This window comes from Vibrio sp. D404a, from assembly GCF_030248535.1.
Taxonomy (GTDB): Bacteria; Pseudomonadota; Gammaproteobacteria; order Enterobacterales; family Vibrionaceae; genus Vibrio.
Window position 1 is genome coordinate 1 of the sequence record NZ_JAHGAJ010000030.1, and the last position, 56849, is coordinate 56849.

General features: G+C 46.0%; 56 protein-coding genes, 5 tRNA genes and 2 pseudogenes (1 of these 63 running past the window's edge). 25 read left to right on the plus strand and 38 right to left on the minus strand.

Annotation, left to right across the window (positions count from 1 at the left end):
* Window positions 1–34 precede the first annotated feature (34 nt).
* The 9 genes from KI655_RS18005 to lolB form a co-directional block, all read right to left on the minus strand.
* Window positions 35–111 (minus strand) — tRNA-Met (locus KI655_RS18005).
* A 77-nt stretch (window positions 112–188) separates the two neighbouring features.
* Window positions 189–263: transfer RNA gene (locus KI655_RS18010), tRNA-Gln, on the minus strand.
* A 29-nt stretch (window positions 264–292) separates the two neighbouring features.
* Window positions 293–377, minus strand: a tRNA-Leu gene (locus KI655_RS18015).
* A gap of 48 nt (window positions 378–425) precedes the next feature.
* A tRNA-Met gene (locus KI655_RS18020) sits at window positions 426–502 on the minus strand.
* A 283-nt stretch (window positions 503–785) separates the two neighbouring features.
* Window positions 786–1877 carry a redox-regulated ATPase YchF gene (ychF, locus tag KI655_RS18025; RefSeq protein ID WP_032550064.1) on the minus strand — a complete coding sequence of 364 codons (1092 nt, stop codon included), beginning with the start codon at window positions 1875–1877 and terminating at the stop codon, window positions 786–788.
* Between the two features lie 10 nt (window positions 1878–1887).
* On the minus strand, window positions 1888–2478 hold the full coding sequence (gene pth, locus KI655_RS18030) for an aminoacyl-tRNA hydrolase (RefSeq protein WP_032550065.1): 591 nt from the start codon (window positions 2476–2478) through the stop codon (window positions 1888–1890).
* Window positions 2479–2679: 201 nt separating this feature from the next.
* Entirely contained in the window at window positions 2680–3624 is a 945-nt protein-coding gene (locus KI655_RS18035) for a ribose-phosphate pyrophosphokinase (protein WP_032550066.1), read from the minus strand.
* A gap of 28 nt (window positions 3625–3652) precedes the next feature.
* Window positions 3653–4528 (minus strand): 4-(cytidine 5'-diphospho)-2-C-methyl-D-erythritol kinase, encoded by an 876-nt coding sequence (gene ispE / locus KI655_RS18040; protein ID WP_285407655.1) that lies wholly within the window; start codon window positions 4526–4528, stop codon window positions 3653–3655.
* On the minus strand, window positions 4525–5166 hold the full coding sequence (gene lolB, locus KI655_RS18045) for a lipoprotein insertase outer membrane protein LolB (RefSeq protein WP_285407657.1): 642 nt from the start codon (window positions 5164–5166) through the stop codon (window positions 4525–4527). Before lolB ends, ispE begins: the two co-directional genes overlap by 4 nt.
* Before the next feature lie 161 nt (window positions 5167–5327).
* Here lolB and hemA point away from each other — a divergent pair, with 161 nt between their 5' ends.
* From hemA to ybaK, 8 genes are all read left to right on the plus strand, one after another.
* Window positions 5328–6587, plus strand: a complete 1260-nt coding sequence (gene hemA, locus KI655_RS18050; RefSeq protein WP_285407659.1) for a glutamyl-tRNA reductase — start codon at window positions 5328–5330, stop codon at window positions 6585–6587.
* Between the two features lie 29 nt (window positions 6588–6616).
* Window positions 6617–7705 carry a peptide chain release factor 1 gene (gene prfA, locus KI655_RS18055; RefSeq protein WP_285407660.1) on the plus strand — a complete coding sequence of 363 codons (1089 nt, stop codon included), beginning with the start codon at window positions 6617–6619 and terminating at the stop codon, window positions 7703–7705.
* A 5-nt stretch (window positions 7706–7710) separates the two neighbouring features.
* Window positions 7711–8565, plus strand: a complete 855-nt coding sequence (gene prmC, locus KI655_RS18060) for a peptide chain release factor N(5)-glutamine methyltransferase (protein ID WP_285407661.1) — start codon at window positions 7711–7713, stop codon at window positions 8563–8565.
* Window positions 8566–8611: 46 nt separating this feature from the next.
* Window positions 8612–8995, plus strand: coding sequence for a SirB2 family protein (locus tag KI655_RS18065; protein WP_032550072.1), 384 nt, complete (start codon window positions 8612–8614; stop codon window positions 8993–8995).
* Window positions 8996–9043: 48 nt separating this feature from the next.
* Window positions 9044–9853 (plus strand): SirB1 family protein, encoded by an 810-nt coding sequence (locus tag KI655_RS18070; protein WP_032550073.1) that lies wholly within the window; start codon window positions 9044–9046, stop codon window positions 9851–9853.
* Between the two features lie 25 nt (window positions 9854–9878).
* Window positions 9879–10730, plus strand: coding sequence for a 3-deoxy-8-phosphooctulonate synthase (gene kdsA / locus KI655_RS18075; protein ID WP_032550074.1), 852 nt, complete (start codon window positions 9879–9881; stop codon window positions 10728–10730).
* Between the two features lie 459 nt (window positions 10731–11189).
* The gene (gene ushA, locus KI655_RS18080; RefSeq protein ID WP_285407664.1) at window positions 11190–12851 is read left to right on the plus strand and encodes a bifunctional UDP-sugar hydrolase/5'-nucleotidase UshA; all 1662 of its coding nucleotides are present in this window, start codon (window positions 11190–11192) and stop codon (window positions 12849–12851) included.
* A 101-nt stretch (window positions 12852–12952) separates the two neighbouring features.
* Window positions 12953–13426 (plus strand): Cys-tRNA(Pro) deacylase, encoded by a 474-nt coding sequence (ybaK, locus tag KI655_RS18085; RefSeq protein WP_285407665.1) that lies wholly within the window; start codon window positions 12953–12955, stop codon window positions 13424–13426.
* 244 nt (window positions 13427–13670) lie between these two features.
* On the opposite strand, the pseudogene rluF reads toward ybaK, so the two are convergent.
* From rluF to KI655_RS18100, 3 genes and pseudogenes are all read right to left on the minus strand, one after another.
* Window positions 13671–14600, minus strand: a pseudogene (rluF, locus tag KI655_RS18090) (23S rRNA pseudouridine(2604) synthase RluF); the annotation flags it as partial.
* A 137-nt stretch (window positions 14601–14737) separates the two neighbouring features.
* On the minus strand, window positions 14738–15319 hold the full coding sequence (smrA, locus tag KI655_RS18095) for a DNA endonuclease SmrA (protein WP_032550078.1): 582 nt from the start codon (window positions 15317–15319) through the stop codon (window positions 14738–14740).
* A gap of 157 nt (window positions 15320–15476) precedes the next feature.
* Window positions 15477–15617, minus strand: a complete 141-nt coding sequence (locus KI655_RS18100; RefSeq protein WP_004739790.1) for a DUF3149 domain-containing protein — start codon at window positions 15615–15617, stop codon at window positions 15477–15479.
* 255 nt (window positions 15618–15872) lie between these two features.
* Here KI655_RS18100 and KI655_RS18105 point away from each other — a divergent pair.
* Window positions 15873–15949 (plus strand) — tRNA-Pro (locus KI655_RS18105).
* A 293-nt stretch (window positions 15950–16242) separates the two neighbouring features.
* Here the strand turns inward: KI655_RS18105 and KI655_RS18110 are convergent.
* Window positions 16243–16665, minus strand: a complete 423-nt coding sequence (locus tag KI655_RS18110; RefSeq protein WP_285407667.1) for a hypothetical protein — start codon at window positions 16663–16665, stop codon at window positions 16243–16245.
* Window positions 16666–16799: 134 nt separating this feature from the next.
* Window positions 16800–17669: a TraB/GumN family protein gene (locus tag KI655_RS18115; protein ID WP_285407668.1), complete on the minus strand. Its 870-nt coding sequence runs from the start codon at window positions 17667–17669 to the stop codon at window positions 16800–16802.
* Window positions 17670–18073: 404 nt separating this feature from the next.
* On the opposite strand from KI655_RS18115, the gene KI655_RS18120 reads away from it, so the two are divergent.
* Window positions 18074–20725 (plus strand): beta-N-acetylhexosaminidase, encoded by a 2652-nt coding sequence (locus tag KI655_RS18120; protein ID WP_285407670.1) that lies wholly within the window; start codon window positions 18074–18076, stop codon window positions 20723–20725.
* A 504-nt stretch (window positions 20726–21229) separates the two neighbouring features.
* Window positions 21230–21886, plus strand: coding sequence for an oligogalacturonate-specific porin KdgM family protein (locus KI655_RS18125; protein WP_285407671.1), 657 nt, complete (start codon window positions 21230–21232; stop codon window positions 21884–21886).
* A 224-nt stretch (window positions 21887–22110) separates the two neighbouring features.
* On the opposite strand, the gene KI655_RS18130 is transcribed toward KI655_RS18125, so the two are convergent.
* Both KI655_RS18130 and KI655_RS18135 read right to left on the minus strand, forming a co-directional pair.
* Entirely contained in the window at window positions 22111–22551 is a 441-nt protein-coding gene (locus KI655_RS18130) for a DUF411 domain-containing protein (protein ID WP_285407673.1), read from the minus strand.
* Window positions 22541–25338: pseudogene (locus KI655_RS18135) on the minus strand (copper-translocating P-type ATPase). Before KI655_RS18135 ends, KI655_RS18130 begins: the two are co-directional and overlap by 11 nt.
* 262 nt (window positions 25339–25600) lie before the next feature.
* On the opposite strand from KI655_RS18135, the gene gltX reads away from it, so the two are divergent.
* Complete coding sequence (gene gltX, locus KI655_RS18140) at window positions 25601–27028, plus strand: glutamate--tRNA ligase (RefSeq protein WP_285407675.1); 1428 nt, start codon at window positions 25601–25603, stop codon at window positions 27026–27028.
* Window positions 27029–27105: 77 nt separating this feature from the next.
* On the opposite strand, the gene KI655_RS18145 is transcribed toward gltX, so the two are convergent.
* The 17 genes from KI655_RS18145 to KI655_RS18225 form a co-directional block, all read right to left on the minus strand.
* A complete protein-coding gene (locus KI655_RS18145; protein WP_285407676.1) occupies window positions 27106–28335 on the minus strand; it encodes a beta-ketoacyl-ACP synthase in 1230 nt (409 codons plus the stop codon).
* Entirely contained in the window at window positions 28332–29057 is a 726-nt protein-coding gene (locus tag KI655_RS18150; RefSeq protein WP_285407677.1) for a 3-ketoacyl-ACP reductase FabG2, read from the minus strand. Before KI655_RS18150 ends, KI655_RS18145 begins: the two co-directional genes overlap by 4 nt.
* Entirely contained in the window at window positions 29054–29518 is a 465-nt protein-coding gene (locus tag KI655_RS18155) for a hotdog family protein (RefSeq protein WP_285407679.1), read from the minus strand. The genes KI655_RS18150 and KI655_RS18155 overlap by 4 nt, the downstream gene beginning before the upstream one ends.
* Window positions 29511–30695, minus strand: coding sequence for a beta-ketoacyl-[acyl-carrier-protein] synthase family protein (locus tag KI655_RS18160; RefSeq protein WP_285407680.1), 1185 nt, complete (start codon window positions 30693–30695; stop codon window positions 29511–29513). Before KI655_RS18160 ends, KI655_RS18155 begins: the two co-directional genes overlap by 8 nt.
* A 5-nt stretch (window positions 30696–30700) precedes the next feature.
* Entirely contained in the window at window positions 30701–31276 is a 576-nt protein-coding gene (locus tag KI655_RS18165) for a DUF3261 domain-containing protein (RefSeq protein ID WP_285407748.1), read from the minus strand.
* 101 nt (window positions 31277–31377) lie between these two features.
* Entirely contained in the window at window positions 31378–33738 is a 2361-nt protein-coding gene (locus tag KI655_RS18170; RefSeq protein ID WP_285407681.1) for an MMPL family transporter, read from the minus strand.
* The gene (locus tag KI655_RS18175; RefSeq protein WP_306416368.1) at window positions 33710–34387 is read right to left on the minus strand and encodes an outer membrane lipoprotein carrier protein LolA; all 678 of its coding nucleotides are present in this window, start codon (window positions 34385–34387) and stop codon (window positions 33710–33712) included. Before KI655_RS18175 ends, KI655_RS18170 begins: the two co-directional genes overlap by 29 nt.
* Window positions 34374–34868 carry a thioesterase family protein gene (locus tag KI655_RS18180; RefSeq protein WP_285407682.1) on the minus strand — a complete coding sequence of 165 codons (495 nt, stop codon included), beginning with the start codon at window positions 34866–34868 and terminating at the stop codon, window positions 34374–34376. The genes KI655_RS18175 and KI655_RS18180 overlap by 14 nt, the downstream gene beginning before the upstream one ends.
* Window positions 34869–34901: 33 nt before the next feature.
* Window positions 34902–36446, minus strand: a complete 1545-nt coding sequence (hutH, locus tag KI655_RS18185) for a histidine ammonia-lyase (protein WP_285407683.1) — start codon at window positions 36444–36446, stop codon at window positions 34902–34904.
* A complete protein-coding gene (locus KI655_RS18190; protein ID WP_285407685.1) occupies window positions 36424–38181 on the minus strand; it encodes a glycosyltransferase family 2 protein in 1758 nt (585 codons plus the stop codon). Before KI655_RS18190 ends, hutH begins: the two co-directional genes overlap by 23 nt.
* Window positions 38174–38536 carry a 3-hydroxyacyl-ACP dehydratase gene (locus tag KI655_RS18195; protein WP_285407687.1) on the minus strand — a complete coding sequence of 121 codons (363 nt, stop codon included), beginning with the start codon at window positions 38534–38536 and terminating at the stop codon, window positions 38174–38176. Before KI655_RS18195 ends, KI655_RS18190 begins: the two co-directional genes overlap by 8 nt.
* A 46-nt stretch (window positions 38537–38582) precedes the next feature.
* Window positions 38583–39956 carry an AMP-binding protein gene (locus KI655_RS18200; protein ID WP_285407688.1) on the minus strand — a complete coding sequence of 458 codons (1374 nt, stop codon included), beginning with the start codon at window positions 39954–39956 and terminating at the stop codon, window positions 38583–38585.
* Window positions 39957–39960: 4 nt separating this feature from the next.
* Window positions 39961–40518: a septation protein IspZ gene (locus KI655_RS18205; protein ID WP_285407690.1), complete on the minus strand. Its 558-nt coding sequence runs from the start codon at window positions 40516–40518 to the stop codon at window positions 39961–39963.
* Window positions 40518–40775, minus strand: coding sequence for an acyl carrier protein (locus KI655_RS18210; protein ID WP_032550100.1), 258 nt, complete (start codon window positions 40773–40775; stop codon window positions 40518–40520). The genes KI655_RS18205 and KI655_RS18210 overlap by 1 nt, the downstream gene beginning before the upstream one ends.
* Window positions 40776–40787: 12 nt before the next feature.
* Complete coding sequence (locus KI655_RS18215) at window positions 40788–41048, minus strand: phosphopantetheine-binding protein (RefSeq protein ID WP_032550101.1); 261 nt, start codon at window positions 41046–41048, stop codon at window positions 40788–40790.
* A gap of 104 nt (window positions 41049–41152) precedes the next feature.
* Window positions 41153–41920 carry a lysophospholipid acyltransferase family protein gene (locus tag KI655_RS18220; protein WP_285407691.1) on the minus strand — a complete coding sequence of 256 codons (768 nt, stop codon included), beginning with the start codon at window positions 41918–41920 and terminating at the stop codon, window positions 41153–41155.
* Window positions 41913–42650 (minus strand): beta-ketoacyl synthase chain length factor, encoded by a 738-nt coding sequence (locus KI655_RS18225; RefSeq protein WP_285407693.1) that lies wholly within the window; start codon window positions 42648–42650, stop codon window positions 41913–41915. Before KI655_RS18225 ends, KI655_RS18220 begins: the two co-directional genes overlap by 8 nt.
* Window positions 42651–42721: 71 nt before the next feature.
* Between KI655_RS18225 and KI655_RS18230 the strand changes: the two genes are divergently transcribed.
* The 3 genes from KI655_RS18230 to KI655_RS18240 are packed head-to-tail and all read left to right on the plus strand — an operon-like array spanning window position 42722 to window position 45469.
* Window positions 42722–43111, plus strand: a complete 390-nt coding sequence (locus tag KI655_RS18230) for a hypothetical protein (protein ID WP_285407694.1) — start codon at window positions 42722–42724, stop codon at window positions 43109–43111.
* A gap of 27 nt (window positions 43112–43138) precedes the next feature.
* Complete coding sequence (locus tag KI655_RS18235; protein ID WP_285407695.1) at window positions 43139–44206, plus strand: methyltransferase; 1068 nt, start codon at window positions 43139–43141, stop codon at window positions 44204–44206.
* 24 nt (window positions 44207–44230) lie between these two features.
* Window positions 44231–45469, plus strand: coding sequence for an NAD(P)/FAD-dependent oxidoreductase (locus KI655_RS18240; protein ID WP_285407697.1), 1239 nt, complete (start codon window positions 44231–44233; stop codon window positions 45467–45469).
* Between the two features lie 122 nt (window positions 45470–45591).
* Here KI655_RS18240 and KI655_RS18245 read toward each other — a convergent pair whose 3' ends face one another.
* Together KI655_RS18245 and KI655_RS18250 are read right to left on the minus strand one after the other, a co-directional pair.
* Window positions 45592–46098, minus strand: a complete 507-nt coding sequence (locus tag KI655_RS18245; RefSeq protein WP_285407699.1) for a Fe3+-citrate ABC transporter substrate-binding protein — start codon at window positions 46096–46098, stop codon at window positions 45592–45594.
* A gap of 126 nt (window positions 46099–46224) precedes the next feature.
* Entirely contained in the window at window positions 46225–47358 is a 1134-nt protein-coding gene (locus KI655_RS18250) for a flagellar assembly protein FlgT (protein WP_285407701.1), read from the minus strand.
* A gap of 192 nt (window positions 47359–47550) precedes the next feature.
* On the opposite strand from KI655_RS18250, the gene KI655_RS18255 reads away from it, so the two are divergent.
* Both KI655_RS18255 and flgP read left to right on the plus strand, forming a co-directional pair.
* Complete coding sequence (locus KI655_RS18255; protein ID WP_285407702.1) at window positions 47551–48186, plus strand: FlgO family outer membrane protein; 636 nt, start codon at window positions 47551–47553, stop codon at window positions 48184–48186.
* A 9-nt stretch (window positions 48187–48195) separates the two neighbouring features.
* Window positions 48196–48627, plus strand: coding sequence for a flagellar assembly lipoprotein FlgP (gene flgP, locus KI655_RS18260; RefSeq protein ID WP_285407703.1), 432 nt, complete (start codon window positions 48196–48198; stop codon window positions 48625–48627).
* A gap of 177 nt (window positions 48628–48804) precedes the next feature.
* On the opposite strand, the gene KI655_RS18265 is transcribed toward flgP, so the two are convergent.
* The 3 genes from KI655_RS18265 to flgA all read right to left on the minus strand — a co-directional run bounded on the left by KI655_RS18265 (window position 48805) and on the right by flgA (window position 50544).
* Complete coding sequence (locus tag KI655_RS18265; protein ID WP_285407705.1) at window positions 48805–49230, minus strand: flagella synthesis protein FlgN; 426 nt, start codon at window positions 49228–49230, stop codon at window positions 48805–48807.
* 45 nt (window positions 49231–49275) lie between these two features.
* Complete coding sequence (flgM, locus tag KI655_RS18270; protein WP_261903756.1) at window positions 49276–49593, minus strand: flagellar biosynthesis anti-sigma factor FlgM; 318 nt, start codon at window positions 49591–49593, stop codon at window positions 49276–49278.
* 204 nt (window positions 49594–49797) lie between these two features.
* The gene (gene flgA, locus KI655_RS18275; RefSeq protein ID WP_285407707.1) at window positions 49798–50544 is read right to left on the minus strand and encodes a flagellar basal body P-ring formation chaperone FlgA; all 747 of its coding nucleotides are present in this window, start codon (window positions 50542–50544) and stop codon (window positions 49798–49800) included.
* A gap of 77 nt (window positions 50545–50621) precedes the next feature.
* On the opposite strand from flgA, the gene KI655_RS18280 reads away from it, so the two are divergent.
* From KI655_RS18280 to flgG, 8 genes are all read left to right on the plus strand, one after another.
* Window positions 50622–51548, plus strand: a complete 927-nt coding sequence (locus tag KI655_RS18280) for a chemotaxis protein CheV (RefSeq protein WP_150895526.1) — start codon at window positions 50622–50624, stop codon at window positions 51546–51548.
* A 13-nt stretch (window positions 51549–51561) separates the two neighbouring features.
* A complete protein-coding gene (locus KI655_RS18285) occupies window positions 51562–52389 on the plus strand; it encodes a protein-glutamate O-methyltransferase (RefSeq protein WP_285407708.1) in 828 nt (275 codons plus the stop codon).
* A gap of 250 nt (window positions 52390–52639) precedes the next feature.
* On the plus strand, window positions 52640–53035 hold the full coding sequence (gene flgB, locus KI655_RS18290; protein ID WP_004736175.1) for a flagellar basal body rod protein FlgB: 396 nt from the start codon (window positions 52640–52642) through the stop codon (window positions 53033–53035).
* Between the two features lie 4 nt (window positions 53036–53039).
* On the plus strand, window positions 53040–53453 hold the full coding sequence (flgC, locus tag KI655_RS18295) for a flagellar basal body rod protein FlgC (RefSeq protein WP_032550123.1): 414 nt from the start codon (window positions 53040–53042) through the stop codon (window positions 53451–53453).
* Between the two features lie 17 nt (window positions 53454–53470).
* Window positions 53471–54178 (plus strand): flagellar hook assembly protein FlgD, encoded by a 708-nt coding sequence (gene flgD, locus KI655_RS18300; RefSeq protein WP_285407737.1) that lies wholly within the window; start codon window positions 53471–53473, stop codon window positions 54176–54178.
* 49 nt (window positions 54179–54227) lie between these two features.
* A complete protein-coding gene (gene flgE, locus KI655_RS18305) occupies window positions 54228–55532 on the plus strand; it encodes a flagellar hook protein FlgE (RefSeq protein ID WP_285407738.1) in 1305 nt (434 codons plus the stop codon).
* Between the two features lie 253 nt (window positions 55533–55785).
* Window positions 55786–56535 (plus strand): flagellar basal-body rod protein FlgF, encoded by a 750-nt coding sequence (gene flgF / locus KI655_RS18310; protein ID WP_285407739.1) that lies wholly within the window; start codon window positions 55786–55788, stop codon window positions 56533–56535.
* 21 nt (window positions 56536–56556) lie between these two features.
* Window positions 56557–56849, plus strand: partial view of a flagellar basal-body rod protein FlgG gene (gene flgG, locus KI655_RS18315; protein ID WP_032550127.1) — the 5' end (the start) only. It continues 496 nt past the right edge of the window; only the first 293 of its 789 coding nucleotides appear in the window; it begins with the start codon at window positions 56557–56559; its stop codon lies beyond the right edge, outside the window.

Here is a 56849-nt window from a genome sequence, read left to right on the forward strand (position 1 = left end):
GTATCACGTTGTATTTTTTATTCTAATGAAAGAATGGTGGCTACTGCGGGATTTGAACCTGCGACCCCATCATTATGAGTGATGTGCTCTAACCAACTGAGCTAAGTAGCCATCTGAGAGCGAGACAATATAAACTAAACTCGCTTTCAATGCTATTACCTTTTTAAAGATAATTGCACTTTAATTTGTGGCTGGGCTACCTGGATTCGAACCAGGGAATGCCGGCATCAAAAGCCGGTGCCTTACCGCTTGGCGATAGCCCAACAATTGATATCAAAAGATATCTCAAATATGGTGCGGAAGGAGAGACTTGAACTCTCACACCTTGCGGCGCCAGAACCTAAATCTGGTGCGTCTACCAATTCCGCCACTTCCGCATATTTCCTAAAGACTCTAACTCATTAAAGAGCAAAGTATTTAGGAAATGGTGGCTACTGCGGGATTTGAACCTGCGACCCCATCATTATGAGTGATGTGCTCTAACCAACTGAGCTAAGTAGCCATTTCCAAATTGTTGTTCCGCTTTGAAGCGTTGCTGCTTCGTTGGGAACGGGGCGCATTATGCGTAGTTGAGTGAAACCCGTCAACTTTTTTTTTAAATAAATCACGAATAAATGCCTGTTCGATTTCTTTTTAGACAAAGAGGCGTATTTGTGATCAAAAAATGGGGTTGAAACCCGATATTTTGGCGAAGTTAATTTTGATATGAATAGAAATCATTGAATTGAGAAAACAAAAAAGGCCAGTGAGAACACTGGCCTTTGGCAATAAGCTGCTAATAAAACTTATACGTTGAAGCGGAAGTGAACAACATCGCCGTCTTTAACGATGTAGTCTTTACCCTCTAGACGCCATTTACCTGCATCTTTTGCACCGCTCTCACCGTTAAACTCGATGAAGTGGTCGTAACCAACAACTTCTGCACGGATGAAGCCTTTTTCGAAGTCAGTGTGGATCTTACCTGCAGCTTGTGGCGCAGTTGCACCAACAGGGATAGTCCAAGCACGCACTTCTTTAACACCAGCAGTGAAGTAAGTTTGCAGAGTAAGTAGTTCGTAACCAGAACGGATAACACGGTTTAGACCTGGTTCTTCGATACCCATGTCTGCTAGGAACTCTTCGCGATCTTCGTCTTCAAGTTCAGATAGCTCAGATTCAATAGCTGCACATACAGCAACAACTACGTTGTTCTCTTTTTCTGCGTATTCACGAACTGCATCTAGGTACGGGTTATCTTCGAAACCGTCTTCGTTTACGTTCGCAATGTACATTGTTGGCTTAAGTGTAAGGAAGTTTAGGTAGCCAATTGCTGCCGCTTCTTCTTTTGAAAGCTCAACTGTACGCGCCATACCACCTTCAGTAAGAACTGGTAGTAGCTTTTCTAGAACAGTGATTTCGAACTTAGCGTCCTTGTCACCGCCTTTTGCTTTCTTAGCATTGCGTTGAATTGCACGTTCACAGCTGTCTAAGTCAGCCAGTGCAAGTTCAAGGTTGATCACTTCGATGTCTTCGATTGGTGATACTTTGCCAGAAACGTGAACGATGTTTTCGTTTTCAAAACAGCGAACTACGTGACCAATTGCGTCAGTTTCACGGATGTTTGCAAGGAATTTGTTACCCAGACCTTCACCTTTAGATGCACCAGCAACTAGGCCAGCGATATCAACGAATTCCATCGTTGTAGGAAGGATCTTCTGCGGATTAACAATTTTCGCTAATGCATCTAGACGTAGATCAGGTACTGGAACGATACCTGTGTTTGGTTCGATGGTACAAAACGGGAAGTTTGCTGCCTCGATACCTGCTTTAGTTAGTGCATTAAACAGAGTTGACTTACCAACGTTTGGTAGACCAACGATGCCACATTTAAAACCCATGATATAAACCTTATTCTGCTTTGAACGTATGTAAGCGATTTTGTGCTTTTGATAGGCCATCTTTTAATAAGATGTCTAGGCTGCGTACTGATTCGTCAACAACGGCATCAATACACTCTTGCTCTTTTTGCGGAGCTTTGCCTAATACATAACCTGCAACTTTATCTTTATGTCCCGGATGGCCGATGCCTAAACGAAGACGGTAGAATTCTTTATTGTTACCCTGCTTGCTGATGATGTCTTTGAGTCCATTGTGACCGCCGTGGCCGCCACCCTTCTTGAACTTACCAATGCCAGGTGGGAGATCGAGTTCATCGTGTGCAACCATGATCTCTTCTGGTTTAATTTGGTAGAACTTCGCCAATGCCGCAACGGCTTTGCCGGATAAGTTCATGTAAGTTGTTGGGATCAACAAGCGAAGATCTTCACCGTGAACCATAATGCGTCCAGTCAGACCAAAGAACTTTGCTTCATTCTTTAGTGTAACGTTGTGTACGCGTGCTAATTCTTCAACTACCCATGCGCCCGCATTGTGGCGAGTTTTGGCGTATTCTGGACCTGGATTTGCCAGTCCAACGAGAAGTTTTATTTGTTGGCTCAAGGTATGGATCTCTCTTGGGATTTCAAAAAGCGCCGTATGATATCACAAATTATGAAAAAGGTGCGAGCGGTGGAAAACTTGTCTCTGCTCGTGAACCTCACTTATGACACTAACCTTAGCGCAATATACGACAGGTATAAAAAAAGCACTTCAATGGAAGTGCTTTTTAAACGCATCACTCTAATGAAAGAGTGGTGAGACTTAGTTAAACATCGCAGAGATTGACTCTTCGTTGCTGATACGACGGATCGCTTCAGCAAGCATGCGAGATAGGCTAAGTGTTGTTACTTTACCTGTCGCTGCCATCTCTGGAGATAGAGAGATAGAGTCAGTTACGATAACTTGGTCTAGAACTGAGTTCTTGATGTTGTCTGCAGCACCGCCAGAGAATACAGCGTGAGTTGCGTAAGCGAATACACGCTTAGCACCGCGCTCTTTTAGCGCTTCAGCTGCTTTACATAGTGTGCCACCTGTATCGATCATGTCATCAACGATCACACAGTCGCGGCCTTCAACATCACCGATTAGGTTCATTACTTCAGAAACGTTAGCACGTGGACGACGCTTATCAACGATAGCGATATCAACATCACCTAGAGCTTTAGCTGTTGCACGAGCACGTACAACGCCACCTAGGTCTGGAGAAACCACAACTGGGTTCTCTAGGCCACGGTTAGCCATGTCTTCTAGAAGAACTGGAGTACCGAAGATGTTATCAACTGGTACATCGAAGAAGCCTTGGATTTGCTCTGCGTGTAGGTCGATAGTAAGAACGCGGTCAACGCCAACGTTAGAAAGGAAATCTGCAACAACTTTTGCAGTAATTGGCACACGTGCAGAACGTACACGACGGTCTTGACGGGCATAACCGAAGTAAGGGATTACAGCAGTAATACGGCCAGCAGAAGCACGGCGCATTGCGTCAATCATTACCACCAATTCCATTAGGTTGTCATTGGTTGGTGCACAAGTAGATTGAATCAGGAATACATCGCTACCACGAACGTTTTCATTGATTTGAACAGCGACTTCGCCATCAGAAAAACGGTCTACAGTAGCATCGCCAAGAGAGATGTATAGACGATCAGCAATACGTTGGGCTAGTTCAGGTGTTGCGTTACCAGCAAATAGCTTCATATCAGGCACGGTGGAAACCTCAGGGTTGCGTCCAGTTTTAAATAGATTGTGGGTGGGCTGATTGGTGTTCAGCCAGCGCCTCTTTTAAAGGTGAAAGATTTCGACCTTTCGCGACAAACGCGGAGACGGTGTCAGGCAGTTTTGCCAGTACAGATTCTGCTTCTTTCTTGCTCGAAAATTCGGCAAAAACGCAAGAACCGGTGCCGGTCAATCTCGACGGCGCATATTGTAGCAGCCATGAAAGTTGCTTATCAACCTCTGGGTACAGCATTCGTACAATTTTTTCGCAATCGTTTACGTATTCTTGCTCTAGAAGCGTTGCCAGCTCTCGCTTCGGCGTATTTCTAGTTAAATTTGGATGAGTGAATATGTCTACGGTTGCTATGCTCACCTGAGGCTTAACAACGAGATACCACTTTTCTTCCGGTTGAGCTGGGCACAACTTCTCACCAACACCTTCTGCAAAGGCCGAAAAACCGCGCACAAACACCGGAACGTCAGCACCAAGCTTTAAGCCAATCTCTGCTAATTCGTCGTCAGAGAGATTTAATTGCCACAAAAAGTTCAGAGCCACCAAAACCGTAGCCGCATTGGATGAGCCGCCACCGATTCCACCGCCCATGGGTAGTACCTTTTTCAGGTCGATGTCAGCGCCAAATTGGGTATTCGAGTACTGTTGAAGTGCCGTAGCAGCCTTCCAAATCAGGTTATCTTCGGTAGCAACACCAGGAATCTCTGGGGTAATGGTAATTAGATTTGAACGATCATGAGCGGTAATGCTGAGCTCATCACCGAAATCGACAAATTGAAACAGGGTCTGTAGCTCATGGTAACCATTGTCACGACGACCGGTAATGTAAAGAAAGAGGTTCAGTTTAGCCGGTGAGGGCCAGTGAGTTTGGGTCGCAATCATTTATCGAGTGTCCATTTAGAGACCACAATGTTGATCTTGTTTGAGTCTTGTTTGAAAGAGAGTCGTGTCGGCAGTGGCAGCACTGCTTCGGAACTTAATCCCTCTGAAGAGGCTTGGGTACGGGTTACATCACGGTAGCGATCAAAATTAAGCTGCCATGCTCGGCCATCAATCTGTTTAGACAGGGCCTCTACCGTATTATTAGCGTTCAATAAGTAGGTGTCGGCATCTTGTGGGTTACCTAATAACCATTGAGGAAGATGATCCACAGGGATCGTTAACCCTGTTAATTGCTGTACCAATAGAGAAGCGCTTCGGTGAGTAAAGACTTGATCATCGTAAGTGACCACTCTGGCCCCTTGTTCATTGATAGTGAGATTAAGTGCGGTTTGCCCAAGGAAGGTGGTGAGTCTCAATTGGCTGAAGTTTGGCGAGTGTTTCCACAAGAAATTGAGGCTCTGGCGCTCTTCTGGTGAGATGTAAGCAAGCTTACCTGTGGCTTGATAATATTGAATATCTTGCAGCTGTTGCTGGTGTGCTTGCCACTCAACACTGGTGGGTTGTTCAGGTGTCGAGGAGCAACCTGTCAGAATTAACCAGAAATAAAAGAGAGAGGCAATTTTACGAAATTTATCCATGTTTGCTCACAACTTGTTCAATAATATCGAAAAAACGCTTCAACTATAGCATTGAATTCACGAACTCAGGAAAACAAATACTGCTTACCCTTTAAATAGAGCCATGCATCAAGTAAAATTCGGCATCCTGTTTTTAAACCCTGATCGAGAACTTCTGATACATGTCTTTGCTTGCCGTAGGTATCAATCACAATACAGCGTCGGTTGAATTGCGAGAAAAAGTAGCGTTTGGTCCAGATAAATTATCTGATGCACTAAGGCAACTTAACGCAAATGCACACGTGAATGGAAGTGTCATACTGTCCACTTGTAACCGAACAGAAGTGTATTGTGACGTTAAGAGTGCGGCAAAGAATAAGCTGATTGAGTGGTTATCGGTATTTCACGGTGTTAGCCCAGAAGAGCTCAAACCTAGTCTTTATATCCATGAAGAGCAAGCGGCGATCAAACACCTGATGCGTGTTGCCTGTGGCTTAGACTCCCTAGTGTTAGGTGAGCCGCAAATTCTCGGACAGGTAAAACAAGCGTACTCTGATTCGCGTGAGCAGAAGTCAGTGGATGCATCGATGGAGAAGCTGTTCCAAAAGTCATTCTCTGTCGCTAAGCGTGTTCGTACCGAAACAGAGATTGGTGGAAGTGCCGTTTCTGTTGCTTATGCAGCGTGTACCTTGGCTAAGCACATCTTTGAGTCGATCGAAGACTCAACGGTACTGCTCGTTGGTGCTGGTGAGACCATCGAATTGGTTGCAAAACACCTTTCTGCGAACGGCTGTACTAAAATGATCGTCGCGAACCGTACTCGTGAGCGTGCTCTTGGGTTGGCGGAAGAGTTTGGTGCTGAGGTGATCAGTTTGAATGAGATTCCAGATCATCTTAATAAGGCGGACATCGTGATCAGTTCAACCGCAAGCCCACTGCCTATCATCGGTAAGGGTATGGTAGAAACAGCACTAAAGCAGAGAAAGCACCAACCTATGTTGTTGGTAGATATCGCCGTTCCTCGAGATGTGGAAGCGGAAGTGGGCGATCTTAACGACGCTTACCTATATACAGTTGACGACTTACAATCGATAGTGGATGGCAACATCGAACAACGTAAAGTTGAAGCGATTCAAGCTGAAGCGATTGTCAGTGAAGAGAGCGCCGCCTTTATGAGCTGGATGCGCTCACTGCAAGCGGTCGATAGCATTCGCGAGTACCGAAAATCAGCGAATGAGATCAGAGAAGAGTTATTAAGCAAGAGTTTACAGTCACTGGCTGCGGGCGGTGATCCTGAGAAAGTCTTGCTTGAGCTGAGTAATAAGCTCACAAACAAATTGATCCATGCTCCAACACGCGCACTACAAAGTGCTGCTGAGCAAGGAGAACCTGCGAAATTAACGGTCATTAGACAGAGTTTGGGCTTAGAAGACCCTCAATAAATTTAGACCTCCAAAAAGATAAGACGAATATGAAAGCCTCGATTCTAGTAAAGCTTGAAACACTTGTTGAACGCTATGAAGAAGTTCAACACCTGCTTGGTGATCCAGATGTGATCGGTGATCAAAACAAATTCCGTGCACTATCTAAAGAGTACTCTCAGTTAGAAGAAGTGACTAAGTGCTTCCAAGCGTACCAGCAAGCGCAAGACGATCTAGAAGCTGCCGAAGACATGGCGCAAGAAGACGACGAAGAGATGCGTGAAATGGCGCAGGAAGAGATCAAAGAAGCAAAAGAGACAATTGAACGTCTGACTGATGAGCTTCAAATCCTACTGCTACCTAAAGATCCAAACGACGAGCGCAACTGTTTCCTAGAGATCCGTGCCGGTGCGGGTGGTGACGAAGCGGGTATCTTCGCGGGTAACCTGTTCCGTATGTACTCTAAGTTTGCTGAGAAAAAAGGCTGGCGCGTTGAAGTAATGAGCAGCAATGACTCAGAGCAAGGCGGCTACAAAGAGATGATCGCTAAAGTAAGCGGCGAAGGCGTTTACGGTGTGATGAAGTTTGAGTCAGGCGGTCACCGTGTACAACGTGTTCCTGAGACTGAATCTCAAGGTCGTGTTCATACTTCTGCATGTACCGTTGCTGTTATGCCTGAGATCCCAGAAGCGGATCTACCAGAAATCAAAGCAGCAGACCTGAAAATCGATACCTTCCGTGCATCAGGCGCGGGTGGTCAGCACGTTAACACCACGGATTCAGCAATCCGTATTACTCACTTGCCAACAGGTACAGTAGTAGAGTGTCAGGACGAGCGTTCTCAGCACAAAAACAAAGCGAAAGCGATGGCAGTACTTGCTGCGCGTATTGTACAAGCTGAAGAAGAGCGTCGTGCTGCTGAAGTATCAGACACACGTCGTAACCTACTAGGCTCGGGTGACCGTAGTGACCGTATCCGTACTTACAACTACCCACAAGGTCGTGTTTCTGATCACCGTATCAACCTAACACTTTACCGTCTGAACGAAGTGCTAGAAGGCGACCTACAAAGCCTGGTTGATCCAGTACTGCAAGAGCACCAAGCTGACCAACTTGCTGCGCTAGCTGAGAACAACTAAACCCTATGCAATCTGCCTATACGGTTGAAAGTGCATTAAAAGCAGCAATCGTACAGCTTCAAGAGGGCGAGAATACTTCGCCCTCTATTGATGCCGCTGTGCTGCTTTGCCACACGCTTGATAAACCTCGTTCCTACCTTCTTACCTGGCCAGAAAAACATCTGACTCTCGAACAAGAACAGCATTTCAATGAACTGCTAACGCGCAGGCTCACCGGAGAACCAGTCGCGTATATTGTCGGTGAGCGAGAGTTTTGGTCGTTACCTTTGAAAGTTTCTCCTTCAACCTTGATTCCTCGACCTGACACAGAGCGTTTGGTTGAAGTTGCGTTGGATAAAACATTCGGTAAGACAGGTGGCATCCTCGATTTGGGTACAGGGACAGGGGCGATTGCATTGGCACTCGCTTCTGAGATGCCTAATCGCAATGTGACTGGGATTGACCTGCGTCCTGAAGCGCAACAACTCGCTAGCGAGAATGCGGAACGCCTTAACATTACCAACACCACTTTTTTAAATGGCAGTTGGTTTGAGCCGTTGCCTGAAAACAGTCGCTTTTCATTGATAGTATCGAATCCACCTTACATCGAGAAAGATGATCCACATCTGTTTCAAGGGGATGTGCGTTTCGAACCTATCACAGCGCTGGTTGCGGAAGAGAAAGGGTTAGCTGACATCAAGCATATTGCCGACAATGCTCGCCACTATCTAGAAGCAGATGGTTGGTTGGCATTTGAGCACGGTTACGATCAAGGAGATGCGGTTCGGGAGATCATGCAGGCCTTGGGTTATTTAGACGTCATGACAGAAAAAGACTATGGCGGCAATGATAGAGTCACTTTGGGACGCTATCTACCTTAGTGTCGGTGTTAGATAAAACGCCAATAAAAGAAATTAAAGGGATATCATGTACGAAGGTTTAAAACATTTTCACTTATTGACGGTTGGGCTTAGTGCTCTACTACTGTCAGTTCGCTATGCGCTTATGATGGCAAATTCTCCAATGCTTAAGCATCCATTCTTGCAGCGCTTCCCACATATCAACGACTCACTACTGCTGTTGTCTGGTATTGGTCTGATCTTTATTACTGGTTTTATTCCGTTTACCCCAGCAGCGCCTTGGCTAACAGAGAAACTGACTTGTGTTATGGCATACATCGCACTGGGCTTCTTTGCGCTTAAGTTCGGTAAAAACAAGTTGCTTAGAACCTTTTCGTTTTTCGGCGCATTAGGCTGGTTGGCGATGGCAGGTAAGATTGCTGTGACTAAAGTTCCAACATTCTTCGGCTAATAATCTCCCTGTTTAGGTTAGTTATCTTAGTATTTCGGTTAATTATCTATGTACGAATTTTTTGACGAAGACTTTGACCAGCTAGAGCTGGTGGAAGGTGCTTTGATCTTAAATAAAGCGGTAAACCCTGAGACTCAAGACAAGTGGGCAGAGCTAGAACTGGCTCGATTGCTGAGTGATGCTGAGCAAGCATTGGTGCATGAGACAGACGAACAGCAAAAGTTTGAATCTTTTATTCGCCTATTCTTTTATGAGTGGGGCTTTGCTGGAGATAAAGAGGCGTATTTCTCTTCAGATAATGCGTTTATTGATAAGGTGTTAGAGCGCAAGAAGGGCGTGCCTGTGAGTTTAGGTGCTATCTTTTTGTACCTAGGACGTAAGTTGGGTTTCCCTGTTGATGGTGTCTCTTTCCCAACGCAATTTCTACTCAAGGTCACTTGGTACGATCAAGCTCCTGTCTACATCAACCCTTACAATGGTGAGTATGTTGGGCAGCAAACTCTGCGCGCTTGGCTGATTGGTCATGATGGCCCGCTTGCGGAAGTGAAGAGTGAGCACCTAGAAGTGGCGGATCACCCAACCATTATTGGTAAGTGGTTAGCGCTGTTGAAAAGCGCGTTGCTACGAGAAGAGCGCTATACTCTTGCACTGAAGTGTACCGATTTAGCGCTGACTTTTGTGCCAGATGACCCGTACGAGATTCGCGATCGTGGCTTTATCTATCAACAACTTGATTGCCACCAGATTGCAGCAACAGATTATCAGTATTTTATAGACCAATGCCCAGATGACCCGGCGTCTGAGTTACTTAAATCTCAAGTGAACGCGATGAACGAAAAAGTCGTTGTGGTTCACTAATTAATAATTATCTAGAGAGAATATGATGGAACAGAAAACAGTTCACATTGGCGATATGCCAATTGCAAACGACAAGCCATTTACGCTATTTGCGGGTATGAATGTTCTTGAGTCTCGCGATCTAGCGATGCAGATCTGTGAACACTACGTAAAAGTGACTGAGAAGCTTGGTATCCCTTACGTATTTAAGGCGTCTTTTGATAAAGCGAACCGCAGCTCTGTACACTCATACCGTGGTCCAGGCATGGAAGAAGGTCTTAAGATTTTCCAAGAGCTGAAAGACACGTTCGGCGTGAAAATCATCACGGATGTTCATACTGAAGCTCAAGCACAACCAGTAGCAGACGTCGTTGATGTGATTCAGCTTCCTGCGTTCCTAGCTCGTCAAACTGACCTAGTTGAAGCGATGGCTAAGACAGGCGCTGTAATCAACGTGAAGAAACCTCAGTTCATGAGCCCTGGTCAAGTTGGTAACATCGTTGATAAGTTTGCTGAGTGTGGTAACGAAAACATCATCCTTTGTGAGCGTGGTTCGTGCATGGGTTACGACAATTTGGTTGTCGATATGCTTGGCTTTGGTGTAATGAAAAAAGCATCAAACGGTAGCCCAATCATCTTTGATGTGACTCACTCACTGCAAATGCGTGACCCTTCAGGTGCGGCATCAGGCGGTCGTCGCGAGCAGACTGTTGAACTTGCAAAAGCAGGTTTAGCGACAGGTATCGCTGGTCTATTTATTGAAGCGCACCCGAACCCAGATCAAGCACGTTGTGATGGTCCTTCGGCACTTCCATTGGATAAGCTAGAGCCGTTCTTAGCACAAATGAAAGCACTTGATGATTTGATCAAAGGCTTTGACCATATCGACATCAAATAGTCGTTATCAATAAGTTAAAAAGCTGGCGCAATGCCGGCTTTTTTTGTTTTTGTCGCTCGTTTGTCTTTTACAAGAAACTCGTGCCATTTATGCCAATCTTGCATTGTTTGATATGTTATATCGTAACATTAAGTATTTGATAGTCATTACAAAATCAAACTAAGTTATCTTAAACTGTTGATTGACTAATCAATATCACAAACCGCTCTAAATTCAATGAAAACGTTTGCCTGTGATCACTTATTGACTGAAATGCAACTTTGTTTGTTTGTTACACAGTCGATCGCTGATTAAGGTGATCCATCCTACATAAATATGAAATCACTATGTTAGGTTTACCGTCTTAATTTAAACTACTTCAAGTTTTACTATCCTGTAACGACGTTTGCCAAACAAGCGTCCGTTTAATTTGGATGAAATAAAGCAGTGGATTCCCCTAAAAAGTTCAAAGGTATGACAATGAAGCAACGCCTTATTCTAAAGACAGCACTCAGTGCTGCGATCCTAGCAACTCTTGCGGGTTGTGCATCTCAACCTGCTCAAGAGTGGGAAAATGATAAAACTTACAAGCTGACTGTTCTTCACACGAACGACCATCACGGTCGCTTCTGGCAGAACAAATATGGCGAGTACGGCATGGCCGCTCGTAAGACACTGATCGACGAGCTTCGTGAAGAGATTCGTGCAGAAGGTGGTAGCGTGCTGCTTCTATCTGGTGGTGACATCAACACAGGTGTACCAGAGTCTGACCTACAAGATGCTGAACCAGATTTCAAAGGCATGAACAAGATCGGTTACGATGCAATGGCATTGGGTAACCACGAGTTTGATAACTCTCTAGACGTGCTAGCTAAACAGATCGATTGGGCAAACTTCCCAATGCTATCTGCAAACATTTACGATAAAGCAACTGGCGAGCGCAAGTTCCAAGCATACGAAATGTTTGAAAAACAAGGTATCAAGATTGCGGTAATTGGTCTAACGACTGAAGATACAGCGAAGATCGGTAACCCAGAATTTATCGCAAGCATCGACTTCCGCGATCCTAAAGAAGAAGCGAAAGAGCTGATTGCTGAGCTTAAAGAGACAGAAAAACCGGATCTTATCTTCGCAGTAACTCACATGGGTCACTACGAAAACGGTCAACGTGGTGTTAACGCACCGGGTGACGTTGCACTAGCTCGCTACCTAAACGAAGGTGACCTAGACATGATCGTTGGTGGTCACTCTCAAGAGCCTGTATGTATGGAAGGCCCGAACGTGGCGAAGAAAAACTTCAAGCCAGGTGACGAGTGTAAGCCAGACGTACAAAACGGTACTTACATCGTTCAAGCTCACGAGTGGGGTAAATATGTAGGCCGTGCTGATTACGAATTCCGTAACGGCGAGCTAGAGATGGTAAGCTACGACCTAATCCCAGTGAACCTGAAGAAGAAGGTTAAGATCGACGGTAAGAAACAGCGCGTTCTTATCCAAGACGAGATTGCACAAGATCCAGAACTACTAGAATTCCTACGTCCATTCCAAGAGCAGGGCCAAGCTCAGCTTGAGGTTAAGATTGCCGATACAAACGGTAAGCTTGAAGGTGACCGTAACGTTGTTCGTTTCCAACAAACGAACCTAGGTCGTCTGATTGCGACTTCTCACATGGAGCGTGCTAAAGCTGACTTCGCTGTGATGAACTCTGGTGGTGTTCGTGATTCTATCGAAGCGGGTGAAGTAACGTACAAAGATGTGCTGACTGTTCAGCCATTCGCTAACATCCTGACATACACAGATATGACGGGTGCTGAAGTACTGGATTACCTAAACGTTGTTGCAACTAAACCAATCGATTCTGGTGCTTACGCGCAGTTCGCTGGTATCTCTATGACAGTGGCAAACGGTGAAGTATCTAACGTATTTATCGGTGGTAAGCAGCTTCGTCTAGACGAAACATACCGCTTCACAGTACCAAGCTTCAACGCTGCTGGTGGTGACGGCTACCCTAAACTAACCGGTCACCCAGGCTACGTAAACACAGGTTTTGTTGACGCTGAAGTACTTAAAGAGTACCTAGAAGCAAACAGCCCAGTAGACGTAAACGCGTACGCACCATCTGGTGAAATGGTTTACAAATAATTAGGTAAAACGAGGGTTTAGATTGACTCTCAGCGCCTGATAATTTTAACTAAAGCGATGCTTCGGCATCGCTTTTTGTTTATCTGATATTTGGAAAAATCATGACACCGGCTATTAACCTTGCAAAGAAGAAGAAAGTTACTCACTCCATCCACCAGTATGACCACGATCCAAGCCATGACAGCTATGGGTTAGAGGCTGTGGAAGCGTTGGGACAAGACCCAAAGAAAGTCTTTAAAACACTTCTTTTCTGCTTGAATGGTGTTGCCAAAGATCTCGCGGTAGCCGTGATTCCTGTGGATCAGAAGCTGAATCTGAAACTGGCAGCCAAAGCGGCGAAGAGTAAAAAAGCTGAGATGGCGAATCCAGATATTGCTCAGAAGACAACTGGCTACGTGGTTGGTGGGATCAGCCCACTTGGTCAAAAGAAGGCGTTACCAACCTTCATCCATTCTAGTGCAGAGCCTCAAGAAACCATCTGTGTCAGCGCGGGGAAACGAGGTTTAGAAATTGAGTTGGCGCCAAGTGACCTTGCCAAACTGACTCGAGCTCAATTTGTCGATTTGTGTTTGTAGTCGATTCAACATACTCTATTTTGAATACAAAAATGCCCACTGAGCTAGTGGGCATTTTTATTATTTCAGCTTGTTACTTCTTCAGGCTTAATGTGCCGCCAACGCGTTTCTTCGGCGCTTGGTTTGTCTCTTGTCTGCGAGCGTTTGTCGGCTTGCTATGAGGACGAGAAGGCGCTTTACCACGGCTATTATTACGCTCTTGGTCTTGGCGATTCGTACGTTGACGCTCACCACGTTGCTGATCGTCACCGTTAGATGGACGTTTACCGCGCTTAGAGTTTGGCGCATGACGGAATTCATCGGCATTATTACCTTTGAATGTGCGTGGGCGGTTCTCTTTCTGATTGCGACGCGCTCTAGAGCCTTGGTTTTCTTCTCGGCTATCAAACAGTTTCGCATCGGTTGCTTTGCGAATGCGTTGACCTTTAGCATTCAGTTTCGACGCTTCTTCTGTGCTCACTGAACCTTCACACATTGCTAAGATTTCAGCGATCTCGTCATCACTTAGGTAGCGCCATTTACCATTAGGGATACCATCAAGGGAGATGTTCATGATACGCACACGACGTAGCTTGAATACCTCGTAACCTAAGGCTTCACACATACGACGAATCTGACGGTTCAAGCCCTGCGTTAGGGTGATACGGAAAGAGAATTTGGTCTCTTTTTCCACTTTACATGGCAGGGTAACGGTATCTAGGATTGGTACGCCTGACGCCATTTTCTTCAAGAACTCGCCTGTGATTGGCTTATCAACACGGACTACGTACTCTTTCTCGTGGTTGTTGCCAGCACGAAGGATCTTGTTGACGATATCGCCGTCGTTGGTCAGGAAAATCAAACCGTCTGAAGGTTTATCAAGACGACCAATTGGGAAAATACGTTTATGGTGGCCAACAAAGTCGACAATGTTCCCTGGGATATCACGTTCTGTAGTACAAGTAATACCGGTTGGCTTGTTTAGAGCGATATAGATAGGCTTCTCTTTCGAGCGGACTGGCTTGCCATCAATCTCAACGTCATCACCTGGCAGTACCTTGGTACCCATTTCTGGTGTTTTACCATTAATAGTAACGCGACCAGCATCGATCAGTTTGTCTGCTTCGCGACGAGAGCAAAAGCCAGTTTCACTGATGTATTTATTGAGACGTTTAGCTTGGGATTCTTGTGACATGATTTTCTCTTAGCGTTTCACAACGGAATATAGGTAAACAAAAAGCAACTACCGAGTAGTTGCTTTTGAGTCTGTATCTTAACTGAGGCTAATTTTAGCACCTAGTGTGAGCTTGAGCACGAATTAAATTTGAGCAGTTAGCTCATACGTTTTTGATGCCTTTCTCGGTTCTCTAGCTTTTTGTCATCGCTCTTACGTAACATCACATACACTGCTCCTGTCCCACCATGAAATTGTTGTGCCGAGTGGACACACTGCACGTCATTAATTTGCGATAGCCAGTTTGCTACGTAGCTTTTCATCATCGCTGGTGGGTTAGAACGCTCACCTTTTCCGTGCACAATAATTACAGTGCGAATGTCCATGCGTAGACATTGACGCAAGAAAGAGAGGATCTCGTTACGTGCATCTTTAAGCGTTTTACGGTGCAGGTCGAGCTTGGCTTGAATCGGGTATTTTCCTAAGCGCAGCTTTTTATAAACGCCATCTTGCACGCCGTCTTTTTTGTATTCGACGATATCTTCAGGTTTCAGCATCGGAGAGTAGTCTAAAGATAGGTAGTCTTTTTCGTCGTCAGAGAGCCACATAGCGGCTTCACGTTTGGCAAGGTGAGATTCGGTGACTCGGTGAACTTTCTGATGCTCGGCAGTATCTTGGTCGATACGCTTCACGTCACCCATCATTTGTTGGAATAGATCTAGGTCGTCATCATGAGACATAGTGGTTATCTCAAGTTGGAGAGGAATAAAGAAAGTATACCTAAGTTATGGAGTGGTTCAAAAACGAAAAAACCGGAGCAGACAATATTAGTCAGCTCCGGTGCAAAGCATCTTTAAGTCCCAACTTAAACAGGTTGGTGATTAAGGCTTGGCGACTCTAGTGAGGAGATTTGTCAGTCATAACCTTGTAGATGAAGAAACCTCCATAAAACATCATGAGACCAAGAGCCCCGAAGATTACTATCATTGAAGATAGTCCCACTGCATTACCAAATAGGAGATCTAGCCAAAAGTCCATGTGTATACCTCAAAGTTATGTGACACGTATAATTCTATTAATTGAACCTATCGGTTTACTGATCTGGATCAATCCTGTTGCATAAGTTAAATCTTTGTTGGCGAGTGTGTGTATTTGGTCACATTCTCTACGGGGCTGTATGTCTTTTGTTCGAACGGTATAATATTGAAGGAAATAGTGAAAAAAGCGCTTGCGGATAAATTTAGAATCCGTATTATACGCTCCATCGACAGGCAATGAGCCAGTTAGATATCTCGGTGAATAGCGCAGCTTGGTAGCGCATCTGGTTTGGGACCAGAGGGTCGGGGGTTCGAATCCCTCTTCACCGACCACTTTTAGAAAGCCTGCTTAATGAGCAGGCTTTCGTCGTTTCAGAGTGCATGAAATAGGAATAGAGCCCAAATGGGGTTCGCCTGATGTTCAAAATAAGCTCTTCACTGAATACATTAAAGAAAGCCGTAGCAGCAATGCTACGGCTTTTTTGCATTTGAAATCTTATAACTTTCTAGCTTTACGTCATTCCCTAGAGCGACGAAGGAGCGAGTAGGGAATCTCTTTCCATCGCCTAAAGAAAAGGGCTGACCCAGCAGGCCAACCCTTCATATCATTCTTTTTAAACCACTCTCTAGTTCACATCACATGTGATGTCTTTAATTGGCGTCTCTGACGTTTCAAAGCAGACATAAGCATCGACAGGGTTGTTAGGGCCAACGCGAATATAGCCTGCTTTAACGGCATCTTCATCGAACGTGATTGAATGTGATGTGCCGGTTTGATTATCAAAGTAGGTCGCTTCAAAACGGTTGTTCATCTGGTCGGCAATGCGATTTCGCGTCGTTGATGTTGAAAAGGTCACAGTGGCGCAGCGCATTGGTGGTTTTTGAGTGATAAGAAACTGGCCACTCTCTTTATCTAATACGCCACCGCTGATCTCTGGTTGAATGTCTACAGCTTGAAACTGTTCAATATGACAAGTCTCTTTTGCGGAGACGATGGTCGGTAGAAAAATAAAAAGACTCAATGTCGTTTTTAGGAAAATGGATTTCATTGACGTGATGCCTTGTCTAAATCGAGCGCAATATAATAGCACCGCAACGGTGCTATTGATTGTGAGGATTGGGTCAATCAGGTAATGGTTTTATAATGAAAAGGTCATCTTACTGGTAATGGCTAAGGTAACCACTATTCCATCTCGCATTGTGCTTGTTGGCTCTTCGATAATTGAACAATGTCAAAACCGCGCTTCTTCAACAAATCAATAAGGCTCTGCTCACCGATAAGGTGCATCGCGCCAACCACAACTAAATACGTCGCCTCTTGTTCTAGCTTCCAGTTGTTACTGCTGAGCTTTTTCGCCCAGTCATGGTTACGGTCGGTGAGAAAGGCTGCGGTTAATTCTGGCGACATAGCGGCGAGTTCTGCAATGTGTTCTAAGTTCTGCTTGTCACCAGCCTTCCAACTTTCAATTAAGCAGTGAGTAGCATCTCCTGTTTCATCATACTCTTCGATAGAACTGAGTAGCAGGTCTTTGCCTCCCTCTTTACCTTGTGAAATCAGGTCGATTTGAAATTGAAGCGTTTCTAATGTGATCAGTGGTTTATTTTGTTTATCTGCAAGCGCTGCGATGTGAGCATCAATACCAAACTGGGGTAGGTAGCCTAACTGTTCAAACTGCTTCATTTGGACCGTTAGCGCGGTAGCCCAAGGTGGAGATAGCAGCATCTGTTTATGTGGCAAGTTTAATGATTTGCTGATCTGCTCAAGTTGTGACTCTTGTCGGCTGTTGAGTACATCCTGTGTCGTGACTGTGGTTGCAGGGTATTTCAGGTTGCTCGTCTGTTTTAGGTCCGCCTCCAAAATAAGCCCTTGGCTGCGCTCTAGTGCATCATGAATCGGTTGCGGAAGTGGGTACATGGACTGATCTCCAGCATGCACTGAGCCGAAGATAACAAGTTCGAGGCTACCTTTTTTAGCTTGCCAAAATAGGGGTTCTGCGATTGCTGCTGAGCAAGTTGTACAGAAGAGAACAATAAAGCTGAGTATTTGGCGCACATTGGCTCCTTAATTCGTTGTCGTCGCTCGTTAAAATCCGTTTTGACGTTGGTTTTTAACGTAATTTTATTAGAGGTTAATCACGTTATGGAGACAAAAAATCCTCTCTCCGATTTGACTTTAAAAATACCACAATGAAATGCGGTGAGTAATCTATCAATTTACCATCTAAATCTGTGAAGTGATTCCCAGTATTTACGTCAAAATAAAAATGACGGATTGTGCGTCGATCTTAACTTACTGATTATATTGAATTTATATTTTATCTATCAGATGCGTGTTTGAACTGGATCACTTTATCGTTTCGATTTAATTCACGGTGAAAAATAACGGCCTATAGTGAATTCATCTTTTGGAAGCGCACTAATTTGCTTCTACTCAATTTTAACTTATGGGTGAATACGATGTTGAAGAGAAACTTACTATCAGTCGCAGTGTTAGCTGGTCTTACTGGCTGCGCAGTTACACAATCAGCGGATCAGCAAGTCGTGAATACGCTAGCGGATAATTTAGATGTTCAATATGAGGTTTTAACCAACCACGGCGCGAACGAAGGTCTGGCGTGTCAGGACTTGGGTGCTGAATGGGCATCATGTAACAAAGTAAACATGACGCTAGTTAACCAAGGTGAAGCGGTTGACTCTAAAGATTGGGCTATCTATTTCCACAGCATTCGTCTCATCCTTGATGTTGATAATGAGCAGTTCAAAATTACTCGTGTAACGGGTGACCTACATAAATTAGAGCCGACCGATAAATTCGATGGCTTTGCTGAAGGCGAAGAGGTAACACTGCCGTTAATTGGTGAATACTGGCAACTGTTTGAAACCGACTTTATGCCGGGTGCGTTCGTAACAGCGCCTAATGCAGAGCCGAAGATGATTGCTTCACTGAATACAGAAGACGTAGCATCGTTCGTGACTGGCCTAGAAGGCAATAACCTAAAACGTACACCGGATGATAATAATGTAATGGCGACGGCTGTTACCCGTTTTGAAAAGAACGCAGATCTAGCAACAAAAGATGTTTCTACAACCTTACTTCCAACACCAATGTCGGTAGAAGTTGGTGAGGGTACAGTGAACATTGCTGGTGGTATTGCTTTACCAAAAGACGCATTCGACGCAGATCAGTTCGCTGCAATTGAAGAACGTGCAGATGTGGTAAACCTAGACGTGAGTGGCGACCTTCCTGTAAGTGTTGCTGTTGTTCCTACTCAGTTTAAGGGGGATTTGGCAAAATCTGGCGCTTATGAACTAAGCATCTCGAAAGAGGGGATTGCGATTGAAGCATTTGATAAAACCGGTGCTTTCTACGCGGTTCAGTCTATTTTTGGCCTAATAGACAGCCAGAACGTTGAATCTTTACCACTACTTTCTATTCAAGATGCTCCGCGTTTTGATTACCGCGGTGTCATGGTAGACGTTGCTCGTAACTTCCACTCAAAAGAGGCGATTCTTGCAACGCTAGACCAAATGGCAGCTTACAAGATGAATAAACTGCACCTTCACCTTACTGATGATGAAGGTTGGCGCTTGGAAATTCCGGGTTTACCTGAGTTGACAGAAGTGGGTGCGAATCGTTGTTTTGATGTTGAAGAGAAAAGCTGCTTATTGCCTCAACTAGGTTCAGGTTCAACGACCGATAACTTTGGTTCTGGTCACTTTAGCAAAGCGGACTACGTAGAAATCCTAAAATACGCGACTGCACGCAGCATCGAAGTGATTCCAGAAATCGATATGCCAGCACACGCCCGTGCAGCGGTTGTTTCGATGGAAGCACGCTACGAGCGCTTGATGGAAGAGGGCAAAGAGGCGGAAGCGAACGAGTATCGTCTGATGGATCCTCAGGATACTTCAAACGTAACCACGGTTCAGTTCTACGATAAGCAGAGCTTTATCAACCCATGTATGGAATCGTCGACTCGCTTTGTTGATAAGGTGATTTCAGAGGTCGCTGCAATGCACAGTGAGGCTGGCGCACCACTAACAACTTGGCACTTCGGTGGTGATGAAGCGAAGAACATTAAACTAGGTGCTGGCCTGCAAGACATTAACGCAGAAGATAAAGTGAGCTGGAAAGGCAATATTGATTTGTCTAAGCAAGACAAGCCGTTTGCTCAGTCTCCACAGTGTCAGACACTGATTGCTGATGGTACGGTGAGCGACTTTGGTCATCTACCAAGCCACTTTGCTGAAGAAGTGTCGAAGATTGTCGCTGAGAAGGGCATCCCACATTTCCAAGCTTGGCAAGATGGCCTTAAATACAGTGACGGCGAGAAGGCATTCGCTACAGAGAGCACCCGCGTTAACTTCTGGGACGTACTTTACTGGGGCGGTACATCTTCAGTGTACGAGTGGTCTAAGAAAGGTTACGACGTGATTGTTTCGAACCCTGATTATGTCTACATGGATATGCCATACGAAGTCGATGCAAAAGAGCGCGGCTACTACTGGGCAACACGTGCAACTGATACGCGTAAGATGTTTGGCTTCGCTCCAGAGAACATGCCTCAAAACGCAGAAACATCATTAGATCGCGATGGCAATGGCTTTACTGGTAAAGGTGAAATTGAAGCAAAACCTTTCTACGGCCTATCAGCACAGCTTTGGTCTGAGACGGTACGCAACGATGAGCAATACGAGTACATGGTATTCCCGCGCGTACTTGCAGCGGCTGAACGTGCATGGCACCGAGCTGACTGGGAGAACGACTACAAAGTGGGAGTAGAGTATTCACAAAACTCTAACCTAGTCGACAAAGCGGCACTAAACCAAGACTACAACCGTTTTGCTAACGTGCTTGGTCAGCGTGAATTGGCTAAGTTGGAAAAAGCGGGTATCGACTACCGCCTACCAGTACCGGGTGCAAAAATCGAGTCGGGCAAACTGGCGATGAACGTTCAGTTCCCAGGTGTAGAGCTGCAATACTCTGCAGACGGTGAGACTTGGCTAACTTACAACGACAGCCAGCGTCCAAGTGTTGAAGGTGAAACTTACATCCGTTCAATCTCTGAGAGTGGCGAGCGAGTAAGTCGAGTAACGACAGTAAAATAAAAGCATAAACGAAATTAATAACAAAGCTCCCTTCTCATAGGGAGCTTTTTTGTGTCTGGTTAAATGTGAAGCGCAAAGGGCATTAACCCTGATTGACTATTCCTTAAACATTATAGATTGGGAGGGATTCATAACGAAGGTGATGAAGATCTCATTATTTTCGATAAAAAATAAGTTCGTCATAAAAAACTCTCAAACGAGTGTGATTGAACAAATTAAAATTTGTCGAGCATTGCACTTAAATGTGATCTTGAGCGGCTTTTAGATTGTGTGCATGGTTTTTAGTTATTTTTACTTTTTATAAGTTGCTGAATTTAAAGTTAAAAATAACTTATTGTTTTTTGACGGTGAGGAAGATCACTGAGATGACTCTTTTATTTTGAAACGCAAATTAATTCGAGCAACATAGATTTCATGCCAGGGAGGCAACCTATTACTCAAGCGGTTTAGGTGAATGATACACCGAAGACATACCGCTAAAAATCAAACTAAGGCAGTTTTACTATGAAAAAAATTATCGCTCTAAGTGCTCTTTCACTTGCTTTCGCTTCTAGCGCTTTTGCTGGTTCTTCTTACGTAACAGGTAACGTTCAGTTTCACTCTGACTTCCAACCAAACGCGACTTCGACTCTTGAAGCTGGCCATACGTTCGATTCAGGTACAACGCTTCTAACAGAGTTCGATGGTATTTCTCTTGGTAAATACGATGATGATGCTCTGCAAGATAACAACATTGGTAACTCTCCATACATCACTTTAGGTGTTGAGCAGATGTACAACATCAACGACAACCTATGGGTTGCTGCAGGTTACCACCATCTACTAAATAACGGCGAAACTGTTCAGTACCGCCCACTAGTTAAGATTGGTTACAACTTCGATAACGGTATCTCGATTAGCAACCGTACTCGTTACCACGCAATGGAAGATAGCAACGCAGACGACCAAACTCGCTTCGATAACCGCATCGGTTACGCAGTAAATGATGAGCTTTCGCTTAGCTACAACAACGTATATGTAATGAGCGATGCTGACAACACAATGGACCATGAGCTTCGTGCTACTTGGACTCGTCAAGGCGTTCAACCTTACTTCGAGTACCGCAACCAAGCTGACAACGAAAACAACGCATTCGTATTCGGTGCTTCTTACGGCTTTTAATCTAGCTGACACGGTAAGTTAATCTTGCCGTCTCTTCTGCACAGCCGAACGTGGAAGGGGAATCTGGCATCAACAGCCCGGTTGGTGCCAACAAAAGTTTGCTTTACTGTCCAAAGCAAAGAGCCTAGTTTGCACACCAAGTCTTGGGTTTGCAGTTACTAGGCTCTATTTTTCGTTTTAGGCGCTGAGACTTCTGGCTTGTTCGGCCTTAGCGTAAGGAAAGATTAGTTTCCTTTGTAGTGACGGTACTCGAATACCTGACCTTTCTCATTGAAAGCGTAGACGGAATACTCATCCTTCTCGTCACCATACTCCATGCCTGGAGATCCCATCGGCATCCCTGGAACAGCAAGACCAACCGCATTGCGTGGTGGGTTTTCTAAGAAAGCCTTAATGTCATCGGCAGGGATATGCCCTTCAAACACATAACCATCGATCTCTGCAGTATGGCAAGACGCTAGCTCAGGCGTGACGCCTAGCTTTTGTTTTACAGCATTCATGTTGTCGTGGAGCTTCTCTGTCACCGTAAATCCAGCTTCTTGCATGTGCACTGTCCAATCTGTACAGCAACCACAGTAAGGTGATTTATGGTTGAGCACGTTGGCAGCCACTGCTTGGCTAGAAACAATAGTAAGTGCTGTGATAGTCAGAACTTTACGAATCATGGTGTACCTCATGAAGATAATTTTTATTGGTTGTTATTATCTGTTGTTTTGAATAGTCGTAAGCGATTTGCATTACTTACAACGGTTATGGAAGAGAGAGCCATCGCAGCTCCCGCGACCACTGGGCTCAATAAGAACCCGAAAAATGGATAAAGCACACCCGCGGCAATTGGAATGCCTAGGGAGTTGTAAACAAATGCCCCAAATAGGTTTTGTTTCATGTTCTTAACCGTAGCTTGAGACAACTCAATCGCATTGCTCACAGAGACAGGTGATGAGTTTAGCAGCGTCATTTGTGAGCTCTCAATTGCTACATCACTGCCACTGCCCATTGCGATACCGACATCCGCTTGAGCAAGGGCTGGTGCATCATTAATACCATCACCGACCATTGCCACCTGCTGAAAGCGCTGTTGTAGCTTTATAATATGCTCGGCTTTTTGATCGGGTAGAACGTCTGAAATAACATCATCAATACCCAATTGAGAGCCAATCGCTTGGGCAACGGCTTGGTTGTCACCCGTCAGTAGCACAGTATGAATACCGCGACTCTTCAGTTGTTGAATCGCTTGTTTGCTGTCGGACTTCAATGAATCAGAGACGCCGATAATGCCTTTAAGTTGGTTATTTTGCGAGACAAAAATAGGCGTCCAAGCTGCTTTATTGCATGCTTCAATTGCACTGTTTGCAATATCGAGCGATATATCGAGGTTGTGCATAAAACTCAGTGAACCGACCTCAATGATCTGGCCATCGAGTCGTGCTCGTATACCTTGACCTCTAAGATTCTCAAAATCTGAAATAGGAAGCGCATCTTGGTTCAAAGATTGTGAGTGCTGACAGATCGCTTTAGCCAGTGGATGTTCTGAAGCAACCTCTAGTGAGTACGCCAGAGTCATCAGTTCAGATTCACTGATATCGTAAGTAAACACTTGCTGAACCTCAGGCTTGCCTTGAGTGAGCGTGCCGGTTTTATCAAACACGACCGCATCAACTTTACTTGCTGATTGCAGAACATCGGCATCTTTAATCAAAATACCTAACTCAGCGGCTTTACCAACGCCAACAGTGACTGACAGCGGTGTTGCCAATCCGAGAGCACAAGGACATGCGATGATTAAAACCGTGGTTGAGACGACCAACATGTAACTGACGCTTGGCTCTGGGCCAAAAACAAACCAAACCCCAGCGGCAAACGCCGCAATAGCGACAACAACAGGGACAAACACCGCTGAAATAGAGTCGGCCAATTTGGCGATAGCAGGTTTAGTGCTCTGGGATTGGCGAACCATCTGAATAATACGCGCAAGCATGGTACTTGAACCCGTGCCCGTGGTTTCAATCACTAAGCTGCCGTCGCCGTTAATGGTGCCCGCAGATACCTTGTCTGTAGCCTTCTTAATATTCGGTAGAGGTTCGCCAGTAAGCATTGATTCGTCGACATAGGATTCGCCCGAGATAACTACGCCGTCTATGGGCATTTTTTCTCCGGGTTTAACACGGATCTGCATACCGACTTCAATGGCTTCAACTGCGATAGGTTGCTCTTTGCCATCGATGATAACCGTTGCCCGTTGAGGCTGTAGGTTGATCAACGCTTGCAGTGATTGAGTCGTGCGTGCCTTCGCTTTGGCTTCAATGTAATGACCTAATGAAATAAGACCGATGATCATTGCGCTCGCTTCAAAATAGACATGACGCGACGCTTGAGGGAACCAGTTTGGAGCGATGACAACCAGCATTGAATAGAACCACGCGGCACCTGTACCCAGAGCGACTAAGGTATCCATCGTCGCTCGCTTGTGGAGTAATGATTGGTAAGCGTTAGTAAAGAAATGGCGACCAGACGTTGCCAGCAATACCAAACAGATGATACCCATCAAGCCCCAGCCGATTTGATCAGAGGTACTTTCAATCATCATGCTGCCGCCAAATATGCCCCAAGCCATCATTGGGATACCCAACGCAAGCGCTGAGATCGAGTTGATCAAAAATGATCGCTGTAGTTTGGCGTGTTGGCGCTGCTGTTGTTCTTGCTGAGTCTGCGCATCTTCGACAAATTCTGCGTGATAACCGGCATCACTTACGGCTTGTAGGAGCGGTTGTTCAAGGTGCTCTCGGGTATTCGCGCTGAATACGAGTGCGGTTTGTTCCGCGAGGTTAACTTGGACGCGCTCGACATCTGTGACCGACTGAATGGCCTTTTCGACAGACGATACGCAGCTGGCGCAAGTCATCCCCTGCAAAACTAAGTGATAAGCGTGTGATTGTTCAGAAGTAGCGGGAGATTGGGTCTGTGCATCCTCTACTAACTTTGCATCTGCTACGTCAGGGGCTTGTGCTTCATCACTCTCTATTTGATCCCGTTCAGAAAACGGACGGGCTTGGTAACCCGTTACTTCAACGTACTCAATCACCTCGTTTTCAGAGAGTAGTGTGGTCAGGGTGAGCTCCGTTTTAGAAACATCGAATGAGCCAATCTGTGGGTGTTCTTGCAGAGCCGTCGTGAGCTTATTGACGCATTTTCCACAGCTCAAGCCAGATAGAGAGAAGTGCCACCTATGACCAATAGAGTAACCTAGCGTATCGATTTGCTCAGAAATCTCGCCGTAGCTTAAAGGCGTTACCACATCAATATAGGTGGGAGACAGATCGTTGATGCTAGTATTTTCAACGTCACTGAGTAAGTTACGCACTTTCTTCGCGCAACCCATGCAGTTCAAGCCGCTAAGTGGGGTCATGTAGTGGTTCATAGTGATACTCCAATTCTCATCTATGGCTAAACATAAACCTTCCCGTAAGGGTAAGGTCAACATTATTTCTTAAAATGTTGTTGAGAAGGGGCAACTGAAACGTGGAAGTGGGTGCCCGCTGCTATAATGACTCAACTTGGAGGTAAGGTTTCTAATAAGAACCGAGCATTTATCGCTCGCTACCGATTGTAGAATTAGTAGGGAGTGATAAAATAGCGCCCAAAATTTAGGACTGGTGAAAAGGATTACCATTCATCAGAGACTGAAATGATCACCTACACAATCAAGGTATTTAAATGACGGTTAAAACTCGTTTTGCTCCTAGCCCAACTGGCTATCTTCACGTTGGTGGTGCACGTACTGCACTTTACTCTTGGCTATTCGCTAAAAACCAAGGCGGTGAATTCGTTCTACGTATCGAAGACACAGACTTGGAGCGTAACTCTCAAGAAGCGGTAGATGCAATTTTAGAGGGCATGCAATGGATGGGTATGGAGTGGGACGAAGGTCCTTACTACCAATCTAAGCGTTTTGACCGTTACAACGAAATGGTTGATAAGCTACTTGCTGAAGACAAAGCATACAAATGCTACGCGTCTAAAGAGCTGCTAGATGAAATTCGTGCAGAGCAAGAAGCAAACAAAGAGATGGCTCGCTACGATGCAAACCACCCTAAAGTTGTTGCAGCGAACGCAGCAGCAAAAGAAGGTGATGCGTGCGTTATCCGTTTCCGCAACCCGAAAGAAGGCAGTGTCGTATTTGATGACCAAATCCGTGGCCGAATTGAAATCTCAAACAGCCAACTTGATGACCTCATCATTCGTCGTACAGATGGCGCTCCTACTTACAACTTCGTAGTAGTGGTGGATGACTGGGACATGGGTATCACACACGTTGTTCGTGGTGAAGACCACATCAACAACACACCTCGTCAAATCAACATCTACGAAGCACTAGGCGCGCCAGTTCCAACTTTCGCTCACTGTGCAATGATCCTAGGTGATGACGGTGCGAAACTGTCTAAGCGTCACGGCGCTGTATCAGTAATGCAATACCGCGACGAAGGTTACCTACCAAACGCGCTAAATAACTACCTAGTTCGTTTAGGTTGGTCTCACGGTGACCAAGAGATCTTCTCTCAAGAAGAGATGATTAACCTATTCAGCCTAGATGCAATCAGCAAGTCTGCGTCTGCATTCAACACTGAAAAGCTACTTTGGTTGAACAACCACTACATCAAGACTTCTGAGCCTGAGTACGTTGCAAAATACCTGCAATGGCACCTAGACGAACAGAAGATCGATACAGCAAACGGCCCAGCTATCACTGAAGTGATCAAGCTAGTAGGTGAGCGTTGTAATACTCTTATCGAACTTGCTGAGCAATCTCGTTACTTCTACGAAGATTTCTCTGAGTTTGAAGCTGGCGCGGCTAAGAAGCACCTACGTGGTGTTGCTAAAGGCCCACTAGAGCTTGCTCTTGCTAAAGTTGAAGCGCTTGAAGAGTTCACAACAGCAAACATCAAAGACGGTGTGATTGCTGCAGTATGTGAAGAGCTAGAGATCGGCATGGGTAAAATCGGTATGCCACTTCGCGTAGCAGTAACAGGTGGCGGTCAGTCTCCTTCTGTTGATGCCGTGATGGAGCTTGTTGGTAAAGAGCGCGTAATCGCTCGTATCAAGATGGCTCTTGAGTTCATCGCTGAGCGTGAAGCTAACGCTTAATTGAGCGATTGCTAGATTCAAAAAAGGGTCAGTAACTTGGTTACTGACCCTTTTTATTTACTTGGAGCTTTATTTAACTAAGCCGAGATTTTCTTAAAGATGATAGAGGTGTTGATGCCACCGAAGGCAAAGTTGTTGCTCATTAGGTAGTTAACATTAAGCTCACGGCCTTGACCTGTGATGTAATCGAGCTTACCGCACTGTTCATCGACATTTTCAAGGTTAAGCGTAGGGCTGAACCAACCGCTGTGCATCATCTCAAGGCTAAGCCAGGCTTCAATCGCACCGCACGCACCAAGTGTGTGGCCAAAGTAACTCTTAAGAGAGCTAATAGGCACTTCACCGAAGATGTTCGCTGTTGCGTTACTCTCGGCAATGTCACCTTTCTCTGTCGCCGTGCCGTGTGCTGAAACATAACCAATTTTGTCGGCAGCAAGGTCGGCATCTTTTAGGGCTTTTTCCATACAGATCTGCATGGTTTCCATCTGCGGTTGAGTCACGTGGGCCGCATCACAGTTGCTTGCAAAGCCGATGATCTCAGCATAGATCTTCGCGCCACGTGCGACAGCATGTTCATACTCTTCAAGGATCAGAGTACCTGCGCCTTCACCAATTACTAGGCCATCACGCCCACTGTCGTATGGGCTAGGGGATTTCTTAGGTGTGTCGTTTTTTAAACTGGTAGCAAAAAGGGTATCGAACACCGCAGATTCTGTTGGGCAAAGCTCTTCACCACCACCTGCAACCATAACGGTTTGGTAGCCGTGCTTGATTGCTTCATAGGCGTAGCCGATGGCTTGGCTTCCTGACGTACACGCACTGCTGGTGGGAATCACTCGTCCACGTAGACCAAAGAACAGACCAACGTTAACTGCAGCGGTATGCGGCATCATTTGTACATAAGTAGTTGCCGTGATCGCGCGTGTTGATTTCTCATTCAGCATCACACCAAAAGCACCAACCGCATCAGTACTACCCGTTGAAGAGCCGTAAGCAATGCCCGTTTCGCCGTTGGTTAATACGTCATGTCCAATTAAGCCGGCTTGCTCAAGCGCATTCTCAGTAGCCACTGTTGCTAGGCGAGATACACGACCCATGCCACGAACCTGCTTGCGCTTGTAGTGCTTTGGTAGTTGGAAATCGTCAATCGGTGCAGCGAGTTTGGTGTTCAAACCGTCATACTGCTCAAAGCTTGGCATGTATTGAGTGGCGTTTTCACACGCTTTCAACTTAGGCTCGATATCTTGCCAATTGTTACCAAAGGCCGTAACACCTGACATTCCGGTAACGACAACACGGCGGGTCATACTAAACCTCCATTTACAGAGATCACTTGACGAGTTACGTAGCCTGCAATATCAGACATTAGGTAGCTCACAAGGCCTGCCACTTCTTCCGGCTCACCCATACGACGCAGAGGAACCTGTGGCAGCGCGTGCTCTTTCACATGCTCGTCAACCATACCCGTATCAATCAGGCCCGGAGCGACACAGTTGACGGTGATCTTGCGTTTAGCCAGTTCTAGAGCAAGAGACTTAGTTGCGCCAATCACACCCGCTTTTGCCGCCGCATAGTTGGTTTGACCGCGGTTACCCATGATGCCTGATACAGATGCTAGAGTGACGATACGACCGCCTTTACGCTTTTGAACCATTGGCATCACACAAGGGTGAAGTACGTTGTAGAAGCTATCTAGGTTGGTATGGATAACGCCATCCCACTCTTCTTCAGTCATAGCAGGAAATGCAGTGTCACGAGTAATGCCCGCATTGTTTACCACGCCATAATAAGCACCATGCTCGGCAATATCAGCTTCAAGTGTCTCTCGGCACTGTTCACGGTTACTGATATCAAACTGAATCAGGCGGCCAGTGCCCCCTTCAGATTCAATGTGCTCTAGAGTTTCTTGAGCACCCTGCTTGTCACCCATATAGTGAACGGCAATGTGAAAGCCATCTTTGGCAAGTTGAATAGCAATGGCCTTACCAATACCTTTGCTGGCACCGGTGACTAATACTTGGCGAGTCATGACTGGCTCCTCGTTTTCATTTCTTGTAATTTTTGTTCTGTTGGTACGTAGACATTGAGTTGGCACTTAGCGACCACTTCGCCTTGATGTTCTACTCTTGCGGTGAATACCGCCATACCACTATCTTCCATCAGTTGTTCAGCATAGATATCAAGGGTTTGGCCCTTAATAAATTGGTCGCAAAGCGATGTGTATCTGCGCGAACCTAAAAGAAAACCAATGGGAGGCTGCTCGCCTTTGTCTAGTGCATGGTAACCCGACCATGCAGCGACTGACTGCGCCATAAATTCGATCCCTACATAAGCAGGCATCGATTGAGATTCTGAATTGTAAAATAGATGGTGGTCACCAATATCCACTTGGCAATGGATAGCTTGCTCTTCTACCTTGATCGCCCTGTCGATGAGAATCATAGGATCGTCGTGGGGAAGAAGTTGGTCTATCGAGGGCATATTAGTCATTTACTACACCAAAAATCAGGCTAATGTTGTTCCCACCAAAGGCAAACGAGTTGCTTATGATGTTTTTTGATTTGAGCTTTTGGCAACAGTCTACCAAATCAATATCGATATCTTCAGCTTTATCCTGACATTTTTGTAAGGGAAGCGATAAATCGAATTTGAGAATATGCCATGCGATGGCGGCTTCTACGGCACTTGCTGCGCCTAATGTATGGCCAGTCAAAGGTTTGGTTGAGCTCACTGGCACTTTGTTTGGAAACACGCGTGAAATCGCTTTGCTTTCCATAGAGTCATTGAGTGGCGTTGCTGTGCCGTGGGCATTCACGTAGCCGATCTGCTCGGGTTTGAGATTGGCATCCTTTAGCGCTTTCAGCATTGCTTGTTCTGCGCCATTACCTTCCGGATGAGGTGCCGAAATGTGGTGAGCATCAGAGCTGTCACCGCAGCCAAGTAGGGCAATAGGTTGTTTTTCTTGAGCTGGACGCTCTTTGCTAAGCAGCATAAACGCCGCAGCTTCACCAATATTGATGCCTTTGCGATGAGCGCTGAATGGTTGGCAGTGCTCAGTGGACAGTGCCTCTAAGCCGTGGAAGCCGTTTAAGGTGAGCTTACATAAGGTATCTACACCGCCAACAATCACCGCATCAACCATGCCTGAATTGAGAAGGCGTTGAGCAGTTAAAAAGACGCGTCCACTGGAAGAGCAGGCGGTCGAGACTGCGTAGTTTGGGCCTTGTAGGTCATAATAGTGGCTGACAAACTCACTAATATTCCCTAGTTCTTGCTTTGAGTAGTGGAACGACTGTGGAAACTGTCCGTTTTTCAGCTTCTCAGAAAATGCTCCTTCACCATCTGAAATGCCGGATGTGCTCGTACCAATAACTACGGCAATACGATCACTTCCATATTGCTTTTTAGCGTGCTCAATTTCAGACTCTATTTGGGACAGCGCAGACAGCGCGAGACGATTGTTGCGTGAGTCATATTCCGCAAAAGAGGCGCGGATTGTCGGCAACTCACCATCAGCTCGACCGACAATCGTTGGCTGCCCATCGTTTAAGATATCGAGCGCCTCAACCATATTGGAACCGACACCGCTTTGAAGGTGTTGATGGATGTCACTGTGTTGTGATCCCAGAGCGGAATGGAAACCACAAGCATGGATATAAATCGTCATAGTGTTCAGTTCTTTGTTGCTGGAGTCGTTAGGTTTGAACTTAAGGTCTGAATATTGATGCGATAACCCTGTGTGAGATGTTCAAACATAATGTCTCCTTCTACTTTTTGTTGATTGCCCATCGACGAGTAGTGAATCTCAATGATCGCTACATCATTTTCATCATAGATGGTTCGTTGGTTGGCAGTTTCCACTATGCGCCAACCAATATCGCTCATTGAACGCTGCCATGATTCAATTGGCCACAATGTAAGCATAAGGTTGAATAAGACCTGTTCCGGTGCTGGAAGGGTGTTATCAAGCCCAGTTAATATCTGAGTCTCTATTGTATCATCTTGATATTGAAGAGATAAAATCCGAGTTCCCCAAGAAGAAAATCCTGCGAGTACCACCTTGTTTTCAGTCACTTGCAGTTGCACGGGCAGTTGCTGTTGTGTCTCTCCCCAGCTTGCCGTGATCAGTTGACTGGCTGTTAAGGTATAGCCCAATTGATCCGGTGTCGGAAGTGCCACCTGAGTCGTCTCATCAATGGCGACCGTAGCTTGGTGAGTATTTTGTGGACCAAGTGAACAGCCACTCATCACCAACGCCACAATCAGGATCGCCAATTTAAATAGTGCCTTGAATGGCTCTAGATGCTTTGTTTGATATGGCTGCATTGAGCGAGAGTACGGTGATGTCATCATTTCGTCCTTCTGTGCATTGGGCTTTCTTCTGACTCTATGGCCATTGGCGCTAGTAGCCATGCGATGAAGATACCAGTGAGCACCGTGATGCCAAAGCTATGGATAGCGTGAGTTTGGCTTAGCGATAGCAACCCAAATGAGAGTAGGGTCGTGATACCTGAAAGAGAGATAGCCAATAAAGTTCCGAGCGATTTTTTCTGCTCAGCAAAGAATAGGGTGTAGTCGATACCTATGCCTAAGATCAGAATCAAGCCCAGCAGATTGAATAGATTAATGCTCGACCCGACCAATACCGTTACGCCAAGCCCTGCCGCTCCGGCAATAACAGATGGTAGCAACATAATAATGGCTCTCTGTGGGCCGTAACGCCATCCAAGTACAAGACCAATGACAGCCAGTGCAACCAGCAGCAGCTCAAGCACTTTGATGCGATACTCTGAAAATAGCGAAGAGATCTCATCAGCCTTGTTGAGGTACTTGGCATTCAATAGCTTGGTCTCTTTATTATTCAGCCACGCATCGAAGCGCTCTGGGTCCTGAATATCTTGCAGCAATACGATTGCGGCTTGCTGGCCATTAATAGGCTCAAGCCACAATGAGCGCATAGGCTCAGACACGGGGGAACGTAAGAAATCTGCTACGGTGATCTCTCGATAAGACGGCAGCTCAGGGAAAGTCGCCCAACCTAATCCGCCCTGTAGAGACTGGCTTTGGTTGCGATACAGTTCGCTGACCAGTTGATAGTTGAGCTTCTGCTCATTGATGGTCGGCAGTAGCTGGTGGATGCTGCGATACCCAGATAGGGTGTTATTCGCCACCAATTGATCAAGCTGACTGCCGAGGCGTTGCAGTGATTTAAGCAAAGTCTGATCATTGTTCGCTGTCACTAAGAGCATCGATTGACCGCCACCAATTCCCGACACTGATGTGATGATTTGTTCTTGCGCCTTTAATGTTTCAGGCATCGCTTGCAGCTGACGAATATCGTCATCGTATTGGATCTGGGTTAATGCAATAACACTGACTGCAGCAATCGCGCTAGGTAAGAGGTAGCGTATATAACGCTTACCCCATAAACGTAGCCAAGCACTTAGCATTGAAGCCAGTGGTAGATTTCTGTCTCGACTTGGGCGCTTCGCCAATAGTGGATACCAGCATACCACCGTCGCATAAGCTGCAAATAACCCGATCGATGAGAACAGCGCAAGTTGTTGTAGCCCCGGGAATGGTGCAATCAATAACCCTAAATAGCCGATCAAGCTTGTGACTAGTCCGAGGCTAATCGCCATTAATATATGTTGCAACCCTTTATCGCTTTGCCAGCGAGAGCCAGCGACTAAGCGGTCGGTGAGGTAGTGAAATGAATAATCGATAGAGACACCAATTAAGCTGGCACCAAACACTAAGCTAAATAGATGCACTTGACCGAATATTGCAACGGTACTGGCAAGCGCAACCAGCAAACCAGTACCAATCGAAATCAAGGACAGGACTAAAGGAAGCGCGCTGCGGAAGGTGAGCCAAATCAGCAAAATGACACCGGCCAGTGAGCCCAGCCCGATGGTATTTATCTCGGATTTGGCGCTTTGTGTTCCGTAGTCGGCATAAAACACCACGCCGGTATGGTGGATCTCTACACCGAATTCGTTCTCAATGCTTTGTTCTATTGCATCGACTTGGGGCAATTGTTGCTGAGTCTTGAGGCTGTATGGAGAACCCGCGAGAGTAGCGGTGATCAGCACATAGGTAGAGCCTTTAAACTCTGTGGTGAGATAGTGTTCTTGAAGAGTAAAGTTACTGGTGTTCTTGCCCACCTCACCAATGTAGTCGCGAAACAGCAAGAACGGGTCAAGTGATAGCTCCGTCGCGGTCACGCCAGAAAATGGGTTATACAGAGATTGGATAACATACTGAACCTGACTTTGTGGCGCATGTTCTAACGTCTGTTTCTGCACCTCGGTAAGAAGCTGTGCGCGATGCTGGAAGTAAAAGTCACTCCATTGGCTTTGAGTATTGGCGCTAACCTTGCCCAGAATTTTAGAAAATAGAGGCTGTTCACTGGCGAACATTTCTTGATTGAGGCGGCTTTCAAAATTGGCAGCGGCAGAGATGGCTTGTTTAGGCGAGTCGCCAGAGATCATAAACAGCACTTGCTCGCTCATCGAGTTCGAAAGCTGCTGAAAAGCTTGCTCGGCCAACGGGTTTTGTTGGTTCTCTGGCAGTAGCTTCAGAATGTTGGTCTCGATAGGCACCGCAGACGAAAAAGCGAATTGTTTGATTAACAATCCGCTAAAAAATAGGACGAGTACAAGCCAAGTTAAGGCAAATTTAGAGTTGGAATTGCTGAGCTTCGTCATCCGTGAGTCTTTGTGGTTGGTGGTTAAAGTTGGAGAATTCGATCAGGGTGCTGTCACCGCGGATCTCTTTGAGTTCGATGCGCTCAATATCGCTATTGCCTTGGAGTTCGATGCGCTCAAACACTGCATTCATCGGCGCGTGCTTTGGTGTCAAAGAGAGTGTCCAATTGGTTTGAGCGTCACTTGGCGAGAATTCTAGCGCAAATTGTTCGGTCAACTTTTGAGTATCGCCATGAAATACAGAAAGAAAAATGTGGCTGAAGTAAAACGCCATCGGGTTCTCTTTATCCGTAATCACTTGTGCAGGCTGGTCTCCAAAGCGTTGGCTCAGCTTATTATCGGTCAGTACCAAATGAACCGGAAACGGTGCTGTTTGACTCCATAGTAGGCCACTTGCCTTATCCAGTAAGAAACTTCCTTGCGAGCTCAGTGGTTGATCAAACATCTCCATTGTACGAGTTTGGGTAAAGTCGCCGCGAATGATGGATTGGTGACTCAGTGTTGTCTGTAAATCAGCAAGTGTCTTTACTTCTACTTTTTCTGAGGCAGCCCAAACATTGGCAGTAATGAACAAGCTCAGAAAACAGCACAACAGCACTCGGATGTAGGTTGTAAATGAGGTTAACGAGCGAAAGCTATGCGGATTCATGGCAAGACTTCTCTTTAGTGGCGGCACAGGAGCGATCTTCACTCAAGTAACCGTATTGATGCCAGTGTTCTACCTTGTCGGTGAGAGCGCTTGGTGATGCGAAACACATCTCTTCTGTCTCAATTGCGACCGCAACTTGCATAGTGTGAGCGCGCGTCATGCGTTGGCCAGTCTTGGCATCGTGAATCTCGTAGTCGACACGCAGTCGGTTTTCCCATTCAGTGAGACGCGCAGTTACTTTTATCTCATGATTGAATGGAATCGCTTTTACGTACTTTACTCGCGTATCGATGATCGGCCACATGTAGCCTGAATCCTTCATCTCAAGATAGTTGTACTTTAGCTTGTCCATCATGATGCGTCTTGCTTCCTCAAAAAAGCGGAAGTAATTACCATGATAGATAACGCCCATAGGGTCGGCATCTTGAAACGAGGTCACAATGGTAACCTCGGCTGAAAGTGGATGAAGGATGTCAGACATAGTTGGCTCTTTCGTCAATACAGTGTAAGCGGCTTAGTACAGTGTCCAGTGCTGCTGTTGAATACGTTGAATGAACAGACGCAGATCGCTTTCAAGTGGGCGATCTTCTACAACAAACTCAAACTCTTGCATTACCTGATCACGGATCTGCTTTAAGTTGTCGCTCATATGGTGCTCGTCGAGTTCATTGGCACGTTTACGTAGCTCTAACGCTTGTGTCGCTGCCAGTAATGAAGCCGCAGCGACTTGCTCTGTTAGCTCCAATACTCGAATACAATCACGTGCGGCGATAGTACCCATGCTGACTTTGTCTTGGTTATGACACTCGGTTGAGCGAGAGAACACGCTTGCTGGCATGGTGTGTTTTAGCGCCTCTGCTGTCCAAGCTGAAATACCAATCTGTACCGCTTTAAAGCCGTGGTTGATTGGCTTACGCTCACCTTGAGCACCCGTTAGGTTAAACGGCAGGCCGTTGTTGAATTTGTAATCCATCAGTTGTGCCATTTGACGGTCGAGTAGATCTGCAAGGTTCGCAATTGCCGTTTTCAGCGTATCCATCGCCATTGCAATGTGGCCACCGTAAAAGTGACCGCCATGCAGTACACGCTCATTGTCACCATCAATGATTGGATTGTCGTTCGCGCTATTGAGCTCGTTCTCAATCATTTGACGTAGCCACGGTAGTGAGTCTTCCACTACACCAATCACGTGCGGTGCACAGCGCAATGAATAACGATCTTGCAGTCGGTCACTGTTACGCGGTGGGCGATCAGCTTGTAAGTCATCACGTAACCAAGCGGCAACCTGCTGTTGACCTGGATGAGGCTTCACTGCAAACAGCGCTTCATCAAAGTGGAAGTCATTACCGTGCATACCGACAGACACCATAGCGGTGATTTTAGTCGACAGTTGAGACAAGTATTCCGCACGCTTGTAGGCGATACAGGCAAGAGCCGTCATTACCGATGTGCCATTCATCAGCGCCAAGCCTTCTTTTGGCTTCAGTTTGATTGGCGCAATACCCAGTTCTTTGTACACCTCATCGGTAGGGCGCACATCGCCTTTGTAAAGTACATCACGTTCACCAATCAGCGCAGCGGCTAAGTAGGATAGGGGCGTGAGGTCACCACTGGCACCCACAGACCCTTCTTGGGGAATACGCGGTGCAATGTCGTGATTGATCAGGGTAACGATTTGGTTGAGTAGGTCGTGGCTAACGCCAGACACACCTTGAGACAGTGAACATAGGCGAGTCGCTAATACTGCACGAGCTTGATCATGAGTGAGAATATCGCCAAGACCACAACCGTGGAAACGGGTAAGGTGCAGAGGCAACTCGTCTACTAAGTTCGGTGGAATCGCAACGGTACAGGAATCGCCATAGCCAGTGGTTACACCGTAAATTACCCCTTCTTCTTTTAAAAGGCGTTCAAGAAAAGCCACACCACGGTCAATTTTTGACGTGAAGGCAGGGTCGGTGTTCATACTTGCTGAAGCACCTTGAGAGATCGCGACAACGTCTTCGATCGTTAGGCGTTCTGCACCAAAGGTGATGCTATTTTGATTCTTTTTCGTCATGGTGCTGATTGCTCAATGTCCAAAAATTAAAAAAGTTATACCACTGAAGGGGCGCCTTCAATGTGTAGTGCTGTAGTCGGTCAGCATATTGCTGAACCACTTGTTGCAAAGTCTGTTCGCGAGTCTTTCTTGGTAAGACGATTTTGTCACTAAAATGTTCAAAGTAGACGTTAAAGTGAGGCTTCTTACTGCTATCGTCTCTTAATCCAAAGAGTAGGAATACGGGAGCTTTAAGGATAGAAGCGAGCATAAATGGCCCCTGTGGAAACGGTGCTTCTTGCCCTAAAAACTCTGCCCACACTGATCGGCTCTCTTTGCTGGTGGACGTTCGGTCACCCACAATAACGATCCATTCGCCTTGTTCAAGCTTTTGCTGAAGCAAGATTGCTGTATCTGGTCCCATGGAGCTGACTTGAATAAGGTTTAAGTCTGAGTTTGGGTTAACCGCTTTCATTACTGAGTTGAAGCGCTCGGCGTGTTCGGTAAAGACCAGTGCATTGATCTTAATGTGCGAGTGTCTGCGACCTAGTGCGCGACATAGCTCGATATTACCAAGGTGAGAGCCAAGAATAACTACCCCTTGCTCATTGTCGACCATGCTTTCAAACTGATCTTGTCCGTGAATTGTCAGGTTATCAACGGAGAAGTCACCCTTCCACGCAGCCAGTTTGTCTAGCATGGTATGACCGAACGAAAGCAGGTGGTGATAACTGTCGAGATTATCAGGCAAGTCGATATTGTGTTGTTCGGCGTAGAGCTTCAATGTATGCAGATAGTGCTCAGAGGCTTCGCGCGCGCGTTTACCTGTGAGGTGATAGTAACGCATCACGCCTTTGAGAATCAGGTTAAACACTCCGCGCCCAAGCAGTGTGTAGATCATCAACAGCAGTTTGATGCCGAGTACCGTACCGCGCTCTTGTGTGCGCGACCAGTGTGGCTGATTGTTCGTTTCGGCTGGCGCCGCCCCGGGCTTTTTGAAGTGTCGAGTAATCAGTTTTGGTGCGCGTGGCAGCATGCCGAAAAACAGTCGCGTGTGCATCCAGCTGATTTTTACGTTGTCCCACAAGGCATCAAAGTGCGAGATACCACCCTCAGGATAGATCACGCGAGTATCGATGAAATCAATATCACAGCCTTCCCAATAGAGACGTACCAGAACCTCGATATCGAAGTCCATGCGTGAACCAACATCGTATTTTTCGAGTACCGCTTGGGTAATCGCTATCGGGTATGCTCGAAAACCGCACATACTGTCTTTGATCGAGAAAGAGAGAGTTTCAATCCAGACCCAAATATGTGTGGCATAACGGCCATACAGGCGCGCTTTAGGCACACTCTCATCATAGACAGGTTGACCTGAAATCAGACGTGACGGAGAAGCCTGAGATGTCTCAATAAGCTTAGGCAACGCCTCGAGATCGTGCTGCCCATCGGCGTCGATCTGAATTGCGTGGCTAAATCCGAGTTGGTGAGCGTGTTGAATACCGGCTTTGACCGCACCACCTTTGCCTTGGTTTTCCGCCAGAGTGACGAGGGTAACGTCATCTTGATTTGCAAGCGGTGCAAGTTGCTGTTTGGTGTCTTGATCACTGCCATCATCGACCAAAATAATCGGCAGCCCAAAGCCTTTGAGTGACGCAATCACTGCTGCGACTGTCGAGCCGTGGTTATAGCAGGGGATTAAGAAACAGGCTTGGTAGCTTGTTGTATTCTCAATGTTCACCACACTATTCACTTTTTTCTCCTAGCTTCATTTTGCCTGAAGAGTGCGTGCAATTGCCGTTATCTGAGGTGTAGCTAAACGCCAGTTTTTGTTTATCTGAGTCCCATTTTAGCGCCAATGTGACTGTCGAATTGGGTAAGATCGGCTCTTGGAATTTGATCACTTCCATGCCTTTAAACTGAGGCGGTACCGCTAACTCTTGAATGGCATAACCGAGAGCCCAATCAATCTGAGTTACTCCGGGCAGGATCGGAAAGCCCTTGAAGTGCCCTTTAAAGTCGGTCAAATCGGCATCCACTTGCAGTGTGAGTGTCGATTCGTTCAACTGGGTCTCAATCTGTATGATGGTTGGCTTTCTTTTATCCATGGCGCTGGCTTTACTTTCTTGTTGTCATGATACGTATGAGGGCGAGTTACTGCGCGTTTATGATCGCTTCGATCTGCGATGTGAGTCGCTTGCCTTGACTATTGAGTGGGACCTCTTCGACCACTCGAAAACGTCTTGGCACTGCGATGGGCTCAAGCCATTTTCTTAATTCATTGCGTAATAGTAACCAAAACTTGCCCTTACCGACACTATTGAGCGTCTGTTTTCCTTCATCGGAAAGCACAATCACAGAGGCAAGAATCAAACGGTTTGGCTCTTCAAATGGGATAACGGCGCACTCTTTTATCCACGGAAGTTGCTCAAGGCGCTTTTCAACTTCGACCAGAGAGATGCGTTTCTCTTCAATCTTGATAATACGATCGGTGCGACCTTTGAGGATGAACTGATCGTCAGAAACCATTTCACACTCATCTGCCGTTTGATACCACTGCTCTTTGTCGATGTAAGGTGACAGCAATTTGATGCAGTTTTCTTGATTAAGTTGTGCCTGAATACAAGAGAACAGTTGCCAAGGTGTCTGAGCTGTCGCTTGCTGTCGATAGGCGATTCCACCGGTTTCGGTGCTGCCAAATACCTCGATTGGCAATTCACCAAAGAGATTTTGTGCTTGTTGGGCAGCGTCTAGCGGCAAAGGGCCTCCTGATGAGAAAACTGCGACCAAGGGCTTAGCGTTCTGCTCTTCAGAAAGTCGCTTAAGTAGCGCAGGACTACTCATCAATACGATCTTCGAATCGGCGTGCGAGATTATCTGTTCAGGATATTCGAGATTAAAGCGCGAAAAAGGCACCGATGAGCACAATGGCCATAAGACGCGAAACAGTAGTCCGTAGATATGCTGATGCGACACCGTACTATGAACACGATTTCCAACAAGCATGGTTTGCCAGTTTTTGCTCAGTTGTGCGATCTCAATATCGAGCTGCTCTAGTGTTTTATGAATGGCTTTTGGCGTGCCACTCGACCCAGAGGTGAACAAGACCAGTTTTACGGCCTGCAAGTCGATCTTTTCAGATATTGGCTTGCTGTGCTCGTCTGCGGTGAGCTGGTCCTTGATGAGTCGAACATCACTTCGGTTAACCGTTTGAATGCTCTCATCAACCATCAATAGGTCGTACTGGCTGCTGAGCTCTGAAAGTGCTTCTGGTTGGTAGTTACCTGGCAACACAATCTGCTTGTTACGCAGTGCGCAAGCAATAAACACAAGGGTAAATAGGTAGCTGTCTTGAGTGCAGATAGCGATACGCTCGGCAGACTCACCCGACAGTACACGGCAAAGCTGCGATACATCGCGCTGAAAGTCTTGCCAGTGAACCTCTGACTTATCGTCAAAGCAGATCACTGAATCGAGAGGGCGCTCCGTCTCAAAAAGTTGAGCGAGAGAAGTATAACTTGTGTTCATAATGTTAGCTTTGGCGTACGCGTTGTCGGACTAGCCACTCGACGGCGAATAACAGCCCTGCAAGTAGATAGCTGATTAAACCGTTATAGAGTGTCCACACTTCAAGTGATTGGAAACAAGTATAGAGGGCGATTGAACCGTTGAGCACAAAGAATCCACACCATACTTTGGTGACTTTTCTTGTGTAATCAACCCCACTTTGCGGCAGATCTGGCTCTTGCAATCTCGCAAGGCGCTCAATGATTGTTTGTGGCTGAGTCAGGCTTAGGGCAAAAACCGTCAACATGCAGGCGTTGACGATTACCGGATAGTAGGTGAGCCACCCGTGTTGTTTGAACATGATGCCCAGCAGTAATAGCACCAGCCCTGCACAACCACTAACCCAAGCAAGGTGCTTAAGTTCTTTAATTTTGGCTTGGCCACCGGTCACGATTCGGACCAAGAATACGGCGGCCAACACTCCTCCTACGGCCTGAAGGCCAAACTTGTTGAGGCCGAAATAGACCGCAATCGGGTAGGAGAAGATGATCAGTGCCGACAATAGAGTCAGCAGGGAGCGCACTATGCGTCCTTTAGAAGTTCAACGACAGATTCAACCACATCATTGACGGTACGCACTGTTTTGAACTCTTCAGGTTTGATCTTTTTACCGGTTACATTTTGTAGGTGGACAACCAGATCCACGGCATCAATGCTATCGAGATCAAGATCTTGATAAAGGTGCGCTTCTGGTGTGATTTCTTCAGCATCTAGCTCGAATAGCTCGATAAGCGCATCTTTAACCTGATTAAATACTTCTTGTTGGTTTGCTTGTGTCATAAGGAAATCTTTCTAGTTGTTCGTCTGAGATGTGATGTAGTTTGCTAGATTAGCCACAGAAGCGAAGTGCTGGCGCGTATTTGAATCGTCAGCATCGATTACGATGTTGTACTTCTTCTTGATCGCTAAACCTAGTTCAAGGGCATCAATTGAGTCTAGGCCCAAACCATCACCAAACAGTGGAGCTTCAGTTTCAATTTCATCGATACTCATATCTTCAAGGTTAAGGGCATCAATGATCAGCTGTTTAAGTTCGTTATGTAATGTTTCCACTTTGGCCTACTTGTCATATGTTTACATGCGCGCTATGTGCGGCACTGCGAGCAAATGCGTTTGAATAGAAATACATTTGCACCAATAAAAAGGTGTTGAGAGGCTTATTTTTCTGGCTCTGGAAAAATCGTTTCCGCAAGGTGTTGATTTAAACGCCTTGCCGCAGAAGTTAAATTATTTGAGCTCTCAATAAAGGGTGTCACTTCTATTTTACCTTTGACTGCAACATGAAAAAAGGGTTTCGTTGAAGGAACTTGGTACCACTTCTTCTCTTTAGTGAGAAATGAGGGTGACACAGTGATGTGGATAACACGCAGGTCAGTCTCGGTTCGCGTTGCAATCTGGGCAGCTCCACGTTGCAAAGAAGGGGTGACACCCGGTGTTGTACGAGTCCCTTCAGGGAACACCAACAGCAAGTTACCACGAGAAAAACGTTCTTCGCATCGCTCAAGCAGATCGTCAGGCGCTTGGTTTGGAATATAGCCTGCAGCCTGTACGATACGTTTCATAAACGGGTTCTCCCAAATGGCCGCTTTGACTAAGCAGTCACATTGTGGAAGCTGAGAGGCAATCAGGACGTAATCAATCAAACTTGGGTGATTGGCAACGATGATGCAATTGCGATCTTGTTGTAATGTCTCGACGCCATCAATACGATAATCAATCGCACCAGTGAACTTCATGATGCGGCAGAACGCATTAAATGAGAAACGGATGAGGCGCTGCGCCTTGAGTTCGCGCTCAATGGTGTCTCGGGTGGTGACGGCAAATAATGGCAGAACGATAAAGCTTAAAACAAGGCCACCCAAACCAAAGATTGAGAAACACAGCCCAGTGGCGAACACACGCCAGTATTGATTGAGTTTATTCACAGTGCTTAACCCACGACCAGTTTTGACGCTTCCCTGTAATCTGCCAATTTGGAACACCTTGCAGATAGCGCTGAAGGAACTGTAGACCTTGTGGTAAAGAGGGTTCCTCTGCTTGTACTGCTGAAGGGGTTCGTGTGAGGGTTAGTTCAGTGCCTTGGCTTAGCACTAAACCCAGAGCGTAGTCTGCGTATTGCTGGGTCTCATAGGCTTGATAAAGCTCGGGTAGAGGTTGATCAAAATCGATAACCAGGACTTTATGGTCGGGATACTGGTTTAGGTAGAGATAGGCCTCAATCATGGCGCTGTGAAAAGTATCAACGCCCGACGCTATAGAGCTCAAAGGGATCGGCGCCTTAGCGGCAATGGTTGTTAGCCCTGCTGCAGTGTTGTGGACCGATTGAGAGAAGGCCATTGGCGACGCGTCTTCGCCCTCTAGTATTGACTGAATTAATGTCGCGGTGCGGTGAAGTTCGCCGTGACGACTGGCAAAGACCAAGTAATCGATGTCATTGTCTTCCAGTAATGTTAGAGCGGTTTGCACGGCAAGTTTACTTTGCAGGCTCATACGGCGACGCATCATCGGTGGAATGGCTTTGAACTGCGATGAGCCATCTTCAGGCCAATGGGTAGTTGTGCTCCACGCCTCCCAATCTGACTGAGTCGCGAGCCCCGGCGAATTAGCGCACCATTTTTCAATATTGAACGACATTAAATGAGATTGATTTGACATAGAGTATTGATTTGATTTGGGTCTAACTAAATACTATGCGAGATAAAGACAAATATTGGTAAGGAAATACAATGAAATTACTTAAAATTGCAGCTTCGATGTTATTCGTTTTGGTTCTCGCAGGTTGCGGGCGTGTACAGCCAGTTATGAATGTCGAGGATACTCCAGTTGCACATAATCTTCAAAGTAAACAGGTAAAATCAGCGATTTATGAGTCGGCGGTCGATCGTGGCTGGCTTGTGTCTGAGGTGAAACCTGGCCTTATTCGTGCTGAGCTGTATGTTCGCTCTCACCATGCGGTGGTTGAAATTCCTTACAGTGACAAGTTCTACTCTATTCTTTATGTAGAGTCAGACAATCTTAAATATGACGATGGCGAGATTCATCGTAACTACAACCGTTGGGTAAATAATCTCAACGTAGATATCAAAAGAAAGCTAGCGCAAATGGCCGCTGAATAGTTTTAGAAAAAATAAGTTAGGTTTTTTGTGTCCGATTTTAATTTAGATCCATTCAATGCATTACAGGCAAAAACAGAGGCTCAAAAGCTCTCTTTTGCGCCGATCGTTTTTCACACTGCGCGTACACTGCGTGATTTAGGGGTATTAAAAGCCCTCGATGAAGCCGGTGAACAAGGTTTAAATGCGCAAGATATTTCTGCGAAGACCGGCGTTTCCGAATACGGTGTGAAAGTCTTACTCGATATGGCGTTGAGCGCGCATATTGTACTGTGGGACAAGCCAAATTATCGTATGGCAAACCTTGGCTTTTATCTGTTGCATGACGGTATGACCGAAGCCAATATGGATTTTACTGCGGATGTTTGTTACGCCGCGATGATGCACCTAACCGAAGCCATTCAAAACGGCACGCCGGCTGGTCTAAAAGAACTAGGTGATTGGGAAACCATTTACCAAGGTCTGTCTCAGTTGCCTGAAAAAGCCAAAGAGAGCTGGTTTAAATTCGATCACTTCTACTCAGATCGCTCTTTCCCAATCTTGTTGGAAAAAGTATTCCAAAAGCAGCCTAAGTCGCTGGTGGATATCGGTGGTAATACCGGTAAGTGGGCGATGCAGTGTTGTCATTATGATTCCGATGTGGAAATCACCATCGTAGACCTACCACAACAGCTTGAGATGGCGATGGCGAATGCCAAAGAGCAAGGCTTTGAGCATCGTGTTACGCCTTACCCTGCGAACATGCTAGACAAGCAGCAAGCACTTCCAACTGGTGCAGACGTATGGTGGATGAGTCAGTTCTTGGACTGTTTCTCGCCGATGGAGATCTTGAGCATTCTTAAGCGTGTGCGTTCGCATATGTCAGAGCAGGCAACAGTGTACATCCTTGAGCTGTTCTGGGATGCACAAAAATACGATGCGGCATCTTACAGTCTGAACGCAACATCGCTCTATTTCACTTGTCTTGCTAACGGCAATAGTCGCTTCTACCGCAGTGAAGACTTCCTAGAGATCGTTGCAGAAGCGGGTTTTGAGGTGGTAACTCGAACGGATGACATCGGCTTAGGTCATACGCTCCTTGAACTTAAAGCGGTATAACGCTTTCGTTGGATGGTGTAGGTAATGAAAAAAATAAAAACACAAGTTGTGGTCATTGGTGCAGGGCCTTCTGGGTCGATTGCAGCAGCGTTGCTCCACAAACAGGGCGTCGATGTTCGGGTGATTGAGAAGAGTGTTTTCCCGCGCTTTTCGATAGGCGAGAGTCTGTTGCCTGCCTGTATGGAAGTCATTGAGCAAGCGGGCATGACCGAAGCCGTTAGAGCGGCTGAATTTCAATACAAGGATGGCGCGGCCTTTCGCAAGCGTGGCGTGTACACCGCTTTTGATTTCCAAGACAAGTTTTCTAAGGGCCCGGGTACGACATTTCAGGTACAGCGTGGTGCTTTTGATAAAGTGCTGGCCGATGAAGCGCAAAAGCAAGGTGTATCGATCGACTATCAACATGAACTGATTGATATTCAGTTCACTGATCAGCACGCTATTTTGGATGTTCAACCTGAGGGGGAAGATGCGTACCAAATCGAAGCTGATTATGTGTTAGATGGCAGTGGCTTTGGTCGTGTGCTTCCTAAAATTCTCAATCTTGAAGAGCCATCTTGCCTTCCACCACGTAAAGCGGTGTTTACTCATATAAAAGACAATATTGAGTCGGCAGAGCACGGTTTGGATTACGATAGAAATAAAATCCTTATCTCTGTGCACCCAGCTAACCCTGACGTTTGGTATTGGTTGATTCCATTTAGCAATGGTGTCTCTTCGTTTGGTGTAGTGGGTGAACCGAGCTTCTTTGATGACTACCCGCAAGATAAAATTGATATTCTAAAGCAGGTGGCGAGCGAGGAACCGGGGCTAGCGGCAATTTTAAGCCAAGCTGAGTACACAAACCCAGCAGGCGAAATTGGTGGCTACTCGGCCAACGTGAAGCATTTAGCAACCGACAGATACGCTCTGCTCGGTAATGCGGGTGAATTCCTTGACCCTGTCTTCTCTTCGGGCGTGACCATTGCGATGAAGTCTGCTGAATATGCGGTGGATTGTGTTGCTAGACATGTGAAGGGTGAAGCTGTGGATTGGGAGAAAGAGTATGCCCAACCATTGATGAAAGGAGTTGATACATTCCGCACCTATGTCGAAGGTTGGTACTCGGGCTCACTGCAAGATGTTATCTTTTATGAGAAGCCAAATCCTAAGATCAAGCAGATGGTTTGCTCAATATTAGCGGGCTACGCTTGGGATGAGTCTAACCCTTATGTAAAAGAGTCTCAGCGACGTTTGTCTGCCTTGGCAGAGCTGTGTAAATAGGCGTAGCTTTTTCAACGGGCTTTGTCTTTAAACAAGCTTGGGTTTTCAAGAAAACTGTCTATAAATGCAAACAGCTGCCTCGGGGCAGCTGTTTTTGTATTTGGACTCTGATTTTGTCGACATTACTTGAGATCTATGCTGTTGAGGCGGCCCATAAATACCAGCAGGTCAATCACATCTTTGTGCGCATCTAATAAGGCTCGCTTGGTTTGGCTATAGGCGGCAAGTCTGCCATGTTTGCGGATCGAACAAACTTTAGTTCGATATTTATATTCGCCATTCTCGGCAAACACGCGCCACTTAGCTATATAGCACTCGTCACGGTGCTCTGGGTCGGTTTGTGTTGGATTGGGCTTGAATACAATCTTCGGCTCTAGGCTATGAGGCAGACGAGTCATCAAATAGGGGTCTTTGAGTACTTTGCCCCAAAACTTTCCCCACAACTGTTTACCGAGCTCATCGCGAAGTTTGATGGTCTTTTTGAGTGCCTTCTCTTCGCCAAGGCGTACAAATCCAACCGACCGATGCAGGACTGTATCGTCAGGGGTATGGATATGGATTTTAAATGCTGTTTTGCCTTTTGAAATGAAGCGGTAACCGGTGGCTCCAATCAGGTTATTCTCACTCATAGCTTACTAATTGATGGTTATGTTATTAGTAAGGTTACGCCAAATATCAGAAAAACAGAAATCAAATGGGCGGAAAAAATAAAGCCCCGACACGACGGTCAGGGCTTTGCTTTAGTTCTGAATGGTTTACATGACCTTCTGCATCACGTCACCAATTTGGATACTACCCGCCAAACTTGGCTGTTCGATGGTGAGCTCAGCTTCATTCTCGTAAACACGAGTCACCGTTAGGGTAATGTCACTCTTCGATACCTTGTTACGCGGCAAGCCATTTTGATCGATAAACGAGCCCGTGTGCCACAGTTGCAGTTTGTCACCTTGTTGCACGCCATGCAGGCGGCCTAAGTCCATGGTCACGGTATTACCAAATACGGCAGCAACTTCAGGTAGGGTGATTTTACAAGAGACTTCGGATTCTAGATCGAGCATGATGTTACGGCTTACGCGCAGCAGCATGCTGCCATAGGTTGAAGCCCAGAAACGAGCGCTCTTGGTGTCCACTTCACTGGTTTTTGGGAACGGCCATTTTGCCACTTCACGGTAGCTGCGGTTGTAGACTTGATGTCCCGTCTTGCCGTCATAAACCTGCATCTCCAAAGCAAATTGACGATTAATCACGTCATCTTTCAGCAGCTTAGATTCAATAGTGGCCGTTAAGTCGGTGATGGTGCCGCCAATTACATACTGCGCTCCGTGATCTTGAGCGATCATTTTCAGAGTTTCAGGTTGGCGTCGGTCGATCTCATAATCGGTCGTGCCAACGGAAACGAAGCTGCGCGACTCTTGAGAGAGCTGTCGGTTCACCACGTGGCTAAAGTCATCTCCTATGCTGTAGACACGACCCATAACCGCTTGTTGTGGGGAGGCAAGGTCTATGTTGCCAACCAAAAACGTCTTCTTGTATTGGCTCTCATGGCAACCATTTGCCGAAGGGTAAATATCGATGCGAGCGGTGATCATGATGTTGCCGCTGCGCTTACGCTCTTTGTCGACCAGTATGTATCTCACCTCGTGATTGGTGAATTGGTACTCTTTTTGTTCTGCTTGTAGGTAAGGCGTTAGGTTAGCAATGCTGCCAATATCGCCGCCAGAGAACTGCATAGCCTTGTAAAGGGCATCTTCAAGAGCGTGGACTCTTGCCGCATCCTCAGACGCGACGATCGTCGCTGTACCGGTAACCTCAAACCATGATGCATGAGCATTGAAGGTCATAGTGAGCAGTGAACCTATTGAAAATAGTGCGGAAAATATTTTTTTCATCTATTCGTTACCAGTTGGGTATAAATATTGCTTAACAAATTACCAGTAGCTTAATGCTGACTCAGGTGCCGCTTTATTAATGTGAACAATTAATGAAAAGCAAAGACTGTTCCAACATTGTAATCCATTGAAGGAAAGAATGGTGAGAATAGCGTTGCACAGTCTGGTACTAATACATCTGGAGATAACACAATGAAAAAATGGCTTGTGATAATCAGTGTAATGCTAATTACATCATGTGCTTATTCGCCTATCTATAACGGTAAAACTGAGTACTCAGGTAGCCAATTTATGTTAATGGATAGCCCGCGTCATACTATGGACTACTTTGTCGAGAGTATGACCGAAGATCTCATCCTGTCGAATACCAGCGTATCGGCACGCACACCAATTGCTGTGACGTCGTTTGTAGACTTACAACATATGGATTCGACCAACTGGTTAGGCAATTCAGTCTCTGAAGGCTTCATCCACCAGTTTCAACGTCGCGGTTTTAAAGTGGTAGACTTTAAGACAACGGGGTCGATTCAAGTGACGCAACAGGGTGACTTTGCGTTGAGCCGAGATTGGAAAGATCTTGCTCAAGAGCAGGATGTTCAATATGTGCTAACAGGCACTATGCTTCGCCAAGAGGGCGGTGTACTAGTGAACGCTCGTGTTGTGGGAATGCAAACTCGTATTGTTGTCGCTTCGGCGCAGGGCTTCTTGCCAGCGGACCGTATTGGTCGCGACCTTGATACCTTGAACAGCATCCGTACTCAAGATGGTGTGATCATTCGTTCAGACCCAACCATTAAGCAGCCGTATACGGTTATTCTTCGCCCATAGGAGCCTGTCATGAAGAAGGTGATATTTTTAATCGCAGCACTACTACTTGTTGGCTGCCAACCATTGCAGAGCATGCGACCTGACGATTTCTTGGTTGCGGTTGGTTACGCAAGTATTAGCGAACAGAAAGGGCGAAATGAGGAAGAAAAGCGTATCCGAGCGATGCGTGCTTCAAAGATTGATGCGTATCGCGAACTTGCAGAGCAGGTTTACGGAATGCGCGTAAGTGGCCGAGCTGAGCTTGAAGATCAGCGTTTGGGCACTGAGCTGACATCAGGTGCTGTAGATGGTGTGATTCGAGGTGCCGAGGTTGTGCGTAGTTACCCTGTCGGAGACAGCTATGTGACTGAGCTACAGCTTGATATCAAGAAGATGGATAAACTGCGTGATTACGGTGAGGTTCAAGCCGTGCCAGAAAAGAGACAGCAAACTCTATTCTAATCGTTTTCTAATCATTGTAGTTTGATGTTGTTTTCTGCTGTGAGCTTTCCAGATGGCAAGCGGCAGAAAAAGCAAAAACCAAAGATGCAAAAAGCGGCAAGTATTCAATACTTGCCGCTTTTCTTTATTTGAGCCAAATACAATGGATACATGTACTTGCGAGGAAGAATAGGAGGGTTACGCTTTTACGTTGGTTCCTAACGTAGATATGGTGTGCGTCTGACCACCGGCATTGTATGTCATGCCTATTTTTCCATGGCTTTGTTGCATCATATTGCTGAGTTTGTTGAAGCTAAGGTGCGCTCGGTTAAGCGCTTCACCGTTGGCCAGGTTTGCCTGCTGGCAGTCATGGACAATTGAACGAATTTTAGCAACCAGCTCAATAAGCTCTGGTTTTTCGTTTAGCTCTGCAACATTGGTATGTGTCGCTATTCTTTGGTCGGTACTTTTAAGTTGTTCAACCAGTACCACTTTCTCTTTCGCAATGCGTTCAATTTCGCTCGACTTTCTGCTAGTAATGGCACTCTTTTCCGAACTCAATAGTTCAGAGAGAGCTTGGGCGCTTTGAAGTTGAAAATTAACTAAATCTGCGAGTGCCGCCATATAAAAACCTAATAAAGCTTAAAGTCAGATGAACGCGAAACGAGCTTATAGGCCTTTAAGCTCGTTTTCGAATTTGATCATGTTGTCTGCCAGTTTTTCTGGGTCGACAGTGTATGAGCCGTTCGCGATTGCTTCTTTGATCGCTGCCACTTTTACTTGGTCAAAGCTTGGTTGTGCAGCCATGTCTTGATGCATTTGACCAATTGCCTTGCTTTGTTGGCTTAAAGAAACCGCATCTTTGCTTGCGGGCTTTGCCGATACATCAGAACTCGACGCTTGCGAACTGCTGGTATCAGTGCGCGCGGTAGAGCGGTTGGTTGTCGTTAGGGTTTGTCCCGAACGAATATTATCAATACCTGCCATAATTGAGCCTTTATCTACGAATATGGGAACCTGTACTGTCACTATCGACCGCCGGTTCAATTACTTTAGAGATTTTTAACTCAATTATTGAATTCGCCAACAAGATGTCATTTTGACAGGGTAACGTGTTAACAGAGAACGAAAAAATCTCTTATGCCGAAGTGTGTTGTCGTTAAACCCGCAACACGGCTTGCAGCCTGCGAGTTAGAAATAAACCGTCACTTCCGACATATCAGTAACAATTCCTTCAATTATACGCTGTGATTTATCATTTTTCACTCTTACTTGATCTCCAGTTGAACCATCCGTTAAGGCGGTGCCTTTTGTGGTAATGGTCATGCCACCTTTAACCGCTTGTATGATAACCTTCTCGTTACGACACACCACGCAAATATCACCCCTCTCAATAACATCGCCAGGGCGTAGGTTCTTTTTCACCTTCGCACCAATCACTTGTTTAGGAAGGGTGTAGCCTTGTCGGCGAAACTTGTTCAGTGAGATCATCGCGGTCGTCACATCATATTGACCAATGATCTCGCCACGAGCGATGGTTCTTGTTGCAGTGACTAGAGGTGCAGATATAGAGAGGCGAACGGGGACATAAACGCGCCACTCGTCAGGAATACACTGCACCAATACCGTAATGCTGCTTCGGGTGTTTGTGGTGGTTGAGGCACTGGTTTCTAAGGGAATAGGGCAATCAGTGGCTTTGATTCTTGAGTCGACATTGGCGGATCTCACCAAGAGTTCTCCGCCCATAGGCTGCTCAACGGTGTCGAGAATATGTTGCTCAGCGGCGGCTTGAATGGCCTCAATTTGTTCTGATGTCGCACCTTGTGCAAAAAAACTAAACAATATTGATATAATGCCGATAAACTTAGCGACAATTTTAAAAAAAGCTCTACATGTTGTTATGGAAAATGGTTGCAGATTTGAGTTATGATACGTCATTCTGTTTCTCTGGTGGTTCGTAGCCTGTAGTAGATTAACACTTTTTAATCAAAAAAGTTTGATATGGAGATGCGCTCATGACGGGTATTCTGGATTCAGTGAATCAGCGTACACAACTCGTCGGTCAAAACCGATTAGAATTACTAACCTTTCGCCTAATGGGGCGTCAGCGCTATGGTATTAACGTATTTAAAGTTAAAGAAGTACTACAGTGTCCTAAGCTGACTTCAATGCCAAACTTGAACCCGCTGGTTAAGGGTGTTGCGCACATTCGTGGTCAAACCATTTCGGTCATCGACTTAAGCCTAGCCATTGGCGGCCGTCCAACAACAGACGTAGAAAAGTGTTTTGTTGTAATCTCTGAATTTAACCGTACTATCCAAGGCTTCTTGGTAAGCTCGGTTGAGCGTATTATCAATATGCACTGGGAGTCTATCTTGCCGCCACCTGATGGCGCGGGTAAAGCTAACTACCTAACTGCAGTTACTAACATTGACAATGAACTGGTTGAGATTCTGGACGTAGAGAAGATCCTTGCAGAAATTTCTCCAGTTGATGAAACAATGGACAGCAAAATCGCAGAAGAGATTGCTGAAGTTGAACAAGAGAAACCGCTTGTTCGTCGCATTCTTATTGCTGATGACTCAACCGTTGCACGTAAACAAGTACAACGCGCAATTGAATCGATTGGTTTCGAAGTGATTGCCGTTAAAGATGGTAAAGAAGCCTACGAGAAGCTGATGCAGATGTCGGCAGAGGGCAGTATTTATGATCAAATCTCTTTGGTGATCTCCGATATCGAGATGCCAGAGATGGATGGCTACACACTGACCGCGGAAATCCGTCGTCACGCTGAACTGAAAGATCTATACGTAATTTTGCACTCGTCTTTGAGTGGTGTATTTAACCAAGCTATGGTGGAACGTGTGGGTGCAAACTCATTCATCGCTAAATTCAATCCAGATGAGCTTGGTTCAGCGGTTAAATCCGCATTAACTAAATAAAAAAGAGACATTAATGACTGCTATAACAATTAGTGATCAAGAGTATCGTGATTTCAGCCGTTTCTTAGAATCTCAATGTGGCATTGTACTCGGTGATAGCAAGCAATATCTTGTACGCAGTCGCCTAAGTCCTCTGGTAGCAAAATTTAAGCTGGCATCATTGTCAGATTTATTGAGAGATGTAGTAACGGGCAGAAATCGCGAGTTGCGAGTGGCGGCAGTAGATGCCATGACGACGAACGAGACACTTTGGTTCCGAGATACTTACCCGTTTGCTGTATTGGCGGATAAACTACTTCCGGAAATAGCGGCAAATAAACGTCCTATTAAGATTTGGTCAGCGGCAAGCTCTTCTGGTCAAGAACCGTACTCTATGGCGATGACGGTACTTGAAACTCAGGCGCGTAAGCCAGGTATGCTGCCAAACGTATCGATCACCGCGACTGACATCTCAGCGAGCATGCTCGATATGTGTCGCGCTGGTGTCTACGACAACCTTGCACTGGGCCGTGGTCTATCGCCTGAGCGTCGCCGTACCTTCTTTGAAGATGCGGGTGATGGTCGTATGAAGGTAAAAGACAATGTTAAGCGTATGGTGAATTTCCGTCCGCAGAACTTGATGGACAGCTACGCTCTGTTGGGTAAGTTCGACATTATCTTCTGTCGTAACGTTCTGATCTACTTCTCTCCAGATATGAAGTCCAAGGTATTGAACCAAATGGCAAACAGCTTAAACCCGGGCGGTTACCTACTATTAGGTGCCTCTGAATCTCTGACTGGTCTGACAGACCGTTTTGAGATGGTACGCTGTAATCCAGGCATCATCTACAAATTGAAGTAGTCATCGCTGCAACAAAGCGACATTAAATTAAATGATAAACCCAGCCAGTGTGCTGGGTTTTCTTTTTTCTGCGTCCCGGTATATCTTTAAACCAGAGTGACATTCCAATCTACTCTATTCTTGGCTTGTATATTGCAAGTTTAACAGCGAGTGACCGATAAAAAGCATTCATTGTTCAATTAACTATAAAAGTTGGTATACATATTGCTTCGGTTATTTCATAACAGTCAGTTCTTGAGTTGAGGTTTACATGGCTATTTCTTTTGACAACGCATTAGGCATTCACCAGCACACAGTTGGTGTACGTGAGCGCAACGCTGAGGTGCTTTCCACCAATATCGCGCAAGCAAACACGCCGGGCTACAAAGCAAAAGGATTAGACTTTAAAAAATCACTGCAGGCGGCAAGTTCTGGGGCAAGCATTGGTCTTAGCCGTACGGACGGTCGGCATATTTCTGCCTCAACAACGGTGAATGGGGAAACGAAATATCGCATTCCTACTCAACCTGATACGGGAGATGGCAACACCGTGGATTTGGATTTAGAACGTAACCTGTTCATGCAAAACCAAATCAGGCATCAAGCCTCTCTAGACTTCTTAGGAAGCAAATTCAAGAACTTAACTAAAGCGATTAAAGGGGAATAATTAGATGAGCTTATTCAATGTATTCAATGTGACTGGTTCTGCGATGAGTGCTGAGTCCGTTCGTCTAAATACGACCTCGAGTAACCTCGCGAACGCGGACAGTGTAAGCAGCTCAGCTGATGAGACTTACAAGGCACGCCACGCGGTGTTCGGCGCTGAGTTAAGTAAGGCACGCAATAGTGGTCACACTGTGCCGGTGAAGGTATTGGGTATCGTAGAAAGCGATAAACCGCTAAGCGCGGAGTACAACCCTGATCACCCATTAGCGAATGACGAAGGCTACATATACAAGCCGAACGTTAACGTTATGGAAGAGATGGCAAACATGATTTCAGCATCACGTGCGTACCAAACAAACGTACAGGTTGCTGACTCGAGTAAACAAATGCTGCTGCGTACGCTGCAGATGGGTCAATAAGGATAAGGAGGTAGCATATGGCCGGAATCAATAATGTTGGTCAAAGCGGCTTGTCCTATGTTGATCAGCTTAAAAATCTTCAAGACAGCAAAAAGCCTGACGAAACAACAGGTAAGCAAGATCTTAAACAAGAAGACTTCTTATCGTTATTGACTAAGCAGCTTGCTCAGCAAGACCCTTTTAAGCCGGTCAGCAATGACCAGATGATTGCGCAAATGGCTTCATTTGCGACCGTAGATGGCATTGGCAAAATGAATACACAGTTTGAAAGCTTGAATTCATCAATGACCTCTAACCAAGCACTTCAGGCCTCATCTTTGGTTGGGCGTGATGTATTGGTTCCTGGTGCGGCAGGTGTGAAACCCGGTGATGGCGGCATGGCGGCAATGGTAAAACTTCCTCAGGCAATGGACAACTTGATGGTCCGTGTTGAGAACGAAGTGGGCCAATTGGTTCGTACCTTTGATGTCGGCTCTAAGCCTGCAGGTGACACACGTGTTGAATGGGACGGAAAAGACGAAGACGGCAACCCATTGCCTGCTGGTAAATACAACGTGAAAGCGTCGGGTTTACTGGATGGCGAGAGTGCAGAGTTCGAAGTTTCGACATATGCGAACGTGAACAGTGTGCTTCTTGGTAAGGGTGATGGCAACGTACTACTCAATCTGGCTGGTTTCACATCGCCAGTACGACTTGCTGAAGTACTAGAAGTTGGCAAAGCGTAACTCTGAACAGAGTGAATATGCTAGCTAGATAGATTAGGAGAATATTGGAATGTCATATGTAGCTTTAAGCGGTCTATCCGCAGCTCAATTAGATCTGAACACAACAAGTAACAACATTGCGAACGCAAACACATTTGGCTTTAAAGAGTCGCGTGCAGAGTTTGGTGATGTTTACTCAAGCTCTTTGTTTACCAATGGCAAAACCACTCCGGGTGGCGGTGCTCAAGCAAACAAGGTTGCACAGCAGTTCCACGAAGGTTCAAGTATTTATACGAACAACCCAATGGATTTACGTGTAAGTGGCACAGGCTTTTTCGCTGTGGCAAAGGACCGTATGGTACCTGAGATTAACGAACTCACACGAAATGGTGCATTTCACCTAAACAAAGATAACTACATGGTTACGTCTAACGATGAGTTTCTTCTAGGTTACGATGTTGATCCAAACTCGGGTGAGGTATTGTCTTACGCACCGAAGCCACTATCTATTCCAGCTGAATTTGGTAAGCCAAAACAGACTGAAAACATTGAAGTAGGTGTAAACCTGCCTGCAAACGGTGATCTAAAAGACCCGGCTGCATTTAACTTCGAAGATGCAGATACCTACAACCGTGCTACGTCTTCGACAGTGTACGACTCTATGGGTCAGTCTTACAAGCTAACCACTTACTACCTAAAAGACCAAACCCAGCCGAACACATGGCAGACTTACTACACTATGACTGATAGTGAAGGCGAGAAGCCGTTGAACATTGCTGGTGGTGATGCGACAAACGCGACGGGCCATGTTGGTCACACTATGCGCTTTAACAACGATGGTACTCTGGCGAGCCTAAACAACGGCCAACCAATTGTGTCGGAAGCGTTAGGTGCGGGTGCTGTACCGATGAACCTAAACGGCGCGGACGTTACTCAAACACTGAACTTTGGTCTAGACTCTTCGACGCAGTTTGCGGCACCGTTTGAATTGACGAAATTCGATGAAGACGGCGCAACAACAGGCTTCCTAACTAAGGTCGACTTCGATGAGTACGGTAGTGTTCTAGGTACATACTCAAACGGTGAAAACGTAATGCTAGGTCGTGTTGGTCTAGTACGTGTACCGAACGAGCAAGGCCTAGATAAGAAGGGCGGCACTCAGTGGGATTCTACTAACTACTCAGGTGATAAAATCTGGGGTGAATCGAACAAGGGTTCATTTGGTGGCATCAACAACGGTTCACTAGAGCAATCGAACATCGATATGACTCAAGAGCTGGTTGACCTGATTTCTGCTCAACGTAACTTCCAAGCGAACTCGCGTTCTCTAGAAGTTCACAACCAACTACAGCAAAATATTCTTCAGATTCGTTAATACCTTCTTGGTTTGAATCATCTGCGAATACCCAATTCAATTTGATTGAATTGGGTATTGTTGCTTGCCTATCTATTTGCCGCCTCAATTGCCGCGCGGTAATGTTTGTTCTTGCCACCCCCTGGCAGAAAGGATCACTTTGATCTTTTAAATTTCTGTTTTTCTTATTAACCTTCTGATTATAAACACTATTTCATAGTTGGCACAGTGATTGCTTTATCAGCTCTAGATAATGATTTTTTGGAGCAAAATTATGGATCGCGCACTGTTTTTAGCTATGAGCGGCGCAAAGCAAAATATGCAAGCTTTGCAGCTACGTGCCAACAACCTCGCTAACGTAAGTACAACGGGTTTCCGTGCTGATTTAGCACAAGCACGTTCAATGCAAGCGTATGGTGAAGGCATGCCTACTCGTGTTTTCAGCATGACAGAACGTCCGGGCCACAATTTTGCTCAAGGCAGTGTTGTAACAACTGGTCGTGATCTAGACGTAACCATTCAAGGTGATGGCTGGATTTCAGTGATGGACAACTCTGGTCGTGAAGGTTTAACCCGTAACGGTAACCTCAAAATTGATCAGAATGGTTTGCTGACCAATGGCAGTGGCCACCTTGTTCTTGGCGAAAATGATGCGCCAATTACCCTACCAATCCCACTAAGCAAGGTTGAAATCGGTACAGACGGTACAATCTCGGTGATTCCTCAAGGCGCTCCAGCTGAAGAATTAGCCGTTGTTGATCGCATCAAGATGGTTCGTCCAGACAATCAAACCCTATTTAAAGATACGAATGGTCTTTTCCGTTCGAAAAACCCAGATCAGGCATACGAAGCGGATGCAGCCGTTAAGCTGCTGACTGGTGCTATCGAAGGCAGTAACGTGAATGCCGTCGGTGAGATGACAAGCTTGATTGACCTACAGCGTCAATTTGAAATGCAAGTCAAGATGATGAGCACAGCAGAAGAGATGGACAAGTCGTCTGACTCACTGCTTCGTATGAGCTAATAGAATTTAAAGGAAATTACTATGCATCCAGCATTATGGGTAAGTAAAACGGGTCTAGACGCCCAACAAACCAATATTTCAACGATTTCGAACAACTTGGCGAACGCATCAACGGTTGGCTTTAAAAAGAGCCGTGCCGTATTTGAAGATTTGTTCTACCAGAACATCAATCAGCCAGGTGGTCAATCGTCTCAAAACACTGAACTGCCAAGCGGCTTAATGCTGGGTGCAGGTTCTAAAGTGGTCGCGACGCAAAAAGTGCACACTCACGGTAATGCGCAAACCACCACCAACAGCCTAGACATGATGATCGA

What these genes read in the sequence shown, in the direction of transcription:
- ychF (WP_032550064.1), bottom strand. Translation starts at nt 1,877, where the DNA reads ATGGGTTTTAAATGTGGCATCGTTGGTCTACCAAACGTTGGTAAGTCA.
- ispE (WP_285407655.1), bottom strand. Translation starts at nt 4,528, where the DNA reads ATGATTGCGACCCAAACTCACTGGCCCTCACCGGCTAAACTGAACCTC.
- lolB (WP_285407657.1), bottom strand. Translation starts at nt 5,166, where the DNA reads ATGGATAAATTTCGTAAAATTGCCTCTCTCTTTTATTTCTGGTTAATT.
- hemA (WP_285407659.1), top strand. Translation starts at nt 5,328, where the DNA reads ATGTCTTTGCTTGCCGTAGGTATCAATCACAATACAGCGTCGGTTGAA.
- prfA (WP_285407660.1), top strand. Translation starts at nt 6,617, where the DNA reads ATGAAAGCCTCGATTCTAGTAAAGCTTGAAACACTTGTTGAACGCTAT.
- prmC (WP_285407661.1), top strand. Translation starts at nt 7,711, where the DNA reads ATGCAATCTGCCTATACGGTTGAAAGTGCATTAAAAGCAGCAATCGTA.
- KI655_RS18065 (WP_032550072.1), top strand. Translation starts at nt 8,612, where the DNA reads ATGTACGAAGGTTTAAAACATTTTCACTTATTGACGGTTGGGCTTAGT.
- KI655_RS18070 (WP_032550073.1), top strand. Translation starts at nt 9,044, where the DNA reads ATGTACGAATTTTTTGACGAAGACTTTGACCAGCTAGAGCTGGTGGAA.
- kdsA (WP_032550074.1), top strand. Translation starts at nt 9,879, where the DNA reads ATGGAACAGAAAACAGTTCACATTGGCGATATGCCAATTGCAAACGAC.
- ushA (WP_285407664.1), top strand. Translation starts at nt 11,190, where the DNA reads ATGAAGCAACGCCTTATTCTAAAGACAGCACTCAGTGCTGCGATCCTA.
- ybaK (WP_285407665.1), top strand. Translation starts at nt 12,953, where the DNA reads ATGACACCGGCTATTAACCTTGCAAAGAAGAAGAAAGTTACTCACTCC.
- smrA (WP_032550078.1), bottom strand. Translation starts at nt 15,319, where the DNA reads ATGTCTCATGATGACGACCTAGATCTATTCCAACAAATGATGGGTGAC.
- KI655_RS18100 (WP_004739790.1), bottom strand. Translation starts at nt 15,617, where the DNA reads ATGGACTTTTGGCTAGATCTCCTATTTGGTAATGCAGTGGGACTATCT.
- KI655_RS18110 (WP_285407667.1), bottom strand. Translation starts at nt 16,665, where the DNA reads ATGAAATCCATTTTCCTAAAAACGACATTGAGTCTTTTTATTTTTCTA.
- KI655_RS18120 (WP_285407670.1), top strand. Translation starts at nt 18,074, where the DNA reads ATGTTGAAGAGAAACTTACTATCAGTCGCAGTGTTAGCTGGTCTTACT.
- KI655_RS18125 (WP_285407671.1), top strand. Translation starts at nt 21,230, where the DNA reads ATGAAAAAAATTATCGCTCTAAGTGCTCTTTCACTTGCTTTCGCTTCT.
- KI655_RS18130 (WP_285407673.1), bottom strand. Translation starts at nt 22,551, where the DNA reads ATGATTCGTAAAGTTCTGACTATCACAGCACTTACTATTGTTTCTAGC.
- gltX (WP_285407675.1), top strand. Translation starts at nt 25,601, where the DNA reads ATGACGGTTAAAACTCGTTTTGCTCCTAGCCCAACTGGCTATCTTCAC.
- KI655_RS18145 (WP_285407676.1), bottom strand. Translation starts at nt 28,335, where the DNA reads ATGACCCGCCGTGTTGTCGTTACCGGAATGTCAGGTGTTACGGCCTTT.
- KI655_RS18150 (WP_285407677.1), bottom strand. Translation starts at nt 29,057, where the DNA reads ATGACTCGCCAAGTATTAGTCACCGGTGCCAGCAAAGGTATTGGTAAG.
- KI655_RS18155 (WP_285407679.1), bottom strand. Translation starts at nt 29,518, where the DNA reads ATGACTAATATGCCCTCGATAGACCAACTTCTTCCCCACGACGATCCT.
- KI655_RS18160 (WP_285407680.1), bottom strand. Translation starts at nt 30,695, where the DNA reads ATGACGATTTATATCCATGCTTGTGGTTTCCATTCCGCTCTGGGATCA.
- KI655_RS18165 (WP_285407748.1), bottom strand. Translation starts at nt 31,276, where the DNA reads ATGAGTGGCTGTTCACTTGGTCCACAAAATACTCACCAAGCTACGGTC.
- KI655_RS18170 (WP_285407681.1), bottom strand. Translation starts at nt 33,738, where the DNA reads ATGACGAAGCTCAGCAATTCCAACTCTAAATTTGCCTTAACTTGGCTT.
- KI655_RS18175 (WP_306416368.1), bottom strand. Translation starts at nt 34,387, where the DNA reads ATGAATCCGCATAGCTTTCGCTCGTTAACCTCATTTACAACCTACATC.
- KI655_RS18180 (WP_285407682.1), bottom strand. Translation starts at nt 34,868, where the DNA reads ATGTCTGACATCCTTCATCCACTTTCAGCCGAGGTTACCATTGTGACC.
- hutH (WP_285407683.1), bottom strand. Translation starts at nt 36,446, where the DNA reads ATGACGAAAAAGAATCAAAATAGCATCACCTTTGGTGCAGAACGCCTA.
- KI655_RS18195 (WP_285407687.1), bottom strand. Translation starts at nt 38,536, where the DNA reads ATGGATAAAAGAAAGCCAACCATCATACAGATTGAGACCCAGTTGAAC.
- KI655_RS18200 (WP_285407688.1), bottom strand. Translation starts at nt 39,956, where the DNA reads ATGAACACAAGTTATACTTCTCTCGCTCAACTTTTTGAGACGGAGCGC.
- KI655_RS18210 (WP_032550100.1), bottom strand. Translation starts at nt 40,775, where the DNA reads ATGACACAAGCAAACCAACAAGAAGTATTTAATCAGGTTAAAGATGCG.
- KI655_RS18225 (WP_285407693.1), bottom strand. Translation starts at nt 42,650, where the DNA reads ATGTCAAATCAATCTCATTTAATGTCGTTCAATATTGAAAAATGGTGC.
- KI655_RS18230 (WP_285407694.1), top strand. Translation starts at nt 42,722, where the DNA reads ATGAAATTACTTAAAATTGCAGCTTCGATGTTATTCGTTTTGGTTCTC.
- KI655_RS18240 (WP_285407697.1), top strand. Translation starts at nt 44,231, where the DNA reads ATGAAAAAAATAAAAACACAAGTTGTGGTCATTGGTGCAGGGCCTTCT.
- KI655_RS18245 (WP_285407699.1), bottom strand. Translation starts at nt 46,098, where the DNA reads ATGAGTGAGAATAACCTGATTGGAGCCACCGGTTACCGCTTCATTTCA.
- KI655_RS18250 (WP_285407701.1), bottom strand. Translation starts at nt 47,358, where the DNA reads ATGAAAAAAATATTTTCCGCACTATTTTCAATAGGTTCACTGCTCACT.
- KI655_RS18255 (WP_285407702.1), top strand. Translation starts at nt 47,551, where the DNA reads ATGAAAAAATGGCTTGTGATAATCAGTGTAATGCTAATTACATCATGT.
- flgP (WP_285407703.1), top strand. Translation starts at nt 48,196, where the DNA reads ATGAAGAAGGTGATATTTTTAATCGCAGCACTACTACTTGTTGGCTGC.
- KI655_RS18265 (WP_285407705.1), bottom strand. Translation starts at nt 49,230, where the DNA reads ATGGCGGCACTCGCAGATTTAGTTAATTTTCAACTTCAAAGCGCCCAA.
- flgM (WP_261903756.1), bottom strand. Translation starts at nt 49,593, where the DNA reads ATGGCAGGTATTGATAATATTCGTTCGGGACAAACCCTAACGACAACC.
- flgA (WP_285407707.1), bottom strand. Translation starts at nt 50,544, where the DNA reads ATGACGTATCATAACTCAAATCTGCAACCATTTTCCATAACAACATGT.
- KI655_RS18280 (WP_150895526.1), top strand. Translation starts at nt 50,622, where the DNA reads ATGACGGGTATTCTGGATTCAGTGAATCAGCGTACACAACTCGTCGGT.
- KI655_RS18285 (WP_285407708.1), top strand. Translation starts at nt 51,562, where the DNA reads ATGACTGCTATAACAATTAGTGATCAAGAGTATCGTGATTTCAGCCGT.
- flgB (WP_004736175.1), top strand. Translation starts at nt 52,640, where the DNA reads ATGGCTATTTCTTTTGACAACGCATTAGGCATTCACCAGCACACAGTT.
- flgC (WP_032550123.1), top strand. Translation starts at nt 53,040, where the DNA reads ATGAGCTTATTCAATGTATTCAATGTGACTGGTTCTGCGATGAGTGCT.
- flgD (WP_285407737.1), top strand. Translation starts at nt 53,471, where the DNA reads ATGGCCGGAATCAATAATGTTGGTCAAAGCGGCTTGTCCTATGTTGAT.
- flgE (WP_285407738.1), top strand. Translation starts at nt 54,228, where the DNA reads ATGTCATATGTAGCTTTAAGCGGTCTATCCGCAGCTCAATTAGATCTG.
- flgF (WP_285407739.1), top strand. Translation starts at nt 55,786, where the DNA reads ATGGATCGCGCACTGTTTTTAGCTATGAGCGGCGCAAAGCAAAATATG.